The following is a 57,671-nucleotide window of genomic DNA, read 5'->3' as shown; positions in this document are numbered from 1 at the left end:
CGGGTGGTCCTGATCAGTAGCCGGCGGCACGCTTGCGCAGACAGCCGCGCTGACTTTGCCGTAGAGCTGGCCTAGCACACGCAGATCGGTACGCTGCCGGGCCAGCATGCCGCGCCAGCGGAAATTCAGGCGACGGTGAGCGTGAATCAAGGATTCGAGATCGTCGCCGGATGCTTCGGGCAAGGCGGATATGTAGGTTTGGTATAGGTTCAATAGCGGGGCGTCATCATGGAGTGCGTAGTCTGTGCGCATGTCACGGTCAAACTGCCGTGGCATCTGCATCGGCACACCGGCACGCAGGGCATCGGCCAGCATATGACGCAACGGGATGCGTGCTAGATCGTTGCTACGGCCCTGTTCGTCGGGCGCATAGCCACCGCCCACGTCCGAATGCACGCCCGGGTACACCACTTCCTCGCAGTTAGCGGCGTATGTGCGTCCCACGCGTAACGAATCGAGCGGGAATGCCTGGCGCACTTCGTGCGCTGAAACGTAATGCACGCACCGCTCCACTTCGGGCGGAATCGCCAGTTCCGACGCCCAGTCGAGATGCAGGGCGGGGCCGCCGACCGATGCCACCGTATCGAACAGGCCCATGAAATTGATACGCAGTGGCACGCGCTCGCCGTTCGGCGCGAGCCAGATCAGGCCGCTGTCCGCGCGCTCGCTCTTCATGTCGATTAACCGGCGCACGAAGGCGCGTGCTTCTGTCGCGCCGCGCGAGAACCCGAAGATGGCGACGTTGATGAACTGCATGCACTTCCATGCAGCCGCGCCCCAATCGCGCTCGAGAATGCGGGAAAACTCGGCAAGCGCGAACTTGATGCGCACGTTGCCACCTGCGCCCAGTCCGAGTCCTCGCACGCCTCCTGGGTCGTCTTCGAGCTTGTCGGTGTAACCGGCTACTTTGGGAAATTGAAAAGGTGTGCCGACGCCGGGGATGTAGCGAGGCGAGGAGCCAAGCCGTTGTCGGTCGTTGACTGCGGCGCGGAAGAGCTTGGCGATGTTTGAATGTCTGTTGAGCGGCAGGTCTCGCTCTAGATTGTTGTTGGTACCGTCAAAGAAGAACGACAGCTTAGGATATAGGCGGCACTTGGCGTCCATATACGTGTACGGTCCGTCCTTGTTGGACGAGGCGAACAGTTCCTTGATGCGCTTTTCTCCGCCCTGAATGGCAGCGCTGTCTATTTCTTTGTCGGTGATTGGCGCACTGGCCTGGCGAACAGTCATCAGTCTTCCTGTGGGAGTGAGTTATTTATCGGCACAGCCCGAAGCGGAAGGCGAAAACGCCAGTTCGGCCGTGTTGAGGTCGCGCAGGATCACGCAGACGTAGGCGTCGTCCCTGTTCGGATCGGAGTCGCTGTGCGGGCCACTTGTGGGGAAGTGGGCCGTGACACTATGTTTTTCGGCGGCCTTCGTAACTGCCTCCGTTTTTGGGTCCTCTTCTGAACCCCAAATCCATGCGACTGTCACTGGCTGGCTCCAGTCGGCAAGGCCGGGATAGCAGCAGGCGGCGGCGCCTCCTCCGGCATGTCTGGTCACATCGCCCGCCCAGTATTTGTCGACGAAGATGTTCATTGCATAGCGGTCCGTATGATTGATGGGCACCATCGCCATGGCGCTTCCGCCGGATGCAAATGGATCATCCGGCAGGCGGGCGGGCCCCGCACATGCCGAGAGCGCGGTCAGCGCGCACGCAGCGAGGCTTGTCAAACGGGAAGAGGTCGGTTTCATGCAGTCTGTTCTCGTGAAAGCGTGTTACTTATCGGCACAGCCCGATCTAGATGGCGAAAACGCCAGTTCGGCCGTGTTGAGGTCGCGCAGGATCACGCAGACGTAGGCGTCATCCCTGTTCGGGTCGGAGTCGCTGTGCGGGCCACCTGTGGGGAAGTGGGCCGTGACACTATGTTTTTCGGCGGCCTTCGTAACTGCCTTTGTTTTTGGGTCCTCTTCTGAACCCCAAATCCATGCGACTGTCACTGGCTGGCTCCAGTCGGCAAGGCCGGGATAGCAGCAGGCGGCGGCGCCTCCTCCGGCATGTCTGGTCACATCGCCCGCCCAGTATTTGTCGACGAAGATGTTCATTGCATAGCGGTCCGTATGATTGATGGGCACCATCGCCATGGCGCTTCCGCCGGATGCAAATGGATCATCCGGCAGGCGGGCGGGCCCCGCACATGCCGAGAGCGCGGTCAGCGCGCACGCAGCGAGGCTTGTCAAACGGGAAGAGGTCGGTTTCATGCAGTCTGTTCTCGTGAAAGCGTGTTACTTATCGGCACAGCCCGATCTAGATGGCGAAAACGCCAGTTCGGCCGTGTTGAGGTCGCGCAGGATCACGCAGACGTAGGCGTCGTCCCTATTCGGGTCGGAGTCGCTGTGCGGGCCACCTGTGGGGAAGTGGGCCGTGACACTATGTTTTTCGTCGGGCTTCGTAACGGCCTTTGTTTCGGGGTCCTCGTCCCAACCCCAAATCCATGCGACTGTCACTGGCCGGCTCCAGTCGGCAAGGCCGGGATAACAGCAGGCGGCGGCGCCTCCTCCGGCATGTCTGGTCACATCGCCCGCCCAGTACTTGTCGACGAAGATGTTCACTGCATAGCGGTCCGTATGATTGATGGGCACCATCGCCATGGCGCTTCCGCCGGATGCAAACGGATCATCCGGCAATTGGACAGACCCGGCACATGCCGAGAGCGTGACCAGCGCGCATGCAACGAGGCGTGTCAAACGGAAAGAAGACGGTTTCATGCCGGCTGTTCCTGTTGTAGTCGAAGCGGACGCCCGTCGGGCGTTTGCCTACTGTGGCAACCATGCAGGCAGCAAGGATCCGCTGTGCGCGGAGAGAGGGCCCCTTCGCGTTATCTTTGTCGACAGGAATTTAAGGCGTTTTCAAAATCGGCCATCTTATTAAGCTGGAGAACCACGTCAGCTTGATAGCAAATGCAGGATAGGGAGGAGGCAGACGCGCGAAATCCAGGGCGGACTCGCGATGAAGCCGGCTATTGCCGTCAATCCCGCGAGGCTTTGCGCCGCGGGCGCCCCATGCCGGCATAGTCCGGCAGCGCATCGACGCTCTTGCCGATGGCCTTCGCATAGAGCGGCAGCATATCCGGCAAGCGCTTGATAATGTCCTGGCGCCGCGCCGGTGTGTACGGGTGGACGTAGATATAGCCCTGGTCGAGATTGCTGCGCGTCGCCGCGGCCAGCTTGTCCCATAGCGTGACCGCCGCGCGCGGATCGAAGCCGGCGCGCGAAGCGATATCGCTGCCGATGACGTCGGCCTCGGTTTCGTCGGTACTCTCGTACTTCATCTCCAGCAACCGCGAACCGATGCCGAGCGGCGCCGCACCCAGATCGGCGAGCCCGAAGAGCTGCGGGATGGTGCCGGACGAGTCGAGCTGGCTGGCCTGCAATTCGCCGAGCCGCTCGCGCGCATGCTCGCGCAGGGCGTGCGCGATCTCGTGACCGATCAGCATGCCGAGTTCGCTGTCGTTCAGGCGCACGCGGTCGAGCAGGCCGCTATACACGACGATCTTGCCGCCCGGCAGGCAGTACATCCGAATATCGGGCGAGCGCACCACCGCCACATCCCACTTCCAGTTCTTGGCCCGCTCGTTCCACTTCAGCGAGTAGGGAATCAGCTTGTCGATGATTGAACGAACGCGTGTGACGTGAGCGTCGGTATCGCCGTACAGGCGGTTCGCGTGTTGCGCGCCGTAGGTGATCTGTTCGAACTCTTCGGCGGCTTGCGCCTCGAGCATCGGCGACGGAATCAGATTGCGAAACACGAGGTAGCCGCCGTAGCGCAACTGTGTGTTCGGACTACTGTAAGACGGTGGCGTGGGGGCGTTGGTGGTCGCGGCCGGCGTCGAGGTGGGGGCAGGCGCTTTTGCGGCCGCCGCCGGCGCGGACGTGGCTGCGGGCGTCTTGGCGGTGACCGGTGCCGGTGGCGGCTGCGTCGAAACAGACGACGCCGCGGCTGGCGCGGCCGTGGCTGCGGGTGTCTTGGCGGTGACCGGTGCCGGCGGCGGCGGCGTCGAAGCAGACGACGCGCCCGCGGGCGCGCTGGCGGCGTTCGTGGCGCTGGTCGCGCCAGCCGTAGGCGCCGAGGTTGCGGTTTCAGCGCTCGCCGTGCCTGGTGCTTTTGCCGCCGGCGCTGCGGTCGCGGTCGCGGGAGCAGGCGCCGCCGATGCCGGCGCGCTGGCCGCGTTCGCCGGCATGGCCGTGGCTGTCGCGTACGCGCTCAATGGCGCCGTCAACGTCAGGCCCGCGCAACCGAGTGTCAACGCCACACGCAGCATCGCGCGGCTGGCCTTGGGCGACGGAATCCCAAAAGCATTCGAATCCAGGCGCATCGCGCGCTTTGACTGACGCGCCGTCACGACCGGGTTCTCCAGGGCGCGATGCGCAGCAGAAGCAGCATGCCGGGCAGCCCCAGCGCGGTACACACAATGAAGTAGTCGAACCAGCCGATTCTTGCGACCACATACCCGCTAGCCGCCGATGCCAACGTGCGAGGCACCGAAGCCAGACTGGTGAAAAGCGCGAACTGCGTAGCGGTATAACGCGGATCGGTGGTGCTGGCGATGTAGGCGGTGAAGGCCGCCATCGTCAGGCCGGTCGCAAAGGTTTCCAGACCGTAGACCAGCGCCAGCGCGACTGAACGCGGATCGAGCTGCACGGTCCAGTCGATGCCGACCAGCGCGAGCAGCTTCGATGTACCCTCGCTGAGCCAGACGGCGATGTCATAAATCACGGTAAGACCAGGTGATGCCGGGCCAAGATGCGCGAGCCATGCAAAGCCGAGCGTCGACACCATCTGCAGGACCCCGAAGATCCACAAGCCGCGGCCGATGCCGACCTTCATCAGCCAGATCCCGCCGACGATTCCGCCCGCCAGACTCGCACCGAAAGCCGTAGTCTTGGCGATCACACCGATCTGCGTGCGCGAAAAGCCGATGTCGAGGAAGAACGACGTGGACAGCGTGGTCGCCATCGTATCGCCGAGCTTGTAAAGGAAGATGAAGCCGAGCACAAAGAGCGCGCCGCGCCAGCCGTCGCGTTGAATGAATTCGCTGAACGGCTGGACGATCGCTTCGCGCAGATTCTTCGGCGGCGTGCCGTGCACGTCGGGCTCGCGCACCACGAGCGTCATGATCATGCCAGGCAGCATGAACGCAGCGGTGACGATGAAAACGGTGCTCCACGGCAAATGGTCGGACAGAATCAGCGCCAGCGAACCCGGCACCAGTGCGGCGATTTTGTACGCATTCACGTGTACGGCATTGCCGAGACCCTGCTGCGTGTCGCTCAGCAACTCACGCCGGTAGGCGTCGATCACGATGTCCTGACTCGCGCCGAAAAACGCGACCAGCGCGGTCAAAGCCGCCACGGTCCAGATCGAGTCGCGCGGCGACACGAAACCTAATGTCCCAATCGCGCCGGCCACCAGAATCTGCGTGACCAGCATCCAGCCGCGCCGTCTGCCCGGACGCCAGCCCGGAAAACGCGGCACGTAGCGGTCCATCAACGGCGCCCAGATGAATTTCCAGGTGTACGGGAACTGGATCAGCGCAAAGAGGCCGATTTCCTTCAGATTGACGCCTTCGGAGCGTAGCCATGCCTGCACCAGATAGACGAGCGTGAACAACGGCAGTCCCGACGTAAAGCCGAGAAAGACGCAGATCAGCATGCGCGTATTCAGAAACGCGCGCCAGCCGGGATGTTCTTCGTGAGCGGTAAGTGCAGGCGCCTCGTGCGGCGGGTTCGACATGTGGATAAGTGGCGTTAGCTTTTCTTGACGCGATAGACCGCAAGACTACCACGCCAGTTCACCCCCCACCGCACCACCTGGCCGTCGTGAAGCACCACGCGGTCGAGAATTTCAATGCCGACTTCCGGAGCCAGCGCTTCGAAATCCTTGATGGTGAGCACCCGCACGTTCGGCGTGTTGTGCCACTGATAAGGCAGCGACTTCGACACCGGCATGCGACCCTGCAGGACGGAAAGCCGGTGCGCCCAGTAGCCGAAATTCGGGAACGACACGATGCATTCCTTGCCCACGCGCACCGTCTCGCGCAGGATGGCCGCCGTCTGATGAATGGTTTGAAGCGTTTGCGACAGAACCGCGAAGTCGAAGCTGCTGTCTTCGAACAGCCGCAGGCCGTCTTCCAGATTCTGCTGGATCACATTGACGCCGTTTTGCGTCGACGCCAGTACGCCGGCGTCGTTGATCTCGATGCCGTAACCCTGCACGTCCAGTTCTTCCGTCAGCAGCGACAACAGCGAGCCGTCGCCGCAACCCAGGTCGAGCACGGTGGCGCGCGGTTCGACCCAACGGGCGATCGCGCGGAAGTCCGGGCGTAGCGCCAGGTAATCGAGTGCTCGCTGGTTCATGCGTTCACCTCGTTCGCAATACGTTCGTAATAGGCGCGCATCAGGTTGTGATAACGCGCGTCGTCGAGCAGAAAAGCGTCGTGGCCGTGTGGCGCGTCGATTTCCGCGTAGGTCACCGTGCGCTTGTGGTCGAGCAGCGCCTTCACCAGTTCGCGTGAGCGGGCCGGCGCGAAACGCCAGTCGGTCGAGAAGCTGGCGATCAGGTATTTCGCCGTGGTGTGCGCGACAGCGGCGGTCAGATCGCCGTCGAAGGCTTTGGCGGGATCGAAATAGTCGAGCGCGCGCGTGATCAGCAGATAAGTGTTCGCGTCGAAGTAGTCGGCGAATTTGTCGCCCTGGTAGCGCAGGTACGACTCCACTTCGAATTCCACGTCGAAGTTGAAGTTGTACGCGTCCAATGCGCCTTCCGCGCGGCGCAACGAGCGGCCGAATTTCTCGGCCATGTCGTCGTCCGACAAATAGGTGATGTGGCCGATCATCCGTGCGACGCGTAAGCCGCGCTTCGGCTTGACGTTGTGCGCGTAGTAGTTGCCGCCGTGGAAGTCGGGGTCCGACAGGATCGCCGAGCGCGCCACCTCGTTGAACGCGATGTTCTGCGCCGACAGTTTCGGCGTGGACGCAACCACGATGCAATGGCCCACGCGCTCCGGATACATCATGCTCCACGCGAGCGCCTGCATGCCGCCGAGGCTGCCGCCCATCACGGCGGCAAAACGCGTGATGCCGAACTCATCGGCGACGCGCGCCTGCGCGTTCACCCAATCTTCAACCGTGACGACAGGAAAGGTCGCGCCGTACGGCGTGCCCGTCGCCGGATCGATACTCATCGGGCCGGTCGAGCCGAAGCACGAGCCCAGATTGTTCACGCCAATCACGAAGAACTTGTTGGTGTCGAGCGGTTTGCCCGGACCGACCATGTTGTCCCACCAGCCGATGTCCTTCGGATTGTCCGCATACACGCCCGCCACATGGTGCGACGCATTGAGCGCGTGGCACACCAGCACGGCATTGCTGCGCGCGGCGTTGAGCGTGCCGTAGGTTTCGACCATCAGATCGTAACCGGCCAGCGAGCTGCCGTTCTGCATGAGCAGCGGCTCGGTGAAATGCATTTTTTGGGGAGCGACGATACCGATCGATTCCATTCATTCCGCCGTTTAACGAAAACAGGGCGGCTAGATGGCGTCGGCAAAGCACGGAGGAGAAACAGTGTGCGCGGCTGACGACCTCTTTAGCCGCATTTGTAATGAACCGCGGGAGACATTCCCGGCAGTTCGCGCGCCCGCAATCGAGTCAGCAAATCGGCGCGTGATAGGTGTTCAAGGTGCTCTGGACTGCGGTCTCAGATGGTGCGAGCGTCCGTAGTCAGGCGCAAAGTATAGCGGAAAATTTCATGCGGCAGCGTCGCGGGCGGCTCTGCGAGCTACCATGCCGCGCGGACTACTGAAGAATCAGCAGCAGTTGTGCATCGGCGTGTTCGGCGGGCGGCCGCACAAAGCCGCTGCGCACATACCGATGCCAGCGGCCGATGATGTAACTCAGCAGCAGGCTCGCGCGGATCGCGGGATCGTAGGCGGCGGGCAGCGGCGCAGCATGCACATTGGCGCTCGGGCTCGCGTTGTCCCCCGCGCTTTCGCTTGCTTCCATCTGAGCCAGCCGCAAACACTGTTTCAACGACGCCTCGACCCGCTCCAGCATCTGAGTGACCCGCTCGGTCAGCCGTTCGTGCTCGCCGACCAGCGCCTCGCAGGTCAGCACGCGCGTCATGCCGGGATTCTTCTCTGGGAAGTTGAGCAGCATCAGCGCGATCGCGCGGGCTTGCAGGACGCCGTTGCTCTCCTTGTCGGCGATCTGGTTGATCAGGCCGAAGAGGGTCTGCTCGATGAACTCGATGAGCCCTTCGAACATTTGCGCCTTGCTGGCGAAATGACGGTACAGCGCGGCTTCCGAGACGCCGAGCTGGGCGGCGAGGGCCGCCGTGGTGATCTTTTCGTTTTTCGGCGCTTCCAGCATGGCGGCAAGCGTCTGCAGGATGTGCACGCGACGCTCGCCCGGCTTCAGGCGAGTCGCGCGCGACGCGGCGGGCGGCGGCGTGGGTTCGTGTTCGGCTACGGCTTCGTCAGGTTTGTCGATCGGCTGCATGGCTGTCGTCCCGTCTGCTGTCCCTTCAATCGAACCGAGCGGGTGCCCAGTCGTAGCGATTTTAACGAACGAATGCTTCGGTCGACATAATGCGGCCGGCCGGTGCCCGGCAGACGCGTCGGCACGCCGTCCGCATGCGGTTTGCGCGGCAGATGGCCGGTGATCCACACGGTACGGATGCCGAGCCGCCGGTAGTTCTTCAGATGCGAGCGCGTGTCTTCCACGAGGATCACGTCCTTGAGGGAAACGTGCGCGTCGCGCATCGCCCGGCGCAGCATCGAATGGTCGGGTTTGGCGCGCCAGTGGCGGCGATCGCGCATATGTTCGATCGCAATCACCTGTTCGAACAGCCGCTCGATGCGCAGCTCCGCCAACACCGCGCGCGCATAGGCCTCGGGCGCATTGGTCAGCACGATCTTGCGACCGGGCAGCGCGGCAACCAGACGCGCGACACCGCGTTCGTGACGGATCATCGAACCGAGATCGGGGAACGTATGGACGACTTTCAGGAAGTCGTTCGGATCGAGCGGATGGTGGCGCGCCAGACCGAGCAGCGCCGCGCCGTAGCGTTGCGTGTAGCCGGTGCGCAGGCGGTTGGCTTCGTCGATATCGACCTGCAATGCGTCGATGATGTATTGCGTCATCCCCCGATTGATCGCCGGGAAGATCGCGTGCGACGCGTGGTGCAACGTGTTGTCGAGATCGAACAGCCAGACCGGACTGCCGCCTGCGATGTGCGGACGACGGCGTCGGGAAGTGGGAGTGCGCATGATGAAAGACGCCGTTCAGGCGCGAGCAGTCGCATCACGCAGCGGACGCGGAGGATTCGCGGTGCGGATGACGGTGAAAGAGGGGAGAGCTTGCTGGCGCGAGAGGGCGGCGCGCTGTGGGCTGCCGCGCTGTGGTTCGCCGTGGCGTGAGCCCGCGCCGGGCATGCAGGAACCCGCGAAGACAGCAGCGGTACTGCACGGCACACATGACACGCCGGGCAAGCGTGCCGTATGTGCCGGGTTTGAGGCAGGAATCAATGCGAGCGGATCATCGTGCCGAACGGCTGTTCGGTGAGAATTTCCAGCAGCACCGAGTGCTCGATGCGGCCGTCGATGATGTGGACGGAACGCACGCCGCTCTTGGCTGCATCCAGCGCCGACGAGATTTTCGGCAGCATGCCGCCGGAGATCGTGCCGTCCGCGAACAGGCCGTCGATTTCGCGCGCTGACAGATCGGTCAGCAGATTGCCTTCCTTATCCATCACGCCTGGGATGTTGGTCATGATCACGAGCTTTTCGGCGTTCAGCACGACCGCCAGTTTGCCCGCGACCAGATCCGCATTGATGTTGTACGACAGGCCGTCTTCGCCGAAGCCGATCGGCGAGATCACCGGAATGAACGCGTCGTCTTGCAGCGCCTTCACGACCGCCGGATTGATCGCCTCGACTTCGCCCACCTGGCCGATATCGAGGTACTGGCCCGGATTGTCGCGATCCGGCATCTGCATTTTGCGCGCGTGGATCAGGCCGCCGTCTTTGCCGGTCAGGCCGACCGCGTGGCCGCCGAAATGGTTGATCAGCGTGACGATATCTTGCTGAACTTCGCCGCCGAGCACCCATTCGACGACTTCCATCGTCTCTTCGTCGGTGACGCGCATGCCCTGAATGAACGTGCCCTGTTTGCCGATCTTCTTCAGCGCCTGGTCGATTTGCGGACCGCCGCCGTGCACGATGACCGGATTGATACCGACCAGCTTCAGCAAAATTACGTCGCGCGCGAAGCCTTGCTTCAGCCGCTCTTCAGTCATGGCGTTGCCGCCGTATTTGATGACGACGGTCTTACCGTGATACTGGCGAATATAGGGGAGCGCCTCGGCCAGGATTTCAGCCTTCAGGGTGGGCGCGATCTGCGAAAGGTCAGGAAGCTCGGACATGGCGGCAGGCTCAGGCACGGAACAGTTAAAACAGCGCGAATTGTACAGGACTGGCGCGCTGCAACAGGGTTTTCGATCCCGCCGCCGATGGCGGCCGGCGCGGGCTTTGCGCACTGCGCAATGACGGGCGCAAGCGCCGGCCGACAATCGAGCGTACCGCCGATCGGACAGGCCGGTAAATCGGCCGTATGGCCGACTCACGGCGGCGCGCCAGTCGTGGCATCATTTCTGGGTTCAGGCTGAAGCGAGACCACCCGGCCCGTTATGAAATCGTCAGCTTCCCGATCCCAAAGTAGCGCGCTTTGTCCGCGTTGCGGTCATGCATTCGATTGCGCCATGCATGGGGTGCCGTTTGACTGCTGGTGCCGTGAGATGCCGGCTATGCCGGCAGACCGGCTCGATCCGTCCGGCCGTTGCCTGTGTCCTGAATGTCTCGCGGCGGAGATCGCGCGAGCCGTGCAACCGGCGTCGGGAGTCGGTTCGCTGTGAAGTGTAGAAACGCGGAAACGTAGAAACCCGGAAACCTGGAAACCCGGAAACCCGGAAACCCGGAAACCCGGAAACCCGGAAACCCGGAAACCCGGAAACCCAAGCGCCCTGAACGCCGTACGGCTTCAACAATGCGGTGGTGATCTATGCCGTGCGTTGCCGGCCCGCGAGTGCCCTCAAATCACGTGCGACTGCTTCCAGCGCCGGGTTCCATTCCCTGAACCGTGGCTGCCGGTAGAGGGTCGCGCTCGGATACCACGGGCTGTCGGGCCGGTCGAGCAGCCAGACCCAATGCGGATTGACGTCGAGCAGCACCCAGGTGCGCTGGCCGAGCGCGCCGCTCAAATGCGCCACGGATGTGCAAACGGTAATGACGAGATCGAGCGCGCTGACAAACGCGGCCGTGTCGTCGAAGGTGGAGAATTCGGCGGTGAAGTCCGACATCGGCAGACCGGCCGCCTGGGCCGCCGCGACGTCCGCCTCGGCACCTGGTTGCAACGAATAGAACGCCACATCTTGCATGCCGCCGAAATGTGCCGCGTAGCGTTCCCAACCCACGCGCCGGAATGGATTGCGCTGATGGCCGGGGCTGCCGGTCCATGTGAGTCCGACTTTGAGCCTCGCTTCGCCGGCAAGCCTCTGCTGCCATGACGCACTGGCTGCCGCATCCGGACGCAAATACGGCGTCGCGGCGGGGATGGTCTCTTCGCGCGTGTCGAATAGCAAGGGCAGGCTGAGTAATGGGATTTCGTAGTCGAACGGCGGCAGAGATTCGACGCCGCCACCGGCCGAATAGTCATTCACATGAGCGCCGAGGCTGCGGGCGAGGAACGCCCCCATTTGCGGAAATGAGTTCCACACGAGACGACCGCCTTCGCGATGAACACGTTCGGCCAGCAGAGGGATATAGCGGCTGAACTGCAGCACGTCGCCCATGCCCTGTTCACCCCACACCAACAGCGTTTTGCCTGCGAGCGGCTCACCTTGCCAGGTCGGCGCCGGCATCGCCGGACGGTTTCCGCCCAACTCGAGCGAGCCATCCCAACGCGCCTCGTGAGCTTGCCAGCCGTGCGCGTAATTGCCGCGCATCAGGAGCAGCATGCCGAGATTCGAGCGCATGGTCGCGTTGTTGGGCGCTAATGCACAGGCGGTTCTTTCGGCGTGCTCCGCTTCGGCCCAGCGTTGCGCTTCACGCAGCGCCAGCGCATAGTTGTTATGGGCTAGCGGGCTATGCGGCGCGCATTGCACGGCTCTTGCGCCGGCTTCGAGCGCGCGCGAGAGATTCAAATTGACGCGGCTTGCCTGAGTGAGATTTGTCCACGCGTCGCCGTGGTCGGGTTCGTCATGAACCGCACTTTCCAGTAGAGCGAGCTGCTCGTTCAGGTCGCCACCAGTGAGCGTAAGGGCGCCGGCGAGATTGTTGCGCAACTGCGGCAGTGTCGGATCGATGGCGAGCGCGCGACGATAGGCCGCGATTGCTTCGCCATGCCGGTTTGCCATCTGCAGCGCGTAGCCGAAACGGAAGTGCGCAAGAGCGCGATCCGGATCGAGTTGGGCAATAATGGCGGCGAGTTCGATCGCGTCGTTGTGACAGTGTTGCTCGAGAAGCGCAGCAATGAGCGAATCGATTGACGCGTCTTCGAGTGCGTGGAATTGCGCGGCGGCATCGAGCCAACTGGCCTCCGCTTCCGCGGTGCCATTTTGCCGGGCTGCGGCGGCGTGTCGCAGAAAAGTCAGGAAAGCTGACGAGGCGGGGGTTGCGCTATCAGAGGTGGGCAGCATGGATGGGTTTGGATGGTGCAAGAACCGGTGATAAGCGATCGGTCTATGCAAAGCTGTCGCAAAAATGCCATGTTACCGGCGCTAAGCCGCGAGGTAAGTCGGACTAGTCCGAACAGGTAAACTAAAAGTCATGCATCGTATAACCAACACCGGCCGGGTCAACCTCAGTAATCTGTTCTGGCTACGTAGCCTCGCCATCATCGGCCAGCTGATGACGATCGCATTCGTGCAGATCTTCATCGGCGTGCATCTGCCGTTGCCTGCGATGTTGCTCGTGATCAGCCTCGAGGTGGTTTTCAACGGACTTACGTGGTGGCGTGTTTCGCAGCAGCGGCTCGAGTCCAATCTCGAGCTGTTCGGCCAGATCTGGGTCGACCTCGGCGCGTTGTCGGCGCTGCTGTTCCTCTCCGGTGGGACCAACAACCCATTCGTTTCGCTGTACCTGCCCTCGCTCGCGATTGCCGCGGCCGTGTTGCCATGGCATCTGATGGCGTGGCTCGCCGCATTCGCCGTGGCCTGCTATGCCGTGCTCGGTTTCGATTCCGTGCCGCTGAATCTCGACAACCCGGCGAACCTGTTCGACTACTATCGTGCCGGCATGTGGGTGAACTTCATGGTCAGCGTCGGCCTGATTGCGTGGTTCGTCGCACGCATGTCACGCGCGCTGCGGCTACGTGACGCAGCGCTCGGAGACGCGCAGCAGCGCTTGCTTCACGACGAACGCGCTGTCGCGCTCGGCGTGCAGGCCGCCACTGTCGCGCACGAAATCGGCACGCCGCTGTCTACAATTGCCATGTTGTCCGAAGAATTGCGCGACGCCGCGCGAACCGATAAGGGACTGGCGCCGTACAGCGCCGATCTGGAGTTGCTCGAACAGCAAATGACGCTGTGTACATCGGCGCTTGCGCGACTGCGCAGCCGTGCATCGACAACGACCACCCGGCAAACGGTCAGCGAATGGCTCGAGTCGTTCGGCGAGCAATGGCGCTTGCGTCATCCGCATGTGAAGTTCGAGCGGATCGGTGTGCCGCCCGCGGGTGTCAGTCTTGACGATACGGTTGCCGTCAGTCAGATTCTCACGATTCTGCTCGACAACGCCGCGCGTGCGAGTCGCGATCACGTGACGCTGTCGTGCAGGCTCTCGGCGCGCGGCGACCAGGTTGTATTCGAAGTATGTGACGCGGGCCCTGGTATCCCGGCTGCGTTGCGCGGGTCGCTCGGCACGATGCCAGTGGACAGCACACAGGGTGGGCACGGCGTGGGCCTATATCTGGCATTTTCAGCGGCGGCACGTCTGAAGGGATCGATCGAGCTGAACGATGTCAGCGAGATCAGACCGCGTGGCACGCGTGCAGTGTTGAGACTGCCGCTCGCTGGGCGAAAATTATCAGGTGCGGGCCGTCAAGGCACTTCGCCATCCAACACGGAGAAACAGGCATGAGCGATATGAATTTTCTGGTGATCGACGACGACGAGGTGTTCTCCGGTATCCTCGCCCGCGGTTTGACGCGGCGCGGGTATACGGTGGCCGAAGCGCACAACGCGGCTGAAGCGATTAAGTTGGCGAACCAGCAGAAGTTCGGCCAGATCACGGTAGACCTGCATCTCGGCAACGACTCCGGTCTTACGCTGGTTGCCCCTTTGCGTGATTTGCAGCCTGACGCGCGCATGCTGGTGTTGACCGGTTATGCCAGCATCGCCACGGCGGTGCAGGCGGTGAAAGACGGTGCCGATAACTACCTGGCAAAGCCTGCCAATGTCGAGACGATTTTGTCGGCGCTGCAAAGCGAGGCGAGCGCGTTGCAAGCTGAAGAAGCGATTGAGCATCCCACGCCGTTGTCGGTTGCGCGCCTGGAGTGGGAGCATATTCAGCGCGTGCTCGCGGAGCACGGTGGCAATATTTCGGCCACTGCGCGCGCGTTGAACATGCATCGTCGAACGCTGCAGCGGAAGTTGGCGAAGCGGCCGGTCAGGCAGTAAGCAATTGGTCTCGCCTGGGCGCTGCTTGCACTTGCGGGCAGGAAAGCGAAACGGGCTGTCTTTCACAAGACAGCCCGTTTTTTACGCCTTAAGCATGGCCGGCCACGTGCGAGGTATGTGGCTTTAACGCGGCATTGGTATCGACGTTGACATCAGCGTCAACGCCGGCATCGGCATCGGCATCGACGACACCGACACCGACATCACAGCACGTAGCGCGACAGGTCCTCGTCTTCCGCCACTTCGTTCAGCGCGCGATCGACATACGCCGCGTCGATCTGCACCGTCTTGCCCGAGTGATTGCCGGCCGCGAACGAGACATCTTCGAGCAGTTTTTCGATCACCGTGTACAGGCGGCGCGCACCGATGTTTTCGGTCTTCTCGTTGACCGAGTACGCGATTTCGGCCATACGTCGAATGCCGTCGTCGGCGAACTCGAGGTGCACGTCTTCCGTGGCCAGCAGTGCCTGGTATTGCTTGACGAGGCTCGCGTCGGTCGACACCAGAATCGATTCGAAATCACCCACCGACAGCGAATCCAGTTCGACCCGAATCGGGAAGCGGCCTTGCAGCTCCGGAATCAGATCACTCGGCTTGGCCAGATGAAACGCGCCGCTCGCGATGAACAGAATGTGATCGGTCTTCACCATGCCGTACTTGGTGTTGATCGTGGTGCCTTCGACGAGCGGCAGCAGATCGCGCTGCACGCCCTGGCGCGACACCTCGCCACCGCCGGCTTCGTTGCGCGACGCGATCTTGTCGATTTCGTCGAGAAACACGATACCGTTCTGTTCGACGTTCTGCACCGCCTTGGCTTTCACCTCTTCGTCGTTCAGCATCTTGCCGGCTTCTTCGTCGGTGAGGACCTTGAGCGCTTCCTTTACCTTCAGCTTGCGGCGCGTTTTCTTGCCGCCGCCGATGTTTGCGAACATCGAGCGAATCTGCTCGGTCATGTCTTCCATGCCCGGCGGCCCCATGATGTCCATGCCGACTTGCGGCTGTTCGACGTCGAGTTCGATTTCCTTGTCGTCGAGCAGGCCTTCGCGCAGACGCTTGCGGAAAGTCTGACGCGTGGTGCTGCCTTCGTCGACGGTATCCGCCGCGCTCGAGCTCGCACCGAAACCAACCGGTCGTGCGCTCGGCAACAGGATGTCCAGAATGCGGTCTTCGGCCTGATCTTCCGCCTTGGTTCGCACTTTGCGCATTTCCGTCTCGCGCGTCTGCTTGACCGAGATTTCGATCAGATCGCGCACGATGCTGTCGACGTCGCGGCCGACATAACCGACTTCAGTGAACTTGGTGGCTTCGATCTTGATGAACGGCGCGTCGGCCAGTTTCGCCAGACGCCGCGCGATTTCAGTTTTGCCGACGCCGGTCGGTCCGATCATCAGAATGTTCTTCGGCGTGATTTCCTGACGCAGCGGGTCTTCAACCTGCTGACGGCGCCAGCGGTTGCGCAAGGCCACGGCAACCGCTTTCTTCGCGCGGCCTTGGCCGATGATGTGTTTGTCGAGTTCCGAGACGATCTCGGCAGGGGTCATGGTGCTCATCGTGGGTCCTTACTCGATCGTCTCGATGACGCGGTTGTGGTTCGTATAGATGCACATGTCGCCGGCAATCTCCAGCGACTTCTCCACGATTTCGCGCGGCGACATCTCGGTGTTGTCAGTGAGCGCCTTTGCAGCAGCTTGCGCGTAAGCGCCGCCGGAACCGATCGCGCAGATGCCGCCTTCCGGATCGAGCACGTCGCCGTTACCGGTGATGACGAGGGTGGTGGTGGCATCCGCGGCGATCAGCATTGCTTCGAGGCGGCGCAGCATGCGGTCGGTGCGCCAGTCTTTGGCCAGTTCTACGGCGGCGCGGGTCAGATTGCCCTGATGTTTTTCCAGCTTCGCTTCGAAGCGGTCGAGCAGCGAAAAGGCGTCGGCCGTGCCGCCGGCAAAGCCGACCAGCACCTTGCCGTTATAGATGCGCCGGACTTTCTTCGCACCGCCTTTCATGACGATATTGCCCAGCGTCACCTGGCCGTCGCCGCCCAACGCGACCTTGTCGCCTCGGCGCACGGAAACGATCGTCGTGCCGTGAAATTGCTCCATATGCGTTCCTCTTTGCAAAACGGGTAGGACGCGGTGGCGCAGCACCACCGCATGAATCCTGGAAGCGGACGGCGCGCAACGCTGAAACGATCAACCGGCCGGCGCGCGCTCGTGCAACGCATGTCCGACTTATTTTAGGGCGTGCGCGGTCATATCAAGAGCCGGCAAATGGCATAAGACAAAAACACGGGATTCGGCGCGGGGAACTGTGCGGAAGGGCGCACAAAAGAAAAAAGGCGCACAGATCACCGTGCGCCTCTCGACGAAGCAGCTTAAAAGGGCGCGGAGCCGAAGCCGCGCCGCAGGCGTTCAGTCGCCGAACAGCTTCTGGCGCAGTTCGCGGCGTTCCTGCGCTTCGAGCGACAGGGTGGCCGTGGGCCGTGCGAGCAGACGCGGGATGCCAATCGGCTCGCCGGTTTCTTCGCACCAGCCGTAGTCGCCCGAATCGATGCGCGCGATCGATTGCTGCACCTTCTTCAGCAGCTTGCGCTCGCGGTCGCGCGTGCGCAGTTCGAGCGCATGCTCTTCCTCGATCGTTGCGCGGTCGGCCGGGTCCGGCACGATGACTGTTTCGCGCAGGTTCTCGGTCGTCTGGCCGGCATTGCGAAGAATGTCCGCTTGCAGCTGTTCGAGCTTGTTCTTGAAGAAGGCGAGCTGATCCTCATTCATGTAATCCTTGTCGCTCATCTTCAGGATTTCGGCTTCGGTCAAGAGTCGTTTCGTCGTCATCTGGCTTGCTTCTTCAATGTGAGGCAGAACTCTTACATAGTGCCCGCACTTTCGTATTGCCCGCAAAGGCGCCTCGAGGACGCGGAGCGCCAGGGCGGGCACGGACGGTGGACTGTCGTGACGCCGAAGCGCCTGGCGCCCACACGCCGGGGCGTCGCTACGCCAATGCGGGGCCGAACTCCTCTGGAAACCGATTCTCAAATGCTCCTGAGGCATTGCTTGCCGGCAGCGCGCCTTATCAGCTGTGCCGGCCGGCATTGTCGGCGTGATTCCGGACAAGATTTTCCGGCGCCAATTCAGGCCCTGCGCGGGATACGCGCTGACCGGGCAATTCGTTGTCATTCTCCAGTGGGCACGTATTGTAACTGAATCACAATCCAGCACCGCAACTGGTGAAAATCCCGCATCAAGCGCAGATATCCCGAAAATATAACGCGCGAACGACCAAAAAGCGATGGTCGTGCACGCTTTAATACAGCAGGGTTTTCACGTGCTTTTCACATAGCCGACATTTCAGCAGGCTTTCGGCCGCGCTGCGGCGCATTCTGCAGATGATTTGCTTCTGGGCGCGTCCGCCCGCTCGTTCGCTCGATCGCGGTTACAGCACACAGCACGCAGCATGCAGCATGCCGTGCGAATTGCACGGCATGCGCCCCATGACATTTACGCCAGACAGGCGTCCAGGCCGTCGGTGATCAGGTCTTGCGGCAGTTCGATGCCGATGAACACCATCTTGTTGGTCTTCTTCTCGATTGGCTGCCACTTCGCCGCCAGGTCGCTGCCCATCATCTGATGCACGCCCTGGAACACCACCTTCCGGTCGACGCCCTTCATATACAGCACGCCCTTATAGCGCAACAGGCGCTCGCCGTAGATCTGCAGAATGCCGCCGAGGAAGTCTTCGAGCTTGTTCGGATCGAACGGGCGGTCGCTGCGGTAGACGAACGATTTGATCTTGTCGTCGTGGTGCGCGTGATGGTGATGCGCATGGTCGTGACCTTCGTGGTCGCACTTGCCGTGGTCGTGATCGCAGTTTTCGTGATCGTGACCTTCGTGGTCGGCATGGGTGTGGCCGTGCTCGTCATGCGCGTGGGCGTGGCTGTGCGCGTGTTCGTCTTCGGCGAGAAAGTCCGGATCGATTTCGAGTTTCGAATTCAGGTTGAAGCCGCGCAGGTCGAAGATTTCCTTGATGTCCGCTTCGCCGAAGTTGACGATCTTGATCGCCGCCCGCGGGTTCATGTGCAACAGACGGTGGCGCAGATCCTCCACATGTTTTTCGTCGACCGTATCGGACTTCGTGATGAACAGGCGATCGGCGAAGCCGACCTGGCGCTGCACCACTTCGTGTTCGTCCAACTGATGATTCGCGTGCTTCGCGTCGACCAGCGTGATGATCGCGTCGAGCAGGAATTCGTTGGCGATCTGGTCGTCCATGAAGAAGGTCTGCGCGACCGGGCCCGGATTCGCGAGGCCGGTGGTTTCGATCACGACGCGATCAAAATCCAGTTCGCCGGACTGCTTCTTCGCCGCCAGATCGCCCAGCACACGCGAGAGGTCGCCGCGGATCGTGCAGCAGATGCAGCCGTTGCTCATCTGGATGATCTGTTCGCTCGTGTCTTGCACGAGGATTTCGTTGTCGATGTTCTCTTCGCCGAACTCGTTCTCGATCACGGCGATCTTCATGCCGTGCTTTTCGTTCAGGATGCGCTTGAGCAGGGTGGTTTTGCCGCTGCCGAGAAAGCCGGTCAGGATGGTGACTGGGATCATGTTGGTCGCCTGTATGTACGTGAGTCTGTGCGTAATCGAATCTAAGCGCGAATTTAAGTGCGAACTTAACGCGCGAATCTAAAGAGCGAACTTGCCGCGCGAAATGTGCAGCGCGGGATCTGCAGCGCGCAAGCATGCAGGAAATGCGTCTGCGAATCCGCTTTGCCGGGCGCGGCAGCCTGACGGCGCGCGGCCCGATCTAGCCGGATATTGAAACATATCTGTCAAACCGGCGCTGCGGTAGGTACGAACCCCTCCGCGGCCCGTGGGAAATGACCCTGAAACTATGGGCGATCAGGCAATTTGCAACAGCAGGCCTTTCAGGTATTCGCCTTCGGGGAATGCGGTGAGCAGCGGGTGGTCGACCCCGGCGCCGAGGCGCTTGAGAATTCGCGCATCGACGCGCGCATCGGCCGCCGCGCCGGACACGATCTTCTGGAACAGCTCGGAGTCGATCGCGCCAGAGCATGAATAGGTGAACAGCAGGCCGCCTGGGCGCAGCAGCTTCATGCCGGTCAGATTGATGTCCTTATAGGCGCGCGAGGCGCGGTCCACGTGTTCACGCGACGGCGCGAATTTCGGCGGATCGAGCACGACCAGGTCGAAGCGTTCGCCTTCGTCGTAGAGGCGGCGCAGGGTTTTGAACGCGTCGGCATCGAGCCAGGTGGCGCGCTCGGCGTCGAAACCGTTGGCGGCCACGTTCTGTTGCGCGATCGCGAGCGCGTCGCCCGACGAATCGATCGACACCACGCGCTTCGCCCCGCCTTTCAATGCCGCCAGCGAAAAGCCGCCGGTGTAGCAGAAGCAGTTCAGCACGTCGCGATCTTTCGCCAACTCCTGCACCAGCAGGCGGTTGTCGCGCTGATCAACGTAGAAGCCGGTTTTGTGGCCGTTACGGACGTCGACGTGGTAACGCACGCCGTTTTCGCTCGCGATCAGCGCATCCGACGGCGCTTCACCCGCCAGCACGCCGGTGATCTGTTCGAGCCCTTCCTTCTGACGGATCGACACGTCCGAGCGCTCGTAGACGTTCGGGCAGCCCGTTGCGCCGACCAGCGCGGCGACGATCGCTTCCTTCCATGCTTCGACGCCCGTCGCCATGAACTGGCACACCAGCTGGCTGCGCTGGCCTTCGTCCTCGGCCACGTAGTGATCGACGATCAGACCAGGCAGGCCGTCCGCTTCGCCGAAAATCAGCCGCACGGCGCCGGTGTCGTGCACCATCGTTTGACGATGTGCCAAGGCGCGCTGCACGCGGCGCTTGAAGAACGCGTGATCGATCGGCTCGGCTTCGTCGAAACTCCACACGCGGGCGCGAATCTGCGAATGCGGGCTGTAGGCCGCGCGCGCGAGGAAGCGGCCGTCGTGCGCGCGCACCAGTACGGTCGCGCCGGCGGCGGGATTGCCGTCGACGCGGTCGATCGCGTTGGCATAGACCCACGGATGGCGGCGCAGCAGCGATTTTTCTTTCGACGGTTTGAGCGTAACGGTATTCATCAGGGTGTCAGCAGGAGCAGTGGGCCGTGTAGACAAAGAAGCACGCGGCGGGTGAAGCGAAGGCGGAGACTGCAAACCGCAAAAAGCAAACGAGCGGAATCAGTCGCGTTTTTTGGCGCGCGGATGCGCCTGATCGTAGACGTGCGCGAGATGCTGGAAATCGAGCGCGGTGTAGACCTGCGTGGCGGTGATGCTGGCGTGCCCGAGCAGTTCCTGCACGGCCCGCAGGTCGCCGCTCGATTGCAGCACGTGGGTGGCGAACGAATGCCGCAGCACGTGCGGGTGCACATTGGCGGGAATGCCGGCGACCAGCGCCGCGCGCTTCACACGATCACGCACGACATTCGGCGACAAGCGATTGCCGCGTGCCGAGAGAAACAGCGGATGCGGATCGTGTCTGACCATCTGGTCGCGCACCGCGAGCCACGCGTTCAAGGCGTCGATCGCTTTGCTGCCGACTGGCACGATGCGGCGCCGGTTGCCTTTGCCGAGCACTTGGACTTCGGCGGAGTCGAGCTTGAGCCAGCCCGCGGAGCGGTAGCCCTCGGCATCGGCGAAACGGGCGTCGAGGCCGACCAGTTCGGACAGCCGCAGGCCCGACGAGTAGAACAATTCGAGCATCGCGTGATCGCGCAGACCTTCGGGCGTCGCGGCGGGCGGGCTTTCCATCAGACGCGTGGCGTCGTCGACGGAAAGCGCTTTCGGCAGTGCTTTCTGCTGTTTCGGCGCCCGTACGGTGGCGACCGGATTGGCCGGCAGATCGACGCGGCCCGCGAACCAGCGGTAGAACGCTCGCCAGCACGACAGCCGATGGCTGATCGAGCGCGCCGTCAGGCCGCCGGCATGCGCCCGCGAAACCGCGCCGCGAATATCGACGGCGGTGAGGCTTTCGAGCGGCCGGCCTTTGGCCAGCAGCTTGAGCTCTTCGAGTTCGTGGGTGTAGCCGCGCAGCGTATGCGCCGACAGTCGCCGCTCATGTTCGAGATTCGACAGGTAGGCGGCGATCGGCTCGGCTTCGGTCACGGTGGCCTTATGTATGGGCTCGGCGGCTCAGCGCGGCAGCAGGCGGCTCAGCGCCGCGCTCGCCAACGCGCCGATCTGCGTCAGGAAATCGGTTGCCATGCCGTCGTGAAAGCGGCGCGCGTCGGCCGAACCCATCACCAGCAGGCCGAAGGTGGGCGCTTCTTCCTTACCTTCGGGGTCGCGCAGCGCGAGCAACGCAATCGATTCGGTGGCGTGCGCGGACTCGCCGCCCGTAGCGCCCGCGGATCCGTCGCCGCTCACGGATGCCACCGCCGGCACCAGCCACTGTGCCGCTTCGAAGCCGGTGTTCGCGCCACAGTACGGCGTGGTGAGGCTGTTCGCGAAGATTCGCACTTCCTCGCCGACATGGCGCGCGAACTCGGCCTGCGCATACGGCTCGGCGACGTCCCAAACGCGCAGCGCGGCTTGCGGCACGTCGAAAATATCGTGCAAAGCGTTCGAAATCGTGCGCGGCAGCGCGTATGGATCGCGCTCGGCCATCACGCGGATGGTCCAGCGATTGAATTTCGAGGCGATGCTGTCGTTTTCGTGACCGTAGCGCAGCAACTCGGCCAGACGCCGTTCGAGATGCTTGTTCTTGTCGCGCAGCATTTCCATCTGCCGCTCCTGCAGCGACACCGCCGCTTTGCCGTGCGGGTTCGCAAGCCGGATCGTCGCGAGCATTTCCGCGTGTTCGGCGAAAAATTCGGGGGTGGCGAGCAGATATTCGGCGACTTCGCGATCGTTCATGGTTTCGGCTAAAGGACTACGGGACGGCGCCTTCGGGCGCCGCAACGGTCATGAGTTTGGTCGGCCGGTGAAAAAGCCGCATTGTCCGGCTCTTCATCGGCTTCTTCGTTGGCTTGCTCATTGGCCTGTTCATTGGGCCTCTTCACCAGGCCATTCCTCGGCCTATTCGAGACCTCGCACAGGCCACATGTGTGGTACTTCACCGGCCGATCGATTGGCCACTGAATCGGACGTCAGACCGGCGCGAGTCACTCGGCCAGTTCGATCTCGCCTTCGAAGACGGTTGCCGCGGGGCCGGCCATGAGCAGCGGTGCACCTTCTGGTGTGCTATCCCACGTGATGGTCAGCTTGCCGCCATGCGTGTGCACCAGCACCGGCGCGTCCAGCAGCCCGCGGCGAATGCCGGCAGCGACTGCCGCGCACGCACCGGTGCCGCATGCCAGCGTTTCGCCGGCGCCGCGTTCGTAGACGCGCAGTTTGACTTCGCTACGGCCGACGATCTGCATGAAGCCCGCGTTCACTCGCTGCGGGAAGCGTGCATGCCGCTCGATCACCGGGCCTTCGACGAGAACCGGAAAATCCTCGACGTCGTCGACCACTTGCACGGCGTGCGGATTGCCCATCGACACCACTGAGATCCAGCGCGTCACGCCGTTCACATCGAGCGGCCAGAGCGTGTCAGCACCTTCACGGCGGCCTTCGAGGCCTTTGCTGGCGAACGGTACGCGCTCCGGTTCGAACACGGGCGTGCCCATATCGACCAGCACTTCGCCGTTTTCCTGCATGGTCAGCACAATGGTGCCGTTCTGCACTTGCACGCGCACGCTGTGCTTGTCGGTCAGGCCGCTGTCGCGCACGAACTTGACGAAGCAGCGCGCGCCGTTGCCGCAGTGCTCGACCTCGCCGCCGTCGCAATTGAAGATGCGATATCTGAAATCGACGCCGTCCAAAGTCGGCTTCTCGACCAGCAGTAACTGGTCGGCGCCGACGCCGAAATGCCGGTCCGCGAGCGCGCGCACCTGCGCCGGCGTCAGGTTGACCGGTTGGGTGTAGCCGTCGAGCACGACGAAGTCGTTGCCCGCGCCGTGCATTTTGGTGAATTTCAGTTTCATCGCGCTATTGTAAGTGACGCGCCAAAAGGTGGGCCGAACGCCGCTTTATTTTCGCGTTCGGGCGCTTTTTTCGAAGGCCGGTCAGTAGACGCTCGGCTCGCCTGGCGGCCGCGTCTTGAAGCGCTTGTGCACCCAATAATACTGTTCCGGTATCAGGGGAATCTGCTCCTCGAGGAAGGCGTTCATGCGGCGCGCGTCGGCCTCGTCGTTGCCGGTGGGATAGTTCTGCCATGGCTTGAACACCTTGAGACGGTAGCCTTTGTAATTCGGCAGCACTTCGCCGATAAACGGCACCACTTGCGCATGGCCGACCCCGGCGAGGCGTCCCACGGCTGTCAGCGTGCACGCAGGTACGCCGAAAAACGGCACGAACGTCGAGTTGCGCATGCCATAGTCCATGTCGGCGCCGAGCATGACCGGCTTGTGGTCGCGCAACCAGCGCAGCACGATCCGCGCACTGTCGGCGCGGCTTGCCATGTCCGCGCCAAAGCGGCCGCGCGCGGCCTTTGCAACATCGTCGAGCACCTTGTTGGACATCGGCTGATAGAGTGCGCCGCACTGTCGGCGCAGCGCGTGATTGATGAACACGGAGCCCGCCTCGATACCGACGAAATGCGCGCCAAGCAGCAGGGTGGGCGGCATGTCGGGATCCAGCAGGTCGATCTCGCTATCCACCTGTACGAGCTTTTCGAGTTTCTTCGCCGAGCCGAACCACTGGACGCTGCGCTCAACATAACTGCGAATCGCGTGGCGGAAGTGTTTCTGCGCGATCTCGGCGCGGTGCGCGGCGCTCCACTCCGGGAAACACAAGCTCAGATTGATGTGGACGATGCGCTTACGGTTGCTTGGGATCTGATAGAGCAGCCAGCCCAACCCGTCGCCCATTCGCGCAACCAGACCATAGGGCAACAACGCCAAAAATTTCAGCAGTCCAATGGCCAGGTGGGCACCAAGACGACTCAACATGCCGCCCCTCCGTGTAGGGCGTCGAGCGACGCTTTGCTCAAGAAACCTGAAGACGGGTCGAAATACAGCACGGGTGAACACTCTGTGACAATCAAAGGAAGTCGCTATAATAAGGGCTTCGCCGAGTTAATAGACAACTTGCGGGGCGAAGCTGGCGGGTGCGATCCCATGGGATACGCCCCCTGCCAGTAAGGTAATCCGCTAAAGCGTCGCCGCTTCAAGGCTCCCGAAGCTGGCTACGTGAAACTCAACCGTAACCACCAAACAGGAGTCTGCAACGTGGCAAACGACTATCTCTTCACCTCCGAATCCGTTTCCGAAGGCCATCCCGACAAAGTCGCGGATCAGATCTCGGACGCAATCCTCGACGCCATCCTGACGCAAGACAAGTACTCGCGTGTTGCAGCCGAAACGCTGTGCAACACGGGTCTGGTCGTGCTGGCCGGGGAAATCACCACCACGGCGAACGTCGATTACATTCAGGTCGCGCGCAACACGATCAAGCGTATCGGTTACGACAACACGGATTACGGCATCGACTACCGTGGCTGCGCCGTATTGGTCGCATACGACAAACAATCGCCGGATATCGCCCAGGGCGTGGACCGCGCGCACGACAACAACCTCGATCAAGGCGCCGGCGATCAAGGCCTGATGTTCGGTTACGCGTGTGAAGAAACGCCGGAACTGATGCCGCTGCCGATCCACCTGTCGCACCGTCTGGTGGAACGTCAGGCGAATCTGCGCCGCGACGGCCGTCTGCCGTGGCTGCGTCCGGATGCGAAGTCGCAGGTCACCGTGCGTTATGTCGACGGTAAGCCGCATTCCATCGACACCGTCGTGCTGTCCACACAGCATTCGCCGGACATCGATCTGGCCGTGCTGCGCGAAGCCGTGATCGAAGAAGTGATCAAGCCGACCCTGCCGGCTAACCTGATCAAGGGCGACATCAAGTTCCTCGTGAACCCGACCGGCCGGTTCGTGATCGGCGGTCCGCAAGGCGATTGCGGTTTGACGGGCCGCAAGATCATCGTCGATACATACGGCGGCGCGGCGCCGCACGGCGGCGGCGCGTTCTCGGGCAAGGATCCGTCGAAGGTCGACCGGTCGGCCGCGTATGCCGGCCGTTATGTCGCGAAGAACATCGTGGCTGCCGGTTTGGCATCGCGCTGCCTGATTCAGGTGTCGTACGCGATCGGCGTGGCTCAGCCGACTTCGGTCATGGTCAACACGTTCGGCACGGGCCGCGTGTCGGATGCAACGATCACGGAGCTGGTGCAGGAGCACTTCGACCTGCGTCCGAAGGGCATCATCCAGATGCTCGACCTGTTGCGCCCGATCTACGAGAAGAGCGCGGCCTACGGTCACTTCGGCCGCGAAGAGCCGGAATTCACGTGGGAAGCCACGGACAAGGCTCTGGCACTGGCCGAAGCAGCAGGCACCGAACCGGTCGCCGCGCTCGCGGAATAATCACGCAGTCCGCTTCAAAAAAATACCCCGCCGGCGCGAGCCGGGCGGGGTTTTTTTATTACCATCGAATACGCTGTGCGGTGGGGCGATGAGGGCGTCAACGCAGCTGCGGCGGCCGTACCCGCTGCATCCTGACGCGGAGTGGGGAGGCGTTCGAGCTGGCTCGCGGTTCGCTCTCAACGACTCGCCTGGCCGCGCATGCGCACCGCAGTCGCCTATATAGATAGTCCGTTCCGCTTTCATCGATACTGTTCGGACTGGCAGCTTGCTGCCAGTGAAGGCGGAACATGCACCCGTGGACTACGAATAAGTCGACCCAAACGCTAGACGATTGCCGAATTAGCTTCGAGTCTACGGGTGCGCTTGCGCTCGATAACGAATACTCAGGGTTCGCCGTGGCACCGGCTCACTATATTGGCTTCGCTGAACGCAAGCATGCATGTCCCTACCGGGTAATCTATCACTTGCGGAGGTTCACATGGCACCTCTATCGAACCAGCAATTCAAGGCTTTCGTCGGCATCGACTGGGCCGATACCAAACATGACATCTGCCTGCAGCAGGCCGGTGACGACAAGCGCGAGTTCGACTGCATCCCTCACCAGGTTACACGCATTGATGAATGGGCAACGGCGTTACACGAGCGCTTTGGTGGTCCCATCGCGATCGCTCTTGAGCTGGCCAGAGGGCCGATCGTCTCGGTTTTGCAGAAACATGCGTTCGTCACACTATTCCCGATCAACCCCGCCATGCTCGCGAAGTACCGTGAGGCATTCAAGCCGAGCCGGGCCAAAGACGATCCCACCGATGCTGAGCTGGCACTCGACCTGTTGCTGCGCCATCCTGAGCGGTTCAGCGCTCTCAGGCCGCAGAGCGCCGGCATGCGTTCCTTGCTGAGCCTGATCGAGCAGCGTCGTGAACTGGTCGGCGACAAGACCCGGTTCACCAACCGGCTAACCAACGCACTCAAGCAGTATTATCCTCAAACCCTGGAATGGTTCGAGGACATCGACACGGTGCTGTTTTGTGATTTCCTGACCCGCTGGCCAACCCTGCCAGCAGTCAGGCGTGCGAACAGGAAGACCCTTGAAACGTTCTTCCATGCGCACAACTGTCGCCGGGCCCAACTGATTGAGGGACGTCTGGAGTCGATCCGCTGCGCTGTGTCGCTTACTGACGATCCCGGTATCGTTGCACCTCACCGGTTGCTCGCGCTGATGCTGGTGGCGCAACTGCGCACAGCGCTCGCTGCGATCGACGTGTTCGATAAGGAAATCGCGACAGTCGCACGAACGCTGCCCGACTTCGACCTGTTTGACAGCTTGCCCGGAGCAGGTCCGCATCTGACGCCGCGCCTGCTGGCTGCATTCGGCGAGCAACGCGACCGTTTCAGGGGCGCTGATGAACTGCAGAAGTACTCCGGCATCGCGCCGGTCACCGAGCGCAGCGGCAAGAAGTGTTGGGTGCACTGGCGCTGGCAATGCCCGACATTCCTGCGCCAGACCTTTGTCGAATGGGCCGGCCAGACTATCAACAAATCGTTCTGGGCCGGCGCTTACTACCGGCAACAGCGAGCGAAGGGCAGTTCGTATCAGGCCGCTGTCAGGGCATTGGCGTTTAAGTGGATCCGCATCCTGTACCGGTGCTGGCAGACCAGAACCCCGTACGACGAGAGCACCTACCTCAACGCCTTGAGGAAGCGCGGTTCGACACTCATCAAGAACCTCGGGCTTTCGGGGTAACCCGTTTCGATGGACGGTTACGCAGTTGAATTCTGGATCGGTGGGGTTCCTCCGTTGGACGTGATGTCGCGAGTTGTCCACGGCCGGCCGGCGGGTCGCCTGTTACGACCATGACGCTGGCCGGCGGTGGGCAACTCGCCAGGCGAGCGCATGACGTTTTGTTCGACATAACCCGTTTCATAAATGAGCGGCGAGCGATACCTGAGGCCAGCATGCCAGCGATGCGGGCTGTACCAGCCCTCGAAAGGAGAGGATCGTTCGGCTGGCCTGCTCGTGCGCGTCGAACCGGGTGCGGGAGAGCAATTTCCCGCTCCAAAACCTTGACGGACTACCTCAGGGCATGATTCGGCCGCTCATTCAGCGACTCGCAAACGCAAACGCAAACGCAAACCAGCCGGTGCTGCCGCTCGTCGACATACGTCGCGGCCGGCGGCTCGTGCTTTGCGGCGCTGCTACCGGAGCAGTCTGCTTGGCGGTAAGGCGCAGTGGCGTCGGTTTGCGCAGCAGCGTGCGCAGCGAAAAGCGCCGCGAATTGCCTTGCAGGCGCAGTGCGGAGAAAAACGTATGGAACCACGTGCGAATGCCGTCGACCGCTTTGGCTTCACGCCATTGTTCGCCTAATGCGCGAGTGCGGGTGGCATGGTGACGCAGCGCGCGCACGAGATGGCGACGCGCCGGACGCGCCGCTTTCAACGCGGCGCGGGTAAGACGGGTGCTCAGAAGAGTATGCATGGCTTCACAGGTTGGCAACGTGTCGCGCGACGGAGTGTGCGCCAGAAGGAGCACCAAATGTGCCAATGGCGGTGCCGCGAAGGACGACGCGAGAGCCCGGAATTCGACTGATAAGAACACGGAGGACGGCGGAGTCGGCCACAGCGGCCTGCGTGCGCCGCAAAAGTGCGGGAAGAGCGATCAACATGCGTGAAAGGCTACACGTGATTCGTGACGTCAGAAAGTCCGTTTTTACCCTGCGAATACGGGTTTTTACGGGTAAGACGTGAGGTGCACGCTCGCAAGGTCGCGCCCTTTGCGGTCGATTATCGTGCGAGCGTGCCCTCACAGCGTGCTTTGCAAATCGGCTTTCGCATGAAAGTAGTGCGTAAGGCTGCGGCTTCGCGCAAGGCGAAACAGCGCGCAGTCCGATCGCGCCCGTTTTACAATCGAGCATCAGCTAGCCGACTGTAACGGAACACCATGTCACTTCATTCGAAGAAAGAGCAGATTCACACGTTGCGAGAGCAGGGTTTTGTCGTCGTGCCCGGATTGGTGTCGCCCGAGCGTTGCGGCGAACTGAAGCAGATTGCGGAGCGCCAGTTGCAGGAAGCGGCCGCGCCGATCGAGTTCGAAGCAGATCTGCAGTATCCCGGCGCGCCGGAATCCAAACATGCTCCGGGTGGCCACACGGTTCGCCGCTTGCTGGATGCGTACGGCCGTCATCCGAGTTTTGCGCAATGGGCGACCGCGCCGGAAATTCGCGGCTGGATGGAGTTGTACTTCGGTGAAGAGCCGCGCTTATCGCGCGCGCATCACAATTGCATGATGACCAAGCACCCTGCGTATGGCAGCCTGACGGGCTGGCATCGGGACGTGAGGTACTGGTCATTCGAGCGTGACGACCTGGTATCGGTGTGGGTCGCAGTAGGGTCGGAGACGGTCGATAACGGCGCGTTGTGGTTTGTGCCGAAGTCGCACGGCGCTGCCTTCACTTCCGAGCGCTTCGACGAGGCCAGGTTTTTCCGTTCCGATCTGGAAGAGAATCAGGCCTTGATTCGCACCGCCGTTTCGCCCGAGCTCAAGGCCGGGGACGTGGTGTTCTTTCACTGCAACACGCTGCATTCAGCTGGCAAGAACCTCAGCGATCAGGTGAAATTTTCTTTGGTGTTCACCTATCACGGGGTGAGCAATGTGCCGCTGCCGGGATCCCGCTCGGCGGCCAAGCCGGAAATTGCCTTTTAGGTTTTTTGCCTGGCGCGGCGCGAATGTTTGTTGGTTTCGCGCCGCGTAGGCGTCAACGCTCTACCGCTTGCGTCCTGAAACAACCACCCCGGTCAGGCCGGCAATCGTGGCGATAACGCCGCCCACGATCAGCATGATCGCCTTGTTGGTCGGCGATCCGGTAAACACGCGAGACACTTCGCTGCTAACCGAGTTGAACGCCTGCCCACCGAAATACAACAACACGATACCGCCGACAACCAGCGCGATTGAAATCGCCTTCGTCATGAATCCCCCCTTCGATAAGCCTTGATCGGTCAAAGTGTAGGGGAGCTGCAAGCTATCGTCCATCTTGCATACTGTGGGCGTCTGCAGGTATCACGTCGATTGGCTACCATAGCGGTCTAGCGTCACTCATACCTAAACGTAGAACCGGCACGCCTCTCGCAGCATGTGATCTTCTCCCGCCCGCAACCGCCGGGCGACCTCACCATCAAGGACACTAGCAATGGCTTACGAAGCAGCTTCAGAACGCTATTCGGACATGCAATACCGCGTCTGCGGCAAATCGGGTCTCAAACTGCCGGCGCTGTCGCTGGGCCTGTGGCACAACTTCGGCGACACCACGCCGATCTCCACGCAGCGCGATATCCTGCGCACGGCCTTCGATCTGGGCATCACTCACTTCGACCTCGCCAACAACTACGGTCCCCCGTACGGCAGCGCCGAAACCAACTTTGGCCGTCTCTTCAAAGATGACTTCAAACCGTATCGCGACGAACTGCTGATCTCGTCGAAGGCAGGTTGGGACATGTGGCCGGGTCCTTATGGCCAGGGCGGCGGCTCGCGCAAGTACGTGCTCGCGAGTCTCGATCAGAGCCTGCAGCGCATGGGTCTCGATTACGTCGATATTTTCTATTCGCATCGCTTTGATGCCGATACGCCGCTCGAAGAAACCGCCGGTGCATTGGCGAGTGCCGTGCAGCAAGGTAAGGCGTTGTACATCGGTATTTCGTCGTACTCGGCAACCAAGACGCTCGAAATGGCCAGGCTGCTCGCCGAGTACAAGGTGCCGCTTCTGATCCATCAGCCGGCGTACAACATGCTCAACCGCTGGATCGAACGCGAACTGCTGGATGCGCTCGAGAAGGTCGGCGCAGGGGCGATCGCGTTCACGCCGCTCGCGCAGGGCTTGCTCACCGGCAAGTATCTGAATGGCGTGCCGGAAGACGCGCGCGTCAACAAGCCGGGCGGCGGTTCGTTGAAGCAGGAGCATCTGAGCCCGCAAAACATCGAGCACGTGCGCAAGCTCAATGACATCGCGCAGCGTCGCGGACAAAGCCTTGCGCAAATGGCGCTCGCATGGGCGCTGCGTGATCCGCGGGTGACGTCCGTGCTGATCGGCGCGAGCCGCGCGGAGCAAGTGCGCGAGAACGTCGGTGCGTTGAAGAATCTCGCGTTCTCGAAGGAAGAGCTGGCGGAGATCGACCGCTATGCAACTGAAGGTGGCGTCAACCTGTGGGAAAAGCCTTCGACCGATCAGGCGATCTGACCGCGTAGCGTTTCAGTCGCGGGAATTTCGTCGTAGCAATAGCAAAGCCGCCCGCTGGGGCGGCTTTTTAATCAAGGCATTCAGGTACACGTGTTTCCCGCGCAGCCAGCGAAACGACTGCGTTCAGTCGACCGGACTATCCGGATCGAAGTATCCCCGAAGCGTCCAGGCCGTCTTCGCCGGACCCCGCTACACCAGCGCAGGCAAGCCTTCGACCAGCACGACCGCGAACACCACGCCGATCAGCGCGCCTAGCACGCGTAGCGCGTTGTGACGCAACTCCGTCTTGCAGGGAAGCGCGCCGACAAACAGCGCGCCGGCCAGCGCCATCGGGATGACCAGGATGAAATCGCCAATCGTGAAGTAGGTCGTCATACTCGTCTCCTTATCTAGTACCGGCGCGGGCAGCGGCTCTATTTCTGGAGTCATGCACCGCCAACGCCTGAATCGAGTATAGGCGACGGTTAGATCAACATAACAACGGCTTGCCGCGCTGCAGCGCGTCTTCGCAGACTGCTCAACCCAATGCCGCAAGGGCCGCGGCGATTGACGCGCCGCAGCAAAAGCGTCGTAAAAAATGAAGTGGTTGCTTACATGGGCCTTACTTTTTAAGCCAATTTGATGCGCGGCGGATTGTTCTCGTCTGCTGCGACGCGCGTCTTTTTAGGCCTCGCTCCGAGCCGCGTCCGAGCCCGGTTTCCCGAAACCGGTCAGCGGCATGCCTTCATCCTGCGGTCTCTTCGCGTCGACGTAAGCGCACAGCCGCAACGATGCCGACGACGAGCAGCACGCCCACCAGTCCCGCGACACCGTTCCAGCCATAACCAGCCCACACGTGGCCGCCATAGGAACCGACCACGCTGGAGCCGATGTAATACGCGAGCAGATACAGCGCGGCCGCCTGTCCCTTGGCTTCTTTCGCGAGGCGTCCGACCCAGCCGCTCGCCACCGAATGTCCGGCGAAAAAGCCGAACGTCAAGCAGGCAATGCCGGTTGCAATTGCCGCGATCGGATGGAGCATCGTGATGGCGAGTCCGAGCGCCATCAGCAGCAAGCTGCCGATCAGCACGCGTGCCCGGCCGAACGTATCGGCCATGCGGCCCGACCACGGCGAGGCGATCACGCCCGTCAGATAGACGACGAAAATCGCGCCGATCTCTGTTTGGCTCAACAGGTAGGGCGGCGCAAGCAGCCGGTAACCGATGTAGTTGTACAGCGTGACGAAGCTGCCCATCAGCACGAAGCCGAGCAGAAACAGCAGGGGCAACCCGGGCCGCGTGAATTGCTTCAGCAACGCGGCGTGGTGATGTGCAAAGCCGAGTCCGCGACGCGGCACGAAATGGCGCGACGGTGGCAGCAGCGCGCGAAACGCGAGCATGGAGAGAATGCCGAGCACGCCGATCGTGCCGATTGCCACGCGCCACGAAAACAGATCCGCGACGACGCCGGTAATCACCCGCCCCGCCATCCCGCCGATCGCCGTCCCGCCGACGTACAGTCCCATCGCCAGACCGAGCCCATCGGGGTGCACTTCCTCCGCGAGGTACGCCATCGCGACGGCGGGCACGCCGCCCAGCGCGAGGCCTTCGAGCGTGCGCAACACGAGCAATTGATGCCACTGCGGCGCGATCGAGACGCCGATCGTCAATAGCGCCGACAGCGTGAGCGATGCAGTCATTAGCTTATGGCGGCTCCAGCCTTCCGAGACGAAGCCGGCCACGAATATGGCGAGCGCGAGCGCGGCGGTCGTCACCGAGAGCGACAGGCTGCTTTGTGCCGGCGTTACGCTGAACGCCGTAGAGAACGCAGGCAGCAACGGCTGTACGCAATACAGCAGCGAGAAGGTGGCGTAGCCGGCGAATAGCAACGCGATGCTGGCGCGCCAATAGGCGCGCGTGCCTCGTTCGAGATAGGGGGTGTCGGCGATGTCAGGCACAGTGGCGGAGGGGGAAGTAGCGGGTGGAGCGGGAACAGCCGAAGTAGCAGTCCGGTGGGATTCCGGCGATGCGGTCACGAAAAAATCTCCTGGGAACGCGAGGTGGTCGAAGGCGTTAAGGATACTTTGAAAAGGTCGGGGGAGTGGGCGCGACACGCCACGGGGCGGTGCCGCGACGCGCGCAGTTGGCGTGCTTGCCGCGGTTTTCGCATGTTTGGGCGTACTCTCAAACCGAGACCGAGACCGAGACCGAGACCGAGACCGAGACCGAGACCGAGACCGAGACCGAGACCGAGACCGAGACCGAGACCGAGACCGAGACCGAGACCGAGACCGAGACCGAGACCGAGACCGAGACCGAGACCGCGACCGCGACCGCGACCGCGACCGCAACCGCAACCGCAACCGCAACCGCGACCGCAACCTCGGCCACTAACCGTGCGCCGCCGCTTCGCTCGCAGGCGCGGCGGGATGCACGATCTGTTCGTCGGTCGGCAACGCCGACGCGTCCCAACCGCCGCCCAACGCCTTGACCAACGCGACGCTCGCCGCCATACGACGGCGAGCGATCGACACCGCATTCCGCTCATTGGTCAGCGCGGTGGTCTGCGCAACCACGACATCAAGATACGTGATCGCGCCGTTCTTATAGCGGTTCGACACGACCGCCAGCGAACGCTGCGCGGCGGCCACCGCGTCGTCCTGCGCGGCGGCTTCCTGTTCAAGCACGCGCAATGCGGCGAGGTTGTCCTCGACCTGACCGAACGCCGTCAGCACGGTTTGGCGGTACTGCGCGACGCTTTCGTCGTAGTGCGCACGGGCTTGCTCTTTCACCGACGCACGTCCGCCGAAGTCGAGCAGCGTACCGGCGAGTGCCGGCCCGAGCGACCACAGACGGCTCGGCGCCAACAGCCATTGGCTGTAGTTGGTCGCTTCGAGCCCACCCGTCACCGACAAAATCAGACTCGGAAAAAACGCCGCCGTCGCCACGCCGATCTGCGCGTTCATATCGGCGACGTGCCGCTCTGCCGCCGCGACGTCGGGCCGTCGTTCGAGCAACGCGGAGGGCACGCCTGCCGCCGCGACCACCGGCACTGCGGTGAGCGGTGCAACCGGCAGGGAAAAGGTCGAGGGCGTCTGGCCGATCAGGATCGCGATCGCGTGTTCGAGTTGCGCGCGCTGCACGCCGAGGTCGAGTGCTTGCGCCTGAGTGGTTTGCAACTGCGTCTGCGCCTGCGCGACGTCGGCGTCGGTGGCGATGCCGCCTGCGTAGCGGTGTTGCGTCAGATCGAGAGCTTCCTTATAGGCTTTGATCGTGTCGTCGAGAAGTTGTCGTTCCTGATCGAAACCACGCAGTTCGAAGTAGTCCGTCGCCAGTTCGGCCTGCATCGAAAGGAGCGCGGCTTGCGCGTCGGCGGCGCTCGCCTGCGCTTCGGCTTTCGCGCCTTCGACGCTGCGCGATACGCGGCCCCACAAGTCCGGTTCCCACGAAGCATCGGCTTGTACGAGGTAATCGTTCAGCGTGAGACCCGCAGTCGATTTGTGCAGCACATTCTCCGAAGTCCGCGTGCGGGAATAATCGCCGTTCGCGCTGACGATAGGGAAGAAGTTCGAGCGGTATTGCGCAACTGTCGCGCGGGCGGCGCGAAAGCGCGCCTCGGCGGCCTGCACGTTCTGGTTCGCGCTCGCGACCTGCTGCTCGAGCGCGTCGAGGGATGGGTCCGCATAGACGCTCCACCACGCGCCGCGCGTGAGCGTGTCGGCGGGTTGCGCGGGCTTCCAGCCGGTGCCTTCGAGCTCCTTGTAGGTGGCGGCAGTGGCGGCCGGCGGCTTGACGTAGTCGGGGCCGACGGTGCAAGCGGTGAGCGAGCAGGCGAACGCACCAAGCAGCGCTGCACGTGTGAGCCGTGGCGCGAAACGACGAGGCAATGCCGGCGCGCTCACAGTGTGTCCCTCACGGCGTGCAGACCGGCGACGTGCGCAGCAGGCGCGCCAACCGCGGCCGCGCCAGAAGGACCCTTTGCACCTTGGCCGACCGCGGCCGCGCCAGAAGCGCCCGTTGCACCTCCGTCAACCGCGGCCGCGCCAGAAGCGCCCGTTGCACCTTCGCCAACCGCGGCCGCGCCAGAGGCACCCGTTGCTCCCTCGGAACTCGATGCGCCCCCCGTACCACCCTCCGCTTTCCCCGGCACGATCCGCACCGGTGCGCCGTCGACGATCGAATCCTGCGGGTTCAGAATCACCTGCTCATTGCCTTGCAAGCCGGACGCGACGGCCACGCGCGTACCGAAGTCCGTCCCAAGCGAAACCGGCAGCAGCTTCACCTTGTGCTGTGGATCCACGGTCGCTACCTTGACGCCGTCCGGCCGGAACAGCAGCGCGTTGCCTGGCAGCGTAAACGGTGCCGCGCCCGCGCCCAAAGCGAAATGCACCTGCGCATAGGCGCCCGGCAGCAGATCGCCATTGCGATTGTCGACATCGACTTCGACGAGCATGGTCCGTTGTTGCGGATCGACGGCGCCCGCAGTGCGCGCCACCGTACCCGGATAGTGTTTCGACGGCGTCTCGGTCAGCGTCAGAAACGCCGTCTGCTGCGCGCGAACCTGCAGCGCATACGCTTGCGGCACGTTCACATACACGCGCAATCTGTCCGCCTGTGCGACGTGAAACAGTTCCTTCGCCGGTCCGCCGGAACTGCCCGCATCGATCAGCGCGCCGACATCGACGTTGCGGGCCGTCACGATGCCGTCGAACGGCGCGTACACCTTCTGGAACGATTGCGTTTTCTCGAGGCGCGCCACGTTGAAGCGCGCGGCATCCAGCGTGCCTTTCTTCGCGAGCATGTCGCCGACCTTCTCGTCGGTTTCCTGCTTCGAAACCGATTTGCTTTTCAGCATCTCGGTCCAACGGTCGGCGGTGCTTTTCGCGAGCGCGTAGTTGGCGTCCGCATTCGCGAGATCGGCGCGGGCGGCGCGCAGTTGATCGTCCACTTCGGGCGTGTCGATTTCCGCGAGCAACTGGCCGTTCTTCACCTTGGCACCGATGTCCGCGTACCACTTCTTCAGATAGCCGTTGGTGCGCGCGTAAATCGGCGTGTCGAGAAACGCCTGCACGTTGCCGGGCAGCACGAGGTCGAGTCCTACCGTCGACTTCTGCGGGCGCACGACTTCCACGCTCGTCTGGCTCGCATGTTCGGCATCGCGTTCGAGCGCTGCGTGCGCGTCATGGCGCGACCAGATGCCTTGTGCCGCGAGTACGGCCACCACCACGGCCACCGCCGCGATGACCCAGCGTGCGCGCTTTTGCTTCGCCGGATTGAGCGCGGTGTTGGACCCGTCTGGACGTTTTCCTTCCATCAAACTTCCCCTATCAGAACGCCTGGGCAGTCGACGCTGCCTCTCGTGTTTCGTACCGTGTGTCGTGCGCTGGCCGTCATGGCTTTTGCACCACGTGCTCGGCCGCTCGCTGACGCCGCGCGGCGAGCCGGCGATAGATCATCGAAAACACCACCGGCACGAAGATTAGCGTAGCCAACGTGCCGACCGTCAAACCGCCGATCACCGCGCGCCCGAGTGGCGCATTCTGCTCGCCCCCTTCGCCGAGACCGGTTGCCATCGGCACCATGCCGATCACCATTGCGAGGGCCGTCATCAGCACCGGACGGAAACGCGTGAAGCCCGCCTCGATCGCCGCGCGTGTCGCGTCGCCGTGTTCGAGCAGTTGTTCGCGCGCGAAACTGATCACCAGAATCGAGTTCGCGGTGGCGATGCCGATACACATGATCGCGCCGGTCAGCGCCGGAATCGACAGCGTGGTGTGCGTGAGAAACAGCATCCACACGATGCCCGCCAGCGCGCCGGGCAGTGCGGTGATGATGATGAACGGATCGAGCCACGACTGGAAATTCACCACGATCAGCAGATAGACCAGCAGGATCGCGAACACGAGACCGGCGAACAGACCCGAGAACGAATCGTTCATCGTCTGCACCTGGCCGCGCACCTCGATGCTCGAACCTTTGGGGAGATTGACCTTGCTGTCGTCGATGATCTTGCGGATGTCGTCGGATACGCCGCCGAGATCGCGGCCGTCGGCGGTGCCGAAAATGTCGATGGTGGTTTGTGCGTTGTAGTGCGTGAGTACCGCATTGCCCGCCTCGCGTTTCATCGTGGCGAGCGAGCCGAGGATATTGCTGCGGCCGTTTGCGTTCAACGGAATGTTCGCGAGCGATTGCAGCGAATCGATCGTATATTGCGGTGCTTCCGTGATCACGTTGTAGCTGACGCCGTTGCGCGGATTGAGCCAGAAGGTCGGCGTGGTCTGCTGGCTGCCGGACAGCGTGATCAGCAGATTGCTCGCGATGTCGCGTTGCGAAAAGCCTGCCTGCTGGGCGCGCGTGCGGTCCACGTCGATAAAGATGCGTGGCAGATCGGCGGGCTGCTGGATGCGCGCGTCGGCAAGACCCGGCACGGTGCGCAGGCGATTCAGCAACTGCGCGGCGAAGACGCGATTGCCGGCTACGTCACGTCCGACGATTTGAATATCGATCGGCGAGGGCATGCCGAAGTTGAGCGTCTGACTGACGATATCCGCCGGCAGGAAGGCGAACTGCACGCCGGGGAATTCGTCGGTGAGGGTTCGGCGCAGTGTGCGCACGTAGTCCGCGCTCGGATGATGATCGGGATTCAGCGTGATAAGGATGTCCGAATCCGAGGTGCCGATCGTGCCGGTGTTGCTGTATGAGAGGTTGATACCCGAGACCGGCAAGCCGATATTGTCGATGAGCGAATGCAACTCGGACGGCGGTATCAACTGACGAATTCGCGTGTCGACGCGATCGGTCACCACCGCGGTTTCCTCGACCCGCATGCCGGTTTTGGCACGCAGATGCAGCGCGATCGTGCCGGCATCGACTGCCGGGAAGAAGTCACGGCCGAGAAACGGCATCAGCAGCATCGAGGCACCACAGCAGACCAGAAACAGCGTCACGAACAGACCCGGGCGCGCCACCCGCGCTTCGAGAAACTCGCGGTAACGGTCGCGAAAGCGCGCGAAGCCGCCCTCGAATGCATAGTGCACGCGCATGAACGGATTGCGTGTTTGTGGTGGCGCGTGATGCAGGTCAGCCGGCTTGTGGTGATGGCGCAGCAGATACTTGGCGAGCGTCGGGACCAGCGTACGCGAGAAGAAGTAGGACGCCAGCATCGCGAACACCACGGCTTCGGCGAGCGGAATGAACAGATAGTGCGCGACGCCCGTCAGCAGAAACATCGGTACGAACACGATGCAGATGGATAGCGTCGACACCAAAGTAGGAATCGCGATCTGATGCGCGCCGTCGAGAATCGCCTGCTCCAGCGTCTTGCCTTGCTCCAGTTGATGGCTGATGTTTTCGATCGCCACGGTCGCGTCGTCGACCAGAATGCCGACCGCGAGCGCGAGCCCGCCCAAGGTCATGATGTTGATGGTTTCGCCGAGCATCGACAGTGCAATGATCGAGGTGACCATCGACAGCGGAATCGACACGGCGATGATCAGCGTGGCGCGCCAGTTGCCCAGGAACAGCAGAATCATCAGGCCAGTCAGGCACGCGGCGATCAGCGCCTCGCGCAGCACGCCCTGCACGGAAGCACGCACGAACAGCGACTGATCGGCGACCGGATCGATGTTCAGCGAAGCCGGCACGAGATTGCGCAGCGTCGGCATCATCTTCTTGATGCGGTCGACGATCTCGAGCGTGGACGTATTGCCGCTTTTGTTGATGGTCAGCAACGCGGCACGCTGGCCGTTCACGCGCACGATGTTGGTCTGCGGCTGGAAACCGTCGCGTACGTGAGCGACGTCGCGGATATAAACGGTGCCGTTGGCGGTGGATTTGATCGGAATGTTATTGAGGCCCGCCAGCGAATCCGGACTGCCGTTCATCTCCACCGAATATTCCGTCGAGCCGATCTTCGCCGTACCCGACGGCAGAATCAGATTCTGTGCGGTGACGGCGTTGACCACGTCCATCGGCGAGAGATTGCGCTCCTGCAGCTTGCGCGAATCGATATCGACCATGATCTGCCGCTGCTTGCCGCCATACGGCAGCGGTGCCGATGCGCCCGGCACAGTGGCGAGCTGCGTCTTCAGAAAGTTGTTGCCGAAGTCGAACAGCTCCTGCTCGGTGAGTGAAGCGGACGACAGCGCGAGGCGCAGGATCGGCACCGTCGAGGCGTTGTAGCGCAGGATATTCGGCGGCGTGATGCCGGGCGGCAACGAGCGCAGCTGCGTCTGCGACAGCGCCGTGACTTCGGCGAGCGCTTCGTCGATGTTCGCGTGCGGCTGAAAAAAGATTTTCACCACCGCGATCCCGTTCAGCGAAGTCGACTCCGTGTGCTCGATATCGTTGACCGCGGTCGACAGCCCGCGCTCGTAGTTGAGCACGATGCGCTTTTCCATCTCGTCGGCGGGCAGGCCGTTGTACGACCAGATTACCGAGAGCACCGGAATGTCGATATTCGGGAAGATGTCGGTGGGGGTGCGCAAAATCGTCAACGGACCGACGATCAGCAAAAGCAGGGCCAGCACGACAAACGTATAGGGGCGCCGCAGCGCCAGACGGACAATCCACATGGGTCAGTGCGGTCGATGAAAGCCGAAGCCGCCAGCGTGGTGCGCGCAGCGGCTAAAGAGCATGCCACGGCGGCGGCCGGTGAGCACGAGGACTGGATTAATGGGGGTGTTCTGGCGGTCCATGATTTTGATATATCGCCCCGGGTGGGTTTATGATGGTCTCGTTACGACGCTTTATGCCCAGATCATCGGCCCAGCGCGCTGTAATGGGAATAGGGCGAAACGACGGGTCGACGACCTTGAGTTCGCCCCTTTCATGGCCCCGCAACACGGGAACAATGACTCGAACCTTTCACGCGTCATACGCGCAGCAGATTGGGTGCGTACGCAACGTTATCGGCGAAGCGGCGCTTTTATCATCACCTTGACCGGCGTGGAAACCATAAAGCCGGCTATGGGAGAAACGGGGAAACATCATGCAAATCGGTTCCATTGTCCGATCGGTGCATATCGCCGTGCCGCAAGGCGCGCGCGGGATTGTCATGCGCATTCTCGGCGACATGGCCATGGTGGCCTGGTATGCCGGCGAGCCCGGCACTTCGGAGCATCTCAACACTGAACCCTTTTTCCTTGAAGATCTGATCGATACAGGCGAGCAGGTGCGCCCGTCCAGCGCGCAGGTGCATTGAAACTGATTTGTAAGTCCGTTTCATGGCTATTGAAGGTAACTGTAAGCCGCAACGTGAGCCGGCGCCCTCGTGTTTGATGGCGGCGCGGCGCACAATGCGGACATGAACGACGACATTCTCGACCCACAGGACGGCGCCGATAGCGCCGTACCTTTCGCCCGGCTCAAGCCGGAAATCGTGCTCGACGCGCTCGACAGCGTGCTCAGCAGCGTCGGCGTCTACACCGACGGACGCATGCTGCCGCTCAACAGCTACGAGAACCGCGTGTACCAGGTCGGCGTGGAAGACGGTCCGCCGGTGGTCGCCAAGTTCTACCGTCCCGAGCGTTGGACCGACGCGGCCATTCTCGAAGAACATGCCTTTGTCGCCGACCTTGCTGCGCGTGAGATACCGGCGGTGCCGGCGCGTGTTTTCGAAGGCCGCACGTTGCATACCTTCGACGGGTTCCGCTTTTCGATTTTCGAGCGCCGCGGTGGCCGCGCGCCTGATCTCGACCGGCGCGATACGCTCGAATGGCTGGGGCGATTTATTGGCCGCATCCATGCGGTGGGCCAGACGCAGAACTACACCGAGCGTCCCACACTCGACATCAACACGTTCGGCTACGAGCCGCGCGACTTCCTGCTGTCGCACAGCTTCGTGCCCGACGACGTGCGGACTGCGTGGAAAACCGTGGTGAATCTCGCACTTGAAGGCGTCGAACTCGCCTTCGAGCGTGCCGGCGAGATTCGCATGTTGCGGATGCATGGCGATTGCCATCCCAGCAATGTGTTGTGGACCGACGCGGGCCCGCATTTCGTCGACTTCGACGACAGCCGCATGGGTCCGGCGGTGCAGGATTTGTGGCTGCTGTTGCCGGGCGAGCGCGCCGAGGCTTCACGTGCGCTGGCGGATCTGCTCGCCGGTTACGAAGACTTCTGCGACTTCGAGCCGCGCGAACTGTATCTCGTCGAAGCGTTGCGCACGTTGCGGCTGATTCATTACCAGGCGTGGCTCGCGCGCCGTTGGGACGACCCGGCCTTTCCGGCGGCGTTTCCGTGGTTCAACACGCAGCGCTATTGGGAAGACCGCATTCTCGAAATGCGCGAGCAGCTCGGCGCGATGGAGGAAGGGCCGCTCTGGCCGGTTTGAGTGTTTGCGGTTCTACGGGGTTGGGTTTTCTTGATTTGGGGTGGTTGGTTGTGCTTGTTTGTCGGTGCTTTTATGGTGTTGGGCTTTGCTTGATCTGGTTGCCTGTGCGGCGCTTGTTTGTCTGTGCTTTTGTGGCGGTGGGCTTTGCTTGATCTGGTTACCTGCGTCGCGGTTTTTGTCTGTATGCCTACGGCGTTGGCCTTTCCTTGAATTGGTATTGGTCTATTAGCGTCGCCCCTGTGCGGGGCGGGCACCTACTTTTCTTTGCCTGCCGCAAAGAAAAGCAACCGTATTGGAAGTCAAGCGGGAACCTGTTCCTGGGTGCTGGATTTTCAATGTGGTCGCCAGTTCGTACAGGCGAGCGCAAACCACGCGAGTGATCGCGTTCAGGCACCGCATCCAGGCAAGGCTATACCGCCGGTTAATCCGTCGATGGGCTCCAGGGTGTTGAGTTATGGACCATGGCGTTGAGCGTCACGATGAGCTTGCGGATGCACGCGGTCATGGCCACCTTGAAGGGTTTGCCGGCTTTGCGCAGACGGTCGTAGAAGGCCCTGATCACCGGGTTGAAGCGCAGCGCGGGAATGCAGGCCATATAAAGCGCGCGCCGCACGATGGCACGACCGCCCTGAATGCGCCGCTTGCCGGTGTGCCTGCCGCTGTCGGAATTGAACGGTGCGACACCGGTGAGCGCGGCGATCTCGCGGCGGTTCAGTGAACCGAGTTGCGGCATGAATGCGATCAGCGTGGCCGCCGCACCGGGACCGATGCCGGGCACCGAGCGCAGCAGGTCCTCCTTCTGGCACCACGCGGGCGAAGCGCGCATGAACGAATCGATGTCCTTGTCGGCGACGGTGAGCTGCTGCTTGAGCCATTTGATGTGGTCATTCAGGCTTTCCTTCGCCGCGGCGTGAGCGCGCTCCAGGCGGGCCTTTTCGGCCACGAGCATGTCGATGAGCTGGGCACGGCGCAGCAGGAGTGCCTGCAGCTGCTCGGTCTGCACATCGTTGAGCGGACGCACGACGGGTTTGATGACGGCGGCGAAATGGGCGATGACGAACGCGTCGATGCGATCGGTCTTCGCCCGTTTGCCGGTGGCTTTGGCAAAGTCGCGCACCTGTCGGGGATTGACCGCGACCGCGCGCAGGCCGGCCTGGCAGAGCGCCCTGAGCACGGCGAGTTCGAGCTTGCCGGTGGCCTCCATGACGATCAGGGTGGGGTTCAGCGCGATCAGACGCTGGACCAGCTGGTCGATGGCGGCGGTTTGATTGTCGACACTGAAATGTTCGGTCGTGTCGTGGATGGCAACGTCGAGCGTGCTACCGCTGACGTCGATGCCGATATAAAGGGACGAAGAGGTCTGGTTCATCACGGTACCCATACTTGCAGGAAAATACGAGCTCGGGGCTCAGTCAACTGTTCGGGTTAAGAGGATGAAAAGGACAGTCGCTCAGGCTTTTCTGCGGGCTCGAGGCACTGTAGGCAGACGAGCTGACTGTCCGTGTGGCGACAACTGATCGGGTCGGCGCCACGGAGGGGAATATACAAGTAGGCAAAAGAAAGCGGCTCACACCGCCAGCGCATAAGCGGGTCCCCCGCACAGTCGCGGTAGTGGTGCATCTGGAATCTGTGCTCTCGCACATTTAGCGTGAGTGACAAGGCACTCATACTTCCCGCCTCGCCCTGCGTGCTCGCCGGAACGGCGATCATGCAAACCAGTAGCTTCGTTTGGCGCGGCGGGGGCCATTGGCTTCGCCTCGGCGAAATGCCGAATGAGCCAAATGAGCCGGATGAGCTGGATGAGCCATATGAACCGAATGAACCGAATGATCCGAATGAACCGACTGAGCTGATAAGCGCGAATGGAGCGCGAACGCGAAACGCAGCAATCGGTTCTGAGAAATGGGCTTCGGCGCGCGCAGCGCCGCCGGAAGTATGACGGCTGTGTCACTGACGCCGAATGTGCGAGGGCACGGATTCTAGATGCGCCACTGCCGCAACTGTGCGGGGGACCCGCTTAAGAATTAGCGGTTTGAGCCGCTTTCTCTTGCTTACTTCTCTTTGCGGCGGCAAAGAGAAGTAAGTGCCTGCCCCGCACAGGGGCGACGCTAATAGACCAATACCAAATCAAGGAAAGGCCAACGCCATAAAAGCGCAGACAACAAGCGCCGCACAGACAACCAGATCAAGAAAAGGCCAACACCGAAGGCAAACAGAAACAAGCGCCGAGCAGGCAACCAGATCAAGAAAACCCCACCGCCATAGGCAAACAAACCAACCAAAAGCGCCGCACAGGCAAAAACCACCAACTAAACACTACAAGCCGCGTCCCCAGAAGCCAAAATCTCCCGCGCGGCCTTAGCGCCCTCAACCTGTAATAAAGTCGGCAACGAAACCCCATTCTTGGCCGCCGTCACCTCGGCAAGAATCGAAACTGCAATTTCAGGCGGCGTCCGGCTGCCAATATAAATCCCAACCGGCCCATGCAGCCGGGCCAACTCCGCATCGTTCAGATCGAACTCCTTCAACCGCTCGCGCCGGGCCTGATTATTCCTTCTCGATCCCAAAGCACCCACATAAAAAGCCGGCGTCTTCAACGCCTCCATCAAAGCCAGATCATCCAGCTTGGGATCGTGCGTCAGCGCAATCACCGCGCACCGCTCGTCGAGCTTCATCTCGATCACCGTATCGTCGGGCATCGTCCGCACGATCTTCGTGCCGGGAATGGCCCACTCCTCGGTGTACTCCTCACGTGGATCGCACACGGTGACCTGATAATCGAGCCCGACCGCGATCTGGCACAGGTAGCGCGACAACTGCCCCGCGCCAATCACCAGCATCCGGTAGCGCGGGCCGTGAATCGTCAGCAGACGCTCACCGTCGAAATGCACGCCGTCTGTCGCCTGTGCGGCATTGAGCCGCACCGCACCCGTCACCATGTCGACTTCGCGTGCCATCAAACGGCCGTCCTCCACCGCATTGCACAGATCGGCAATGCCGCTCTGCGGTGTCAAAGGTTCCAGCACGAGCTGGATTGTGCCGCCGCAAGGCAAGCCGAAGCGATGTGCTTCTTCCGCTGTAATGCCGTATTTCACCGCTTCCGGGCGTGTCTGTTCGATACCCCTTTGCCGCACGCGATCGATCAGGTCGTCTTCGATGCAGCCACCCGATACTGAACCCACCACGAGCCCATCGTCACGCACCGCGAGCATCGCGCCCTCGGGACGCGGCGACGAGCCCCACGTCTTCACCACCGTCACCAGTAGCGCGCGATGTCCCTCTTCCAGCCAACGTGCGCTGGACTTCAGGACTTCGAGATCCACGCTGTCCATGATTTCTTCCTCTTCGTTCCGTCGCCGCCGGACTCAGTGTCCGCAGCCTCATTCAATTCTGTATTTTGCCCCGCCGCATCGGCGGCTGCAGCGTCGCCGTCATCCGGGGCCGTGGCGTCATCGGCGGGGCCGCTGACCTGCGCGCCGAAGCGCTTGAAAAATTCGCCCGCGATTTTGCGCGCCGCGCCGTCGACCAGCCGCGAACCGATCTGCGCGAGCTTGCCGCCGACCTGTGCGGTCGCGGTGTAGGTGAGCTTCGTGGCGGCGTCGCCCTCGGGTTCGAGCGTGACGCGCGCATTGCCCTTGCCGAAGCCCGCCGCGCCGCCCTGGCCTTCGAAAACAATCGTGTAAGTGTTCGGCGCCTCGATGTCGGTCAGCAGCATACGCCCTTTGAAGCGCGCCTTCACGGGACCGACCGATGCGCTCATCACCACCGCGTAAGCATTCTCGCCATCCGGGTCGATGCTCTCGCAGCCGGGAATGCAGGCGCGCAGAATTCCGGTGTCGTTCAGCGCATCCCACGCGCGCTGCTGCGAAACCGGCAGCGTATGGGTTTCACTCAATTCCATGGTATTGCTCCTGCGGTAGTCCTGGCGGATACGGTGAGACGAGGCGCGCGCGTGAGTTGCGCGAGATCGCGGCCGAACGCTGTCAGACTGTCCAGATTATGAACGGGACGATGCGCGTCGACATACGGCAGGATTGCCTGCACGCCGCGCGCCTTCGGAGAAAAGCCGCTGAAACGCAGCAGCGGATTGAGCCACACGATACGGTACGCGAAGCGGCGCAGGCGGGCCATTTCGGTGTCGAGCATGTCGATCGCTTCATGATCGAGACCGTCGGTGACGAGCAGCACCGTGGCTCTGCCGTTCAGCACGCGGCGTGCCCAGCGTCGGTTGAATTCGGCGAGTGCCGCACCGATTCGTGTGCCACCCGACCAATCGACGACCTGATCGGTAAGCGCCGCGATGGCCACGTCGGGATCGCGCTCGCGCAGCGCACGCGTCGCATTGGTGAGGCGCGTGCCGAACAGAAATACCTGCAGGCGCTCGCGCGATTGCAGCAGCGCGTGGCAGAAGTACAGCACCGCGCGCGAATAGCTGCTCATCGAGCCGGAGATATCGAGCAGCAAGACCAGCGGCGGCTTGCGTTCGACCGCCGCGCGATACTTCCACACCGTCCAGTCGCCGCCCGCGCGCACCGCTTGCCGCGCGCTCGCGCGCAAGTCCGCATGCGTACCGTGTGAGGCGGCCTTCAGGCGGCGCGTCGGTTCGGTGGCAAGCGGCAGACGCTGGCCGCGGATCAGATGCCGCAACGTGCGCCATTCATCAGCGGAAAGGGTTTCGAAATCGCGATGACGCAGCCGCTCTTCAGCGCTGAAGGTGACGTGCGCGTGCAATTCGTGTTGTTCGGTTTGCTGTGGCGCTTTGCGGTGTGGCGAGGGCGGCGTGCGCATGGCAAGCGCGTCCGCGAGACGGTTGTTGCGTTTGGGTGGCGGTAGCCCATCGCGGACTTTCGGCAGCAGCAGCGCGCGCAGCTTGCCTTCCCAATCCGGGTCGCGCCAGAACAGGTCGAAGGCAGCGTTGAAGAGCTCGCGTTCGTCCGGCGCACAGACCAAGAGCGTGGCGAGCGCGGCGCGCACATCGTCGCGCCGGCCGAGGTCGATCCAGTGCAACGCGGCGAGTGCATCGACGGCTTGCGCCGGCGACATCGGCAAGCCCGCGCCGCGCAGCACGCGCACAAAATGCACGACGTTGCGGGCCAATGTCGGCGTGTCGACGGAGGGAGGGGGCGAGCGCGCACTTGCGTCGTCTGTCAATGCGGGAAGGCTCGCCTATCCCGGCACCGCGAGACATTGCGCGATCTGCTCGGCATCGATGCGCGCCAGATCGTCCTGATACTTGAGCAGCACACCCAAGGTGTTCTGCACCGATTGCGGATCGAGTTCCGTCACCGACAGCGCTTCCAACGCGCGGCACCAGTCGATCGTTTCGGCGATGCCGGGCGCCTTGAACAGATCCATGCCGCGCAGCCGATGCACAAAATCGACCGCGCGCCGTTGCAATTCCGCCGACGTCTGCGGCGCGCGCGCGGCGACGATTTCCAGTTCACGATCGCGCTCGGGATAGCCGATCCATTGATACAGGCAACGGCGTTTCAACGCGTCGTGTACTTCGCGTGTGCGGTTCGACGTCATCACGACCAGCGGCGGCTGCGCCGCGCGCACCGTGCCGTATTCGGGAATCGATACCTGGAAGTCCGACAGCAATTCGAGCAGAAACGCTTCGAACGGTTCGTCGGCGCGGTCGATCTCGTCGATCAGGAGCACGCGCCGCGCGCCCGGATGATTTTCGTCGGGCATCAGCGCTTGCAGCAGCGGACGCTTCAGCAGGAATTCGCTGCGATATAGCGTGTCGTTGCCGGGCCGCTCACCAGCGGCTTCGGCCAGACGCAGCGCCATGATCTGGCGCGGGTAATCCCATTCGTAGAGCGCGCTGGCGGTGTCGAGTCCCTCGTAGCATTGCAGTCGCAGCATCGAGGTGCCGAGCATCCCTGCCGCCGCTTTGGCGAGTTCGGTCTTGCCGACGCCCGGCTCGCCTTCGACGAACAACGGCCGCTCCATACGCAGTGCGAGATACAACGCGGTGGCGAGCTCACGGCTGGCAAAGTAGCTTTGGGCAGCGAGTTGCGCGAGCGTGTCGTCGATTGAAGCGGGCTGCATGGTGTTCCTGAGTCTGCACGGTGAAACGGGCGGCGCGGCGGCGTCGGCTCGACGGGTAAGAAGATCATGACCGCAGCCGCAGCCGCAGCCGCAGCCGCAGCCGCAGCCGCAGCCACAGCCACAGCCACAGCCACAGCCACAGCCACAGCCACAGCCACAGCCACAGCCACAGCCACAGCCACAGCCACAGCCACAGCCACAGCCACAGCCACAGCCACAGCCACAGCCACAGCCACAGCCACAGCCACAGCCACAGCCACAGCCACAGCCACAGCCACAGCCACAGCCACAGCCACAGCCACAGCCACAGCCACAGCCACAGCCACAGCCACAGCCACAGCCACAGCCACAGCCACAGCCACAGCCACAGCCACAGCCACAACGGTAACGGACAGCACGGGCCGTGAACGCGGCTAACGCGCCATGCCGAGGCACGTCAGCCGCCAACCACAAGGATCGCTAACCGTTCGCCTTCGTCACCGCCCGCGCGGCCAGCACCGGAATCAAATGAGCGCGATATTCGGCGCTCGCGTGCATGTCGGTGTTCAGATTGGCATCGGACACGGTCACTGCTCGCGCGGCGTCGGGCGTGAAATTCGCCGATAGCGCGCTTTCCAGTTCCGGCACGCGAAAAACCGCGGACGCCGCGCCGGTCACCGCGACGCGCACGCCGCTAGCGAACTTCGCGACGAACACGCCGACCAACGCAAAATGCGAAGCCGGGTTGCGGAATTTCTCGTAGGCCGCGCGCTCAGGCATCGGAAATTCAACGGCGACGATCAGCTCGTCGGGCGCCAACGCGGTCTCATACATGCCGACGAAGAAATCGCCCGACGCAATGCGTCTCTTGTCCGTGACGATCGTCGCGTCCAGGGCCATTGCCGCAGCCGGATAGCAGGCGGCCGGATCGTTGTTCGCGAGCGAGCCGCCAATGGTGCCGAGCGCGCGCACCTGGCGATCGCCAATGTGCGCGGCCAGATCCGCGAGCGCCGGCAACACGCGCCGAAGCTCCGCGTGATCGGCGACGTCCGCGTGGCAAACGGCTGCGCCGATCGTCACCGTCCTGGCGTCGACGGTGAGCGCTTTGAGCGCGGGAATGCGCGTCACGTCGATGAGTTGCGAGGGCTGCGCGAGACGCAGACGCATGGTTGGCAACAGGCTTTGCCCGCCGGCGAGAAATTTCGCGTCGCTGTCAGCGGTGAGGGCTGCGGCGGCCGTTTTGGGATCCGTCGCGCGTTGATACTCGAATGAATACATGTCGAATGCTCCGCTCAGGATCTCAGTGGGCTTGCTTGGCAGGTGAATTGGCAGCGTGAATCGCGGACCACACGCGATGCGGCGTCGCCGGCATTTGCAGGTCGGTCACGCCGAGTGGCGCGAGCGCGTCGAGGATCGCGTTGATGACTGCCGGTGGCGAGCCGATCGCGCCTGCCTCGCCGCAACCTTTCACACCGAGCGGATTGTGCGTGCACGGCGTGCCCTTCACGGTTTCGACGGTGAAGTTCGGCAGATCGGACGCATGCGGCATCGCGTAGTCCATGTAGGAGCCGGACAGCAACTGGCCACTTTCGTTGTCGTACACGCAGCGTTCCAGCATCGCCTGACCGATGCCTTGAGCGAGTCCGCCGTGCACCTGGCCTTCGACGATCATCGGGTTGATCACGTTGCCGAAATCGTCGACCGCGGTGAACTGCTGGATGCGGCACACGCCCGTGTCGGGATCGACCTCGACCTCGCAGATATACGCCCCGGATGGATACGTGAAGTTGGTCGGATCGTAAAACGCGCTTTCTTCGAGACCCGGTTCGAGCACGTCGAGCGGATAGTTGTGCGGCACATACGCCGCGAGCGAGATGTCGGCGAACGCTTTGGTGCGATCGGTGCCCGCGACGCGGAACACGCCGTCCTTGAACTCGATGTCTTCCGCTGCGGCTTCGAGCAGATGCGCGGCGATTTTCTTGGCCTTGGTTTCGATCTTGTCGAGCGCCTTCATGATCGCCGAGCCGCCGACCGCAATCGAGCGCGAGCCATACGTGCCCATGCCGAACGGAATGCGGCCGGTGTCGCCGTGAACGATCTCGACGCTTTCCAGCGCAATGCCGAGCCGGTCCGCGACCACTTGCGCGAAGGTTGTTTCGTGCCCCTGGCCGTGGCTGTGCGAGCCGGTGAACACGGTGACGGAACCCGTCGGGTGCACACGAATCTGGCCGACTTCGAAGAGTCCGGCGCGTGCGCCGAGCGCGCCGGCGATGTTCGACGGCGCCAAACCGCAGGCTTCGATGTAGCACGAGTAGCCGAGGCCGCGTCGCTTGCCGTTCTTCTCCGATTCCTGCCTGCGGGCTTCGAAGCCTTTCACGTCCGCGAGTTCGAGCGAGCGTGCGAGGACGGTTTCGTAGTCGCCGGTGTCGTAAGTGAGGCCGACCGGTGTGGCATACGGAAACTCGTGGATGAAATTGCGGCGGCGGATTTCCGCGGGATTGAGTTTCATCTCGCGTGCCGCGGTTTCGACCAGGCGCTCGACCACATAGGTCGCTTCGGGACGGCCTGCGCCGCGGTAGGCATCGACCGGGACGGTGTTGGTGAAGACCGCTTTCACCTCGGCGTAGATGGCGGGCGTGGTGTACTGGCCGGCGAGCAGCGTGGCGTACAGGATGGTCGGCACGCTCGAGGCAAAGGTCGACAGATACGCGCCCATGTTGGCGATCGTATGGATGCGCATCGCGAGGAATTTGCCGTCGGCGTCCATCGCCAGTTCGGCTTTGGTCACGTGATCGCGGCCGTGCGCGTCGGACACGAAAGCTTCCGAGCGCTCGGCGGTCCATTTGACCGGACGACGAATCTTCTTCGATGCCCACGTCAGCGCGACATCTTCGGCGTACAGGAAAATCTTCGACCCGAAGCCGCCGCCGACATCCGGCGCGATGACGCGCAGTTTCGATTCCGGCAGCGACAACACGAACGCGGCCATCAACAGGCGTTCCACGTGCGGATTCTGGTTCGCGACGTAGAGCGTATAGCTCTCGTCCTGCACCGAATAGCTCGCGTTGACCGCGCGCGGCTCGATGGCGTTCGGGATCAGGCGGTTATTGACGATGTCGAGCGTGGTGACGTGCGCGGCTTTGGCGAAGGCGGCGTCGGTCGCGGCTTTGTCACCGTGGCCCCAGTTGTAGCAGACGTTGTCCGGCACTTCATCGTGAACCGCGGCCTGGCCTGGATCGGCCGCGTGGGCGGTGTCGACCACGGCTGGCAGCACGTCGTAATCGACCTCGATCAGTTCGGCGGCGTCTTTGGCGGCTTTGATCGAATCGGCGATGACGAGCGCGACCTGATCGCCGACGTGGCGCACTTTCGTATGCGCAATGATCGGATGGGGCGGCTCGTTCATCGGCTTGCCATCGGTACTGTGGATCAGCCAGCCGCACGGCAGGCCGCCGACGTTGTCAGCGGCCATGTCCGCGCCAGTGAAGATCGCGATCACGCCGGGCGACTGTTTGGCCGCGGCGGTATCGATGCTGTTGATTTTTGCGTGCGCGTGCGGCGAGCGCAGGAAAACCGCGTAGGTTTGCTGCGGCAGGACGATGTCGTCGGTGTACTGACCGTTGCCGGTGAGGAACCGATAGTCTTCCTTACGTTCGACGGAGGCGCCGATCAGGTGATGGGTTTCGGGTGCGTTCATCGTCGTCTCCTCAGGCGGTAACTGGCGCGGTGGCTGCGGCCGGGGTCGCGGGGGCGCTGGCCGTGCCGGAGGATTTCATGCCTTCGGCGCCTTCGAGAACGGCTTTGACGATGTTGTGATATCCCGTGCAGCGGCACAGGTTGCCGTCGAGTTGGGCGCGCACGTCGTCGCCGGTGAGATTGGGCTGACGTTCGACGAGCGAGACCGCGCTCATGACCATGCCGGGCGTACAGAAGCCGCACTGCAGGCCGTGGCAGTGTTTGAAGGCGGCTTGCATCGGGTGCAGGGCGCCGTCTTTGGCGAGTCCTTCGATGGTGGTGATGTTTGTGCCTTCGGCCTGGACTGCGAGGATGTTGCAGGATTTGATCGCGCGGCCGTTCAGGTGGATGGTGCACGCGCCGCACTGGGCGGTGTCGCAGCCGATGTGCGTGCCTGTGAGGCGAAGTTGGTCGCGCAGGAACTGGACAAGCAGGGTGCCAGGGTCGATTGAGGCGCTGATGGGCGCGCCGTTCACCGTCAGACTGATGCTGATCGCCATGAAGTTGTCTCCTTATGGGGTGAGACCGGACCTTTTTCTTGCCTTCGGCTGCCTGTTCGTGAGGTCCGATGAGGGTGATGCTGGTTTGCGGCTTTTTTATGGGTCTGCCGAAAAGTAAAGCACAAATTGGTTGGGGGCGCTATTGGGTTGTGCCTACGGCGTTGGGGTTTGGTTGGTGTTTTGCCTGCTCGGCGCTTGTTTGTCTGTGCTTTTGTGGCGGTGGGCTTTGCTTGATCTGGTTGCCTGTGCGGCGCTTGTTTGTCTGTGCTTTTATGGCGTTGGCCTTTCCTTGATTTGGTATCGGTCTATTAGCGTCGCCCCTGTGCGGGGCGGGCACCTACTTTTCTTTGCCTGCCGCAAAGAAAAGTAGGCAAAAGAAAGCGGCTCAAACCGTTAATTCTTAAGCGGGTCCCCCGCGCAGTCGCGGTAGTGGTGCATCTGGAATCTGTGCTCCCGCACATTCAGCGTGAGTGACAAGGCACTCATACTTCCCGCCTCGCCCTGCGTGCTCGCCGGAAGGGCGATCATGCAAACCAGTGACTTTGTTCGGGCGTGGTGGGGACCATCAGCTTCGCCTCGGCGAAATGCCAGATGAGCCAAATGAGCCAAATGAGCCAAATGAGCCAAATGAGCCGGATGAGCCGGATGAGCCGGATGAGCCGGATGAGCCGGATGAGCCAAATGAGCCAAATGAGCCAAATGAGCCAAATGAGCCAAATGAGTCAAATGAGCCAAATGAGTCAAATGAGCCAAATGAGCCAAATGAGTCAAATGAGCCGAATAAGCCGAATAAGCCGAATAAGCCGAATAAGCCGAATAAGCCGAATGATCCGAATGAGCCGAATGAGCCGAATGAGCCGAATAAGCCGAATAAGCCGAATAAGCCGAATGAGCCGAATGAGCCGAATGAGCCGAATAAGCCAATAGGCCAATAGGCAAATAGGTCAAATAGGTCAAATAGGTCAAATAAGCCAAATAAGCCAAATAAGCCAAATAAGCCAAATAAGCGAGAACAGACTAAGCTGGTAAGCGCGAATGGAGTGTGAATGGAGCGTGAACGCGAGACGCGGCAATTGGTTTTGAGAAATGCGCTTCGGCGCGCGCAGCGTCGCCGGAAGTATGATGGCTGTGTCACTGGGGCTGAATGTGCGAGGGCACGGATTCCAGATGCACCACTACCGTAGCTGTGCGGGGGACCCGCTTAAGAGTTAGCGGTGTGAGCCGCTTTCTTTTGCCTACTTTTCTTTGCGGCAGGCAAAGAAAAGTAGGTGCCTGCCCCGCACAGGGGCGACGCTAATAGACCAATAACAATTCAAGGAAAGGCCAAAAATTCAAATCAAGGAAAGGCCAAAAGCCAGATCAAGGAAAGGCCAAAAATTCAAATCAAGAAAAGGCCAAAAAGCCAAACCAAGAAAAGGCCAACACCATAAAAGCACAGACAAACAAGCGCGACTCGCCAACCCAAATCAAGGAAAGCCCCACGCCGGAGGCAAACCAAGAACAAGCGCCGCGCAGGCAAAAAAACCAACTTTTTATTTATTTCGCCAACTTCGAATGCCTCCGCGAATACCCAAAATAAATAACCATCCCAATGAGCAACCAAACCGCAAACGCCACCCAGGTCACCGCCTGAAGATTAACCATCAAAAACAGACAAGAGGCGACAGCCAACACCGGCAGCACCGGCACGCCAGGGCACCGAAACGCCCGCGGCAACTCAGGATGCGTCTTCCGCAAAACCAGAACCGCAATCGACACCATCGAAAACGCGGCCAATGTGCCGATATTGATCAACTCAGCCAGCACATTCAACGGCACCAGCGCGCCAATCAACCCGAAGAAAATCCCCACGAGCCACGTCGTGAAGAACGGCGTAGCAAACTTCGGATGCACACGGGAAAGCCGGGCAGGCAACAACCCATCCCGTGACATCGCGAAAATCACACGCGTCTGACCATATGCCATCACCAGAATCACCGTCAGCATGCCCAGCACCGCGCCCAGGTCGATAAAGCCCGCGACCCACTTCTGATCCGCCACCTGCAACGCATACGACACCGGATGCGAAATATTCGCGAACTGCGCCGACGGCACGATACCGGTAACCACGGCCGCCACGGCCACGTACAGCACCGCGCACACTCCCAGCGACGCAATGATCCCAATCGGCAAATCGCGCTTAGGGTTCTTCACCTCTTCCGCCGCGGAAGACACCGAATCGAAACCGATAAACGCGAAGAACATCACCGCCGCCGCGCCGAACACGCCGTTCCAGCCGTTCGGCATGAACGGATGCCAGTTCGCCGGCGTCACATGGAAAACACCCACGCCGATCACCAGCAGCACCACGGTCACCTTGATCGCCACCATGATGTTGTTGATCCGCGCGGATTCACGCACGCCGAGCGACAACAAGGCGGTGATCGCCATCATGACCAGGAAAGCAGGCAGGTTGAACAAGGTCTCGTGCCCCGGCAAGGCGCCCGGTGCCGCCGTCAGCGCAACCGGCAAGCTCACGCCGAAGCCCGACAGCAGCGATTGCAGATAGCCCGACCAACCGACCGATACCGCCGAAGTTGCCAGCCCATACTCCAGCATCAAGTCCCAGCCGATGATCCACGCGGCCAGTTCGCCGAGCGTCGCGTACGAATACGTGTAGATGGATCCGGCGACCGGAATGGTCGACGCGAACTCGGCTTAGCAGGCTGCGGAAATACCGACGCCGATGAGTCAGCGGATGAGACGACTGAAACGTTATTGTGATGAAGCCCTAACCCTGAGAGATGATGCGCGGCGCCGATACCTTCACCGAGAGCCTGTTCACGATGCGCAAGCTGGAAGACTTTGTTCCTGCGAGTCACCCGCTGCGCGCGATTCGCAAGATGGCCAATGCTGCGCTGGCGAAGATGGAGCCGTTGTTTACCCGCATGTATGAGGCCGACATCAAGGGCGGGCGGCCCAGCATTGCGCCGGAGAAACTGCTGCGGGCGATGCTGTTGCAAGTGCTCTACAGCGTGCGCTCCGAGCGACAGTTGATGGAGCAGGTCCAATATAACCTGCTGTTTCGCTGGTTCATTGGGCTGTCGATGGACGATAGCGTATGGGTGCCGACCGTGTTCACCAAGAACCGGGAACGACTGATTAAACATGACGCGGTCATCGAGTTCTTCAATGAGGTGCTGGCCATTGCACAGCAGAAGGCCTGGCTATCAGGCGAACACTTCAGCGTTGACGGTACGCTGATCCAGGCCTGGGCCGGCCATAAGAGCTTTGTGCGCCGTGACGATGACGACCAAGCCAATGGCGATGGGGGCAACTTCAAAGGCGAGAAGCGCAGCAACGACACCCATGAGTCGAAGACCGATGTTGATGCGCGACTCTATCGTAAAGGCGGCACGGCCAGTGAATTGCGCTACATGGGCCATACCTTGAGCGACAACCGCCACGGTCTGGTGGCCAACGCCGTGGTGACGATCGCTGATGGTTATGCCGAGCGCGAAGCTGCGCGGGTCATGATTAACGATGCCAGACAGGCGCTCGATGACCCGGCGCATGAGATCACGCTCGGAGCTGACAAGGGTTACGATGCCCAGGACTTCGTGCAAGCTTGTGTGGACATGAAGGTCACGCCGCATGTGGCGCAGAACAAGTCGGGACGCCATTCGGCGGTGCCGGAGGCGATTGCGCAAAGTGTGGGCTACGCCATCTCGCAGCAAAAGCGCAAACTGATCGAGCAGGGATTCGGCTGGGCCAAGACCGTTGGGGGCATGCGTCAGGTGATGGTGCGCGGCCTGAAGAAAGTGGATCAGATGTTTGTGCTGACGATGGCGGCGTACAACCTGGTTCGTATGCGCACCTTGGGACAAATCCGTGCGCAGGAGGCGCAATAAGCTAAATCGGGGCTAAAAACGGCACCGACTAGCCACCAGAGACGGGATCGGCCAATCAATTCCCCGGATGGTGGAAAAAACGACTCCGGCTTCCCCTTCGGGAGGAAAGCCGCTCGTGATTGCTTCGGGTATTTCCGCAGCCTGATAGGCGAGCGCCGCGAACCCGCAGGCAACCGCTGCAATCAGGAACGAGACCATCAGTGCTGGGCCGGCCTGAACGGCGCCCGTGCCGGTCAGCACGAAAATGCCGGTGCCGATAATGGCGCCGACGCCGAGGAAAGTCAGATCGAGCGCGCCGAGCGCTTTCTTCAGGCTGGCGTTCTGAGCGCTCGCGGCGATCATGTGCTCGACGCTCTTTTTGCGAAACAGGGACATTGGCGGTAGGTCTCCAGTAGTGCACGCATCTTGCGCGCCGAATGTCGGGGAAACCCTGGATTTTAACCTCTGCACCATTTTGGGACGGTGTTTTCACCGTTGCTGGGGAAGGCGGAGCAGGTCTGGCTGAAGCACGCGGGGCGTGACGTTTTGCCTGAGCACGAGAAACGGCCGCAAAGCCTTCGATCTCGACTTGCGTGCCCGCATCGAGATGCGTCGCCGCGAATCAGACAGTTATCCGCGGGACTGAGCAAGATCAGGCGTGGTTCGCTGCGCGCCCCAAATCGGGGAAGTCGCTCTCCTGCAATCCCGGGGTAGGCAATCGCGCGCTATTGAGCAATCACGCAAAGAGAACGTCAGCCGGCCATCGCCGGATTCAGATCGACGAGACGGTTGCTCATCACATAGAACGTCAGTTCGGCGTTATTGCGTAGCTTCATTTTCTCGAGCAGTCGCGTGCGGTACACGCTGACCGTCTTCACCGATAGCGATAGCGCCATGGCGATGTCCGTCAGTCGCTTGCCGGATGCGAGCATGCATAGCGTCTGGTATTCGCGGTCGGAGAGCTTTTCGTGCGGCAACTGTTCGCCGTCGAAGGAGACATAGTCCGCGAGCGCTTCGGCCATGGCCGGGCTGACGTATTTGCGCCCCGCCGCAACCTGCTGGATCGCGCCGATCATCTGCGCGGCGTCGACGGTTTTCGACAGGTAGCCGACGGCGCCGGCCTTCAGCGCGCGCACGGCGTACTGGTCCTCGCGGTACATCGAGAACATCAGCACGGCCACGCGCGGCGCTTTGCGCTTCAGACGCTTGAGCACTTCGACGCCATTCATGTCGGGCAGTGAAATGTCGAGCAGCACCACGTCGTAACTGTGTTGGGCGACGGCTTCGAGCGCTTCGGCGCCGCTTTGCGCCTCGGTCACCTCGCGCGCCACGCCGCGGTCGAGCAGCAACTGGCGGACGCCCTGGCGAACCACCGCGTGGTCGTCGACGAGCAGGATGCGCAAGCTCATGGCGTCGTGCTCACGATTGCGGCGCCCGACGCCTGGCGCCCGGCGCGAGGGCCAGCATCGCATCCCATGCAAAGCGTGCTCGCACGGTCGTGCCGTGCGGCACTTTGCCGCCGTCGCCACGGGATGGGGCGCGCCGCCGGGCGCTGATCCGCAGCGTGCCGTCGAAGGCGGCGCAGCGCGCCTGCATGCCGCTCAGGCCGAAATGGCCACGACGGCTGCGGGCGTTGCGCGTCACGCCGATGCCGTCGTCGCTGACAATCAGCGTCAGGTGACGGCGGCCGGCTTCGATGCGCACGTCGGCGGATTCGGCGCGGGCGTGCTTGGCAATATTGTTCAGCGCTTCCTGGGCGACCCGGAACACGGCCAGCGCCGCGTCGGCGGGCAGACGGGTGAGGCGCACATCGGCGGCGCAGACGAAACTCGTGCGCAGGTTGGTGCGCGCGGCGAAATCGCCGGTCCATTGCGA

General features: G+C 62.1%; 52 protein-coding genes and 2 pseudogenes (2 of these 54 only partly in view). 12 read left to right on the top strand and 42 right to left on the bottom strand.

The annotated features are described in order from the left end of the window. From P0D84_RS20015 to argB, 11 genes are all read right to left on the bottom strand, one after another. On the bottom strand, positions 1-1,230 hold the 5' portion of the coding sequence (locus P0D84_RS20015) for a T6SS phospholipase effector Tle1-like catalytic domain-containing protein (RefSeq protein WP_408339209.1). The gene continues 387 nt to the left of window position 1, outside the view; only the first 1,230 of its 1,617 coding nucleotides appear in the window; the start codon lies at positions 1,228-1,230; its stop codon lies off the left edge, out of view. A gap of 21 nt (positions 1,231-1,251) precedes the next feature. Next, complete coding sequence (locus tag P0D84_RS20010; protein WP_408339207.1) at positions 1,252-1,734, bottom strand: DUF3304 domain-containing protein; 483 nt, start codon at positions 1,732-1,734, stop codon at positions 1,252-1,254. Between the two features lie 24 nt (positions 1,735-1,758). Next, the gene (locus P0D84_RS20005; protein ID WP_408339205.1) at positions 1,759-2,241 is read right to left on the bottom strand and encodes a DUF3304 domain-containing protein; all 483 of its coding nucleotides are present in this window, start codon (positions 2,239-2,241) and stop codon (positions 1,759-1,761) included. 24 nt (positions 2,242-2,265) lie between these two features. Continuing rightward, positions 2,266-2,748 (bottom strand): DUF3304 domain-containing protein, encoded by a 483-nt coding sequence (locus tag P0D84_RS20000; protein ID WP_408339203.1) that lies wholly within the window; start codon positions 2,746-2,748, stop codon positions 2,266-2,268. Between the two features lie 260 nt (positions 2,749-3,008). Next, a complete protein-coding gene (locus P0D84_RS19995) occupies positions 3,009-4,355 on the bottom strand; it encodes a M48 family metallopeptidase (protein WP_408339906.1) in 1,347 nt (448 codons plus the stop codon). Between the two features lie 23 nt (positions 4,356-4,378). After that, entirely contained in the window at positions 4,379-5,773 is a 1,395-nt protein-coding gene (locus P0D84_RS19990) for an AmpG family muropeptide MFS transporter (RefSeq protein ID WP_408339201.1), read from the bottom strand. Between the two features lie 14 nt (positions 5,774-5,787). Then, entirely contained in the window at positions 5,788-6,396 is a 609-nt protein-coding gene (gene metW, locus P0D84_RS19985) for a methionine biosynthesis protein MetW (RefSeq protein WP_120297324.1), read from the bottom strand. Further along, positions 6,393-7,538 (bottom strand): homoserine O-succinyltransferase MetX, encoded by a 1,146-nt coding sequence (gene metX, locus P0D84_RS19980; RefSeq protein WP_408339199.1) that lies wholly within the window; start codon positions 7,536-7,538, stop codon positions 6,393-6,395. The genes metW and metX overlap by 4 nt, the downstream gene beginning before the upstream one ends. Before the next feature lie 295 nt (positions 7,539-7,833). After that, positions 7,834-8,535, bottom strand: a complete 702-nt coding sequence (gene slmA, locus P0D84_RS19975; RefSeq protein WP_408339197.1) for a nucleoid occlusion factor SlmA — start codon at positions 8,533-8,535, stop codon at positions 7,834-7,836. Beyond that, a complete protein-coding gene (locus P0D84_RS19970; RefSeq protein ID WP_408339195.1) occupies positions 8,502-9,305 on the bottom strand; it encodes a pyrimidine 5'-nucleotidase in 804 nt (267 codons plus the stop codon). The genes slmA and P0D84_RS19970 overlap by 34 nt, the downstream gene beginning before the upstream one ends. Before the next feature lie 254 nt (positions 9,306-9,559). Further along, the gene (gene argB, locus P0D84_RS19965) at positions 9,560-10,459 is read right to left on the bottom strand and encodes an acetylglutamate kinase (RefSeq protein WP_408215308.1); all 900 of its coding nucleotides are present in this window, start codon (positions 10,457-10,459) and stop codon (positions 9,560-9,562) included. 264 nt (positions 10,460-10,723) lie between these two features. Between argB and P0D84_RS19960 the strand changes: the two genes are divergently transcribed. Beyond that, positions 10,724-10,948 (top strand): cysteine-rich CWC family protein, encoded by a 225-nt coding sequence (locus P0D84_RS19960; RefSeq protein WP_408339193.1) that lies wholly within the window; start codon positions 10,724-10,726, stop codon positions 10,946-10,948. Between the two features lie 144 nt (positions 10,949-11,092). On the opposite strand, the gene P0D84_RS19955 is transcribed toward P0D84_RS19960, so the two are convergent. After that, on the bottom strand, positions 11,093-12,730 hold the full coding sequence (locus P0D84_RS19955; protein ID WP_408339191.1) for a tetratricopeptide repeat protein: 1,638 nt from the start codon (positions 12,728-12,730) through the stop codon (positions 11,093-11,095). Between the two features lie 130 nt (positions 12,731-12,860). Between P0D84_RS19955 and P0D84_RS19950 the strand changes: the two genes are divergently transcribed. Both P0D84_RS19950 and P0D84_RS19945 read left to right on the top strand, forming a co-directional pair. Next, the gene (locus P0D84_RS19950; RefSeq protein WP_408339189.1) at positions 12,861-14,171 is read left to right on the top strand and encodes an ATP-binding protein; all 1,311 of its coding nucleotides are present in this window, start codon (positions 12,861-12,863) and stop codon (positions 14,169-14,171) included. Beyond that, the gene (locus P0D84_RS19945; RefSeq protein ID WP_408339187.1) at positions 14,168-14,710 is read left to right on the top strand and encodes a response regulator transcription factor; all 543 of its coding nucleotides are present in this window, start codon (positions 14,168-14,170) and stop codon (positions 14,708-14,710) included. The genes P0D84_RS19950 and P0D84_RS19945 overlap by 4 nt, the downstream gene beginning before the upstream one ends. Before the next feature lie 203 nt (positions 14,711-14,913). Here P0D84_RS19945 and hslU read toward each other — a convergent pair whose 3' ends face one another. The 9 genes from hslU to P0D84_RS19900 form a co-directional block, all read right to left on the bottom strand. Then, on the bottom strand, positions 14,914-16,260 hold the full coding sequence (gene hslU, locus P0D84_RS19940; protein ID WP_408339185.1) for an ATP-dependent protease ATPase subunit HslU: 1,347 nt from the start codon (positions 16,258-16,260) through the stop codon (positions 14,914-14,916). Positions 16,261-16,269: 9 nt separating this feature from the next. Then, the gene (hslV, locus tag P0D84_RS19935; RefSeq protein WP_408339183.1) at positions 16,270-16,806 is read right to left on the bottom strand and encodes an ATP-dependent protease subunit HslV; all 537 of its coding nucleotides are present in this window, start codon (positions 16,804-16,806) and stop codon (positions 16,270-16,272) included. Positions 16,807-17,115: 309 nt separating this feature from the next. Then, entirely contained in the window at positions 17,116-17,535 is a 420-nt protein-coding gene (gene dksA, locus P0D84_RS19930) for an RNA polymerase-binding protein DksA (protein ID WP_012431412.1), read from the bottom strand. Between the two features lie 663 nt (positions 17,536-18,198). Beyond that, positions 18,199-19,302, bottom strand: coding sequence for a CobW family GTP-binding protein (locus P0D84_RS19925; RefSeq protein WP_408339181.1), 1,104 nt, complete (start codon positions 19,300-19,302; stop codon positions 18,199-18,201). A 294-nt stretch (positions 19,303-19,596) separates the two neighbouring features. After that, the gene (locus tag P0D84_RS19920) at positions 19,597-20,799 is read right to left on the bottom strand and encodes a class I SAM-dependent rRNA methyltransferase (protein WP_408339179.1); all 1,203 of its coding nucleotides are present in this window, start codon (positions 20,797-20,799) and stop codon (positions 19,597-19,599) included. Between the two features lie 99 nt (positions 20,800-20,898). Then, the gene (gene xerC, locus P0D84_RS19915; RefSeq protein WP_408339177.1) at positions 20,899-21,822 is read right to left on the bottom strand and encodes a tyrosine recombinase XerC; all 924 of its coding nucleotides are present in this window, start codon (positions 21,820-21,822) and stop codon (positions 20,899-20,901) included. A 27-nt stretch (positions 21,823-21,849) separates the two neighbouring features. Then, positions 21,850-22,572 (bottom strand): DUF484 family protein, encoded by a 723-nt coding sequence (locus P0D84_RS19910; RefSeq protein WP_408339176.1) that lies wholly within the window; start codon positions 22,570-22,572, stop codon positions 21,850-21,852. A gap of 248 nt (positions 22,573-22,820) precedes the next feature. Further along, entirely contained in the window at positions 22,821-23,684 is an 864-nt protein-coding gene (gene dapF / locus P0D84_RS19905) for a diaminopimelate epimerase (protein WP_408339174.1), read from the bottom strand. 81 nt (positions 23,685-23,765) lie between these two features. Next, a complete protein-coding gene (locus P0D84_RS19900) occupies positions 23,766-24,650 on the bottom strand; it encodes a lipid A biosynthesis lauroyl acyltransferase (protein ID WP_408339172.1) in 885 nt (294 codons plus the stop codon). 279 nt (positions 24,651-24,929) lie between these two features. Between P0D84_RS19900 and metK the strand changes: the two genes are divergently transcribed. Further along, positions 24,930-26,120: a methionine adenosyltransferase gene (metK, locus tag P0D84_RS19895; RefSeq protein WP_408339170.1), complete on the top strand. Its 1,191-nt coding sequence runs from the start codon at positions 24,930-24,932 to the stop codon at positions 26,118-26,120. Between the two features lie 478 nt (positions 26,121-26,598). Then, on the top strand, positions 26,599-27,861 hold the full coding sequence (locus tag P0D84_RS19890) for an IS110 family RNA-guided transposase (protein ID WP_408339169.1): 1,263 nt from the start codon (positions 26,599-26,601) through the stop codon (positions 27,859-27,861). Between the two features lie 357 nt (positions 27,862-28,218). Here P0D84_RS19890 and P0D84_RS19885 read toward each other — a convergent pair whose 3' ends face one another. Continuing rightward, a complete protein-coding gene (locus P0D84_RS19885; protein WP_408339167.1) occupies positions 28,219-28,593 on the bottom strand; it encodes a hypothetical protein in 375 nt (124 codons plus the stop codon). A 462-nt stretch (positions 28,594-29,055) separates the two neighbouring features. Here P0D84_RS19885 and P0D84_RS19880 point away from each other — a divergent pair, with 462 nt between their 5' ends. After that, a complete protein-coding gene (locus P0D84_RS19880; RefSeq protein WP_408339165.1) occupies positions 29,056-29,817 on the top strand; it encodes a phytanoyl-CoA dioxygenase family protein in 762 nt (253 codons plus the stop codon). A 60-nt stretch (positions 29,818-29,877) separates the two neighbouring features. Here the strand turns inward: P0D84_RS19880 and P0D84_RS19875 are convergent, their stop codons facing one another. After that, a complete protein-coding gene (locus tag P0D84_RS19875; RefSeq protein WP_408339163.1) occupies positions 29,878-30,084 on the bottom strand; it encodes a DUF3185 family protein in 207 nt (68 codons plus the stop codon). A 220-nt stretch (positions 30,085-30,304) separates the two neighbouring features. Here P0D84_RS19875 and mgrA point away from each other — a divergent pair, with 220 nt between their 5' ends. Further along, positions 30,305-31,348 (top strand): L-glyceraldehyde 3-phosphate reductase, encoded by a 1,044-nt coding sequence (gene mgrA / locus P0D84_RS19870; protein WP_408339161.1) that lies wholly within the window; start codon positions 30,305-30,307, stop codon positions 31,346-31,348. Between the two features lie 189 nt (positions 31,349-31,537). Here mgrA and P0D84_RS19865 read toward each other — a convergent pair whose 3' ends face one another. The 6 genes from P0D84_RS19865 to P0D84_RS19840 form a co-directional block, all read right to left on the bottom strand. Continuing rightward, positions 31,538-31,723 carry a hypothetical protein gene (locus P0D84_RS19865; RefSeq protein WP_120297341.1) on the bottom strand — a complete coding sequence of 62 codons (186 nt, stop codon included), beginning with the start codon at positions 31,721-31,723 and terminating at the stop codon, positions 31,538-31,540. A 349-nt stretch (positions 31,724-32,072) separates the two neighbouring features. Beyond that, positions 32,073-33,362, bottom strand: coding sequence for an MFS transporter (locus tag P0D84_RS19860; protein WP_408339158.1), 1,290 nt, complete (start codon positions 33,360-33,362; stop codon positions 32,073-32,075). A 148-nt stretch (positions 33,363-33,510) separates the two neighbouring features. Next, positions 33,511-33,717 (bottom strand): hypothetical protein, encoded by a 207-nt coding sequence (locus P0D84_RS19855; RefSeq protein WP_408339156.1) that lies wholly within the window; start codon positions 33,715-33,717, stop codon positions 33,511-33,513. Continuing rightward, the gene (locus P0D84_RS19850; RefSeq protein WP_408339904.1) at positions 33,717-35,213 is read right to left on the bottom strand and encodes an efflux transporter outer membrane subunit; all 1,497 of its coding nucleotides are present in this window, start codon (positions 35,211-35,213) and stop codon (positions 33,717-33,719) included. Before P0D84_RS19850 ends, P0D84_RS19855 begins: the two co-directional genes overlap by 1 nt. A gap of 11 nt (positions 35,214-35,224) precedes the next feature. Next, positions 35,225-36,640: an efflux RND transporter periplasmic adaptor subunit gene (locus P0D84_RS19845; protein WP_408339154.1), complete on the bottom strand. Its 1,416-nt coding sequence runs from the start codon at positions 36,638-36,640 to the stop codon at positions 35,225-35,227. A gap of 76 nt (positions 36,641-36,716) precedes the next feature. After that, entirely contained in the window at positions 36,717-39,899 is a 3,183-nt protein-coding gene (locus P0D84_RS19840; protein ID WP_408339152.1) for an efflux RND transporter permease subunit, read from the bottom strand. 15 nt (positions 39,900-39,914) lie between these two features. Between P0D84_RS19840 and P0D84_RS19835 the strand changes: the two genes are divergently transcribed. The 3 genes from P0D84_RS19835 to P0D84_RS19825 all read left to right on the top strand — a co-directional run bounded on the left by P0D84_RS19835 (position 39,915) and on the right by P0D84_RS19825 (position 41,659). Then, the gene (locus P0D84_RS19835; protein WP_408339150.1) at positions 39,915-40,055 is read left to right on the top strand and encodes a hypothetical protein; all 141 of its coding nucleotides are present in this window, start codon (positions 39,915-39,917) and stop codon (positions 40,053-40,055) included. A 260-nt stretch (positions 40,056-40,315) separates the two neighbouring features. Beyond that, positions 40,316-40,528: a hypothetical protein gene (locus tag P0D84_RS19830; protein WP_035554043.1), complete on the top strand. Its 213-nt coding sequence runs from the start codon at positions 40,316-40,318 to the stop codon at positions 40,526-40,528. A 102-nt stretch (positions 40,529-40,630) separates the two neighbouring features. Then, positions 40,631-41,659 (top strand): serine/threonine protein kinase, encoded by a 1,029-nt coding sequence (locus P0D84_RS19825; protein WP_408339148.1) that lies wholly within the window; start codon positions 40,631-40,633, stop codon positions 41,657-41,659. A gap of 421 nt (positions 41,660-42,080) precedes the next feature. Here the strand turns inward: P0D84_RS19825 and P0D84_RS19820 are convergent, their stop codons facing one another. From P0D84_RS19820 to P0D84_RS19780, 9 genes are all read right to left on the bottom strand, one after another. After that, a complete protein-coding gene (locus tag P0D84_RS19820) occupies positions 42,081-43,028 on the bottom strand; it encodes an IS110 family RNA-guided transposase (RefSeq protein WP_408333819.1) in 948 nt (315 codons plus the stop codon). A gap of 940 nt (positions 43,029-43,968) precedes the next feature. Beyond that, positions 43,969-44,991, bottom strand: coding sequence for an XdhC family protein (locus P0D84_RS19815; RefSeq protein ID WP_408339146.1), 1,023 nt, complete (start codon positions 44,989-44,991; stop codon positions 43,969-43,971). Continuing rightward, on the bottom strand, positions 44,964-45,560 hold the full coding sequence (locus P0D84_RS19810; protein ID WP_408339144.1) for an SRPBCC family protein: 597 nt from the start codon (positions 45,558-45,560) through the stop codon (positions 44,964-44,966). Before P0D84_RS19810 ends, P0D84_RS19815 begins: the two co-directional genes overlap by 28 nt. Further along, positions 45,551-46,810, bottom strand: a complete 1,260-nt coding sequence (locus tag P0D84_RS19805) for a vWA domain-containing protein (RefSeq protein ID WP_408339142.1) — start codon at positions 46,808-46,810, stop codon at positions 45,551-45,553. Before P0D84_RS19805 ends, P0D84_RS19810 begins: the two co-directional genes overlap by 10 nt. Before the next feature lie 15 nt (positions 46,811-46,825). Continuing rightward, positions 46,826-47,713, bottom strand: a complete 888-nt coding sequence (locus tag P0D84_RS19800; protein ID WP_408339140.1) for an AAA family ATPase — start codon at positions 47,711-47,713, stop codon at positions 46,826-46,828. 64 nt (positions 47,714-47,777) lie between these two features. Then, positions 47,778-48,095, bottom strand: coding sequence for a hypothetical protein (locus P0D84_RS19795; protein ID WP_408339138.1), 318 nt, complete (start codon positions 48,093-48,095; stop codon positions 47,778-47,780). Between the two features lie 77 nt (positions 48,096-48,172). Next, positions 48,173-48,970, bottom strand: a complete 798-nt coding sequence (locus tag P0D84_RS19790; protein WP_408339136.1) for an FAD binding domain-containing protein — start codon at positions 48,968-48,970, stop codon at positions 48,173-48,175. Positions 48,971-48,992: 22 nt separating this feature from the next. Continuing rightward, a complete protein-coding gene (locus P0D84_RS19785; protein WP_408339134.1) occupies positions 48,993-51,389 on the bottom strand; it encodes a xanthine dehydrogenase family protein molybdopterin-binding subunit in 2,397 nt (798 codons plus the stop codon). Positions 51,390-51,399: 10 nt separating this feature from the next. After that, the gene (locus P0D84_RS19780; RefSeq protein ID WP_408339132.1) at positions 51,400-51,927 is read right to left on the bottom strand and encodes a (2Fe-2S)-binding protein; all 528 of its coding nucleotides are present in this window, start codon (positions 51,925-51,927) and stop codon (positions 51,400-51,402) included. Positions 51,928-52,511: 584 nt separating this feature from the next. Here P0D84_RS19780 and P0D84_RS19775 point away from each other — a divergent pair. Further along, the gene (locus P0D84_RS19775; RefSeq protein ID WP_408339130.1) at positions 52,512-52,862 is read left to right on the top strand and encodes a hypothetical protein; all 351 of its coding nucleotides are present in this window, start codon (positions 52,512-52,514) and stop codon (positions 52,860-52,862) included. Between the two features lie 601 nt (positions 52,863-53,463). Here P0D84_RS19775 and P0D84_RS19770 read toward each other — a convergent pair. Continuing rightward, positions 53,464-54,624 (bottom strand): annotated as a pseudogene (locus tag P0D84_RS19770) (amino acid permease); the annotation flags it as partial. An 89-nt stretch (positions 54,625-54,713) separates the two neighbouring features. Here P0D84_RS19770 and P0D84_RS19765 point away from each other — a divergent pair. Continuing rightward, positions 54,714-55,817 carry an IS5 family transposase gene (locus P0D84_RS19765; protein WP_408339128.1) on the top strand — a complete coding sequence of 368 codons (1,104 nt, stop codon included), beginning with the start codon at positions 54,714-54,716 and terminating at the stop codon, positions 55,815-55,817. A gap of 120 nt (positions 55,818-55,937) precedes the next feature. Here P0D84_RS19765 and P0D84_RS19760 read toward each other — a convergent pair. The 3 genes and pseudogenes from P0D84_RS19760 to P0D84_RS19750 form a co-directional block, all read right to left on the bottom strand. Next, positions 55,938-56,192: pseudogene (locus P0D84_RS19760) on the bottom strand (amino acid permease); the annotation flags it as partial. 356 nt (positions 56,193-56,548) lie between these two features. Then, the gene (gene rqpR / locus P0D84_RS19755; RefSeq protein WP_323043195.1) at positions 56,549-57,205 is read right to left on the bottom strand and encodes a response regulator transcription factor RqpR; all 657 of its coding nucleotides are present in this window, start codon (positions 57,203-57,205) and stop codon (positions 56,549-56,551) included. 10 nt (positions 57,206-57,215) lie between these two features. After that, positions 57,216-57,671, bottom strand: the 3' portion of a protein-coding gene (locus P0D84_RS19750; protein ID WP_408339125.1) for a sensor histidine kinase. It continues 381 nt past the right edge of the window; the window shows 456 of its 837 coding nt (coding positions 382-837); its start codon lies beyond the right edge, outside the window — the gene reads right to left on this strand; its stop codon occupies positions 57,216-57,218.

The sequence above is a fragment of the Paraburkholderia sp. RL17-337-BIB-A genome (genome assembly GCF_046025895.1).
In the GTDB taxonomy this organism is placed as follows: Bacteria; Pseudomonadota; Gammaproteobacteria; order Burkholderiales; family Burkholderiaceae; genus Paraburkholderia; species Paraburkholderia fungorum_C.
Note: the sequence above shows the minus strand (reverse complement) of the source record. Positions and strands in the feature narration are given on the sequence as shown.

Bases quoted from the DNA above. Each gene is read 5' to 3' on its own strand.
- P0D84_RS19955 (WP_408339191.1), bottom strand. From the start codon at position 12,730: ATGCTGCCCACCTCTGATAGCGCAACCCCCGCCTCGTCAGCTTTCCTG.
- P0D84_RS19780 (WP_408339132.1), bottom strand. From the start codon at position 51,927: ATGGCGATCAGCATCAGTCTGACGGTGAACGGCGCGCCCATCAGCGCC.
- P0D84_RS19900 (WP_408339172.1), bottom strand. From the start codon at position 24,650: ATGTTGAGTCGTCTTGGTGCCCACCTGGCCATTGGACTGCTGAAATTT.
- P0D84_RS19925 (WP_408339181.1), bottom strand. From the start codon at position 19,302: ATGATCCCAGTCACCATCCTGACCGGCTTTCTCGGCAGCGGCAAAACC.
- P0D84_RS19825 (WP_408339148.1), top strand. From the start codon at position 40,631: ATGAACGACGACATTCTCGACCCACAGGACGGCGCCGATAGCGCCGTA.
- P0D84_RS19835 (WP_408339150.1), top strand. From the start codon at position 39,915: ATGAAAGCCGAAGCCGCCAGCGTGGTGCGCGCAGCGGCTAAAGAGCAT.
- P0D84_RS19960 (WP_408339193.1), top strand. From the start codon at position 10,724: ATGAAATCGTCAGCTTCCCGATCCCAAAGTAGCGCGCTTTGTCCGCGT.
- P0D84_RS19945 (WP_408339187.1), top strand. From the start codon at position 14,168: ATGAGCGATATGAATTTTCTGGTGATCGACGACGACGAGGTGTTCTCC.
- P0D84_RS19875 (WP_408339163.1), bottom strand. From the start codon at position 30,084: ATGACGAAGGCGATTTCAATCGCGCTGGTTGTCGGCGGTATCGTGTTG.
- metX (WP_408339199.1), bottom strand. From the start codon at position 7,538: ATGGAATCGATCGGTATCGTCGCTCCCCAAAAAATGCATTTCACCGAG.
- P0D84_RS19990 (WP_408339201.1), bottom strand. From the start codon at position 5,773: ATGTCGAACCCGCCGCACGAGGCGCCTGCACTTACCGCTCACGAAGAA.
- P0D84_RS19790 (WP_408339136.1), bottom strand. From the start codon at position 48,970: ATGTATTCATTCGAGTATCAACGCGCGACGGATCCCAAAACGGCCGCC.
- P0D84_RS19840 (WP_408339152.1), bottom strand. From the start codon at position 39,899: ATGTGGATTGTCCGTCTGGCGCTGCGGCGCCCCTATACGTTTGTCGTG.
- rqpR (WP_323043195.1), bottom strand. From the start codon at position 57,205: ATGAGCTTGCGCATCCTGCTCGTCGACGACCACGCGGTGGTTCGCCAG.
- P0D84_RS20005 (WP_408339205.1), bottom strand. From the start codon at position 2,241: ATGAAACCGACCTCTTCCCGTTTGACAAGCCTCGCTGCGTGCGCGCTG.
- P0D84_RS20000 (WP_408339203.1), bottom strand. From the start codon at position 2,748: ATGAAACCGTCTTCTTTCCGTTTGACACGCCTCGTTGCATGCGCGCTG.
- dksA (WP_012431412.1), bottom strand. From the start codon at position 17,535: ATGACGACGAAACGACTCTTGACCGAAGCCGAAATCCTGAAGATGAGC.
- P0D84_RS19880 (WP_408339165.1), top strand. From the start codon at position 29,056: ATGTCACTTCATTCGAAGAAAGAGCAGATTCACACGTTGCGAGAGCAG.
- P0D84_RS19885 (WP_408339167.1), bottom strand. From the start codon at position 28,593: ATGCATACTCTTCTGAGCACCCGTCTTACCCGCGCCGCGTTGAAAGCG.
- P0D84_RS19765 (WP_408339128.1), top strand. From the start codon at position 54,714: ATGCGCGGCGCCGATACCTTCACCGAGAGCCTGTTCACGATGCGCAAG.
- hslV (WP_408339183.1), bottom strand. From the start codon at position 16,806: ATGGAGCAATTTCACGGCACGACGATCGTTTCCGTGCGCCGAGGCGAC.
- slmA (WP_408339197.1), bottom strand. From the start codon at position 8,535: ATGCAGCCGATCGACAAACCTGACGAAGCCGTAGCCGAACACGAACCC.
- metW (WP_120297324.1), bottom strand. From the start codon at position 6,396: ATGAACCAGCGAGCACTCGATTACCTGGCGCTACGCCCGGACTTCCGC.
- P0D84_RS19845 (WP_408339154.1), bottom strand. From the start codon at position 36,640: ATGGAAGGAAAACGTCCAGACGGGTCCAACACCGCGCTCAATCCGGCG.
- P0D84_RS19950 (WP_408339189.1), top strand. From the start codon at position 12,861: ATGCATCGTATAACCAACACCGGCCGGGTCAACCTCAGTAATCTGTTC.
- P0D84_RS19800 (WP_408339140.1), bottom strand. From the start codon at position 47,713: ATGCAGCCCGCTTCAATCGACGACACGCTCGCGCAACTCGCTGCCCAA.
- argB (WP_408215308.1), bottom strand. From the start codon at position 10,459: ATGTCCGAGCTTCCTGACCTTTCGCAGATCGCGCCCACCCTGAAGGCT.
- P0D84_RS19865 (WP_120297341.1), bottom strand. From the start codon at position 31,723: ATGACGACCTACTTCACGATTGGCGATTTCATCCTGGTCATCCCGATG.
- dapF (WP_408339174.1), bottom strand. From the start codon at position 23,684: ATGAAACTGAAATTCACCAAAATGCACGGCGCGGGCAACGACTTCGTC.
- P0D84_RS19970 (WP_408339195.1), bottom strand. From the start codon at position 9,305: ATGCGCACTCCCACTTCCCGACGCCGTCGTCCGCACATCGCAGGCGGC.
- P0D84_RS19820 (WP_408333819.1), bottom strand. From the start codon at position 43,028: ATGAACCAGACCTCTTCGTCCCTTTATATCGGCATCGACGTCAGCGGT.
- P0D84_RS19775 (WP_408339130.1), top strand. From the start codon at position 52,512: ATGCCAGATGAGCCAAATGAGCCAAATGAGCCAAATGAGCCAAATGAG.
- P0D84_RS19785 (WP_408339134.1), bottom strand. From the start codon at position 51,389: ATGAACGCACCCGAAACCCATCACCTGATCGGCGCCTCCGTCGAACGT.
- P0D84_RS19920 (WP_408339179.1), bottom strand. From the start codon at position 20,799: ATGAATACCGTTACGCTCAAACCGTCGAAAGAAAAATCGCTGCTGCGC.
- mgrA (WP_408339161.1), top strand. From the start codon at position 30,305: ATGGCTTACGAAGCAGCTTCAGAACGCTATTCGGACATGCAATACCGC.
- P0D84_RS20010 (WP_408339207.1), bottom strand. From the start codon at position 1,734: ATGAAACCGACCTCTTCCCGTTTGACAAGCCTCGCTGCGTGCGCGCTG.
- P0D84_RS19910 (WP_408339176.1), bottom strand. From the start codon at position 22,572: ATGAACGATCGCGAAGTCGCCGAATATCTGCTCGCCACCCCCGAATTT.
- P0D84_RS19890 (WP_408339169.1), top strand. From the start codon at position 26,599: ATGGCACCTCTATCGAACCAGCAATTCAAGGCTTTCGTCGGCATCGAC.
- hslU (WP_408339185.1), bottom strand. From the start codon at position 16,260: ATGAGCACCATGACCCCTGCCGAGATCGTCTCGGAACTCGACAAACAC.
- P0D84_RS19995 (WP_408339906.1), bottom strand. From the start codon at position 4,355: ATGCGCCTGGATTCGAATGCTTTTGGGATTCCGTCGCCCAAGGCCAGC.
- P0D84_RS19815 (WP_408339146.1), bottom strand. From the start codon at position 44,991: ATGGACAGCGTGGATCTCGAAGTCCTGAAGTCCAGCGCACGTTGGCTG.
- P0D84_RS19830 (WP_035554043.1), top strand. From the start codon at position 40,316: ATGCAAATCGGTTCCATTGTCCGATCGGTGCATATCGCCGTGCCGCAA.
- P0D84_RS19810 (WP_408339144.1), bottom strand. From the start codon at position 45,560: ATGGAATTGAGTGAAACCCATACGCTGCCGGTTTCGCAGCAGCGCGCG.